We start from the raw sequence: 54,662 nt of genomic DNA, 5'->3' as shown, positions 1-54,662 counted from the left end.
GCTGGACGTTCGCCTTGGTCTTCGGCTTGCCGCCCTTGCCCTTGCCGGCGTTCTTCGCCGCGGCCTTCTTGGCCTTCTCCGCACGCACTCTGCGCAACGCGGCCCGCGACATCGCCCACACCGCCACTGGCCTCGACGGCAGCGCCCTCGCCGCCTTGGTCGCAGCGCTCGTCTAGGCCGCAATCGTCGCAGGACGCTGGCACGAGGCCCAGGGCCACGCCCACCGAGCCGACGCCGACCACCGAGCCCTCCAGCACCTTCAGAACGCCGCCGACCACGCCCTCACCCCCGAACTCACAGACCTCACGCAACGCCAGCCGAAGGAGGAGACCTGCCGCACCTGGCCAGCGATGTACGCGTCGCCGTCCCCGAGCGCGCCGAGCGGATCCTTACTGACACCGGCTGGCCGGCCCTCGCCACCGCCCTCGCCGACGCCGAAGCCCGCGGTCACAAACCCCACCAACTCCTCAAGGAAACAGCCGCCCAGCGCGAACTGGCCACCGCTCGCCAACCCGCCCGCGTCCTGATCACCCGCATCCAGCACACCGGACGCAACCCCATCCCCAACCGCCTCGCCGCAGCAGCCCGCGTCCGCACCACCACCAACGGCCCCGCACCCGCCCCGCGGACCCCACTTCGCGCAGCCCACGGCGGCAACCACGGCACCAGCCGCACAGCAGCGCCGCCTGCGCCACTAGCTACCGAACACGCCGCTGCACGACCGCGGCTCCGCTGAGGTCGTGCAGCAAGAGGCTGGACGTGCGCGCTGTGCATCGCCCCCTGTCGGAATCCGGCTGGTAGGGGGCTGCAGTCTTGCACGGGCCCACTGGCCGGGCAGCGGCGTACGGTGGCTGAAATGCGCTCCCACCAGGGCGATTGTCAGTGCGGTATGCGAGGGTCGCTATCTGTGAGCCGACGCATCGTCAGCGGCTCGCGACGGGTTACGAGTACACGGCCAACGGGGAGACACGGCATGGCTGGTGACGGCTTCGACGTAGACACCGACCAACTCAAGTCCGCCGCACCGACATTCCACCGAGAATCTGTAGCCCTGGAACGGGCGACAGCCAAGCTTCGCCACACGCTCGGCGGGCTGGGGGAGCCCTGGGGAGGGGACGAGCAGGGCAAGAAGTTCGAGCACGTCTACGCCCCGCACCTGGCACAGATCGAGAAGGCAGCAGCGGCCCTGGTCAAGGGCCTGTCCAGCATCACCAAGGCCATGAACGACATGGCCGCCAACCACGAAGACGCTGACCACTCGGCCAAGTCCGGCTTTGAGGGCGGTAAGTGATGGGCGCTGCCGACAAGGCCAAGGAGATAGTCCAGGACCTGACCGGCATGTGGTGGCCAGAGGGCAACGAGGGCGAACTCCGGGAAGCCGCGCGGGCCTGGCGTACGTACGCGGACGATGTCGAGGACTGCACGGCTGCCTGTCACAAGCGGGCCCAGGATGTGATCGACAACAACAAGGGCAAGTCGATCGATGCGTTCGGGGAGTTCTGGCGCAAGTACCACGGCGGCGGCAAGGGCTACCTCGACGACGTGGCCACGGCCGCCCGCGACATGGCCAAAGCCCTCGACAAGTACGCCGACCAGGTCGCCGAGGCGAAGAAGAAGATCGAGCACGAGCTGGAGATCGCCGGCGCGGTCCTGGTCGCCGGCACGGCACTGGCCCTCTTCACAGGAGGCATCAGCGAGGTCGCGGCGGCCGGTGCCACCGAGGCGATCGTTGCCGCGGCCAGTACGGCGGGCGTCGCCGTTTCCGCCACCGTCGCCGAGATCGCCGGAACAGTCCTGGCAACCGCCGCCATCGGTGGCATCGAAGCCATCACCGTCGACGTGGTCGTCGCCCAGGGCGGACGCAACCTCCTCGGCGACCAGCACGGCATCAACCTGGCTGAGATCAAGGACGCCGGCGTCAGTGGGGTCTTGCTGGGGGGCGCCCTCGGCGGCGCAGGCCGCACGGCGAAGGCTGTAGGCGACGCCGGTGGCTTCAAGAACGCCCTCGGCAAGATGAAGCTGGATGGCTTGGGCAACTTCAAGAACCCGCTGCGCGACTTCGAGATATCGCTGCCCAACTTGGGGGGCCCGCGCTTTGCGATGGCCGGCGAGGGGCCTGTCGGTCCGACCGGCCAGCCGCTGATGCGCAGCGCCGAGCGCGGCGGAGGGGGAGGCCGGGCACCTCAAAAGCCAATTCCGCCGTATGCCAAGCCGCTGGACAGCATGGGCCGAGCCACCGGCGTCGAAACGAGGATCACGCAAGACATGCTCGACACCGGCACCAAGGCATCCCGGCGGATGCAGCCCCCGGGCTGGGGAGGCGAACCGGCTGGTCACACGCGTGGACACCTCCTGGCCCGATCACTCGGGGGAGACGGCCGCTCTGAGGCCAACATCGTGATCATGCACAAGACGGCGAACAACGAGGTGATGGAAAAGCTCGAAGAGCAAATCTATGAAACCGTGAAGCAGCGCGGGAGCGTGGAGTATTCAGCGGCACCTGCCTACCGAAATCCAGGCGACATAATTCCTGCGGGCGTGCACGTCAGGGCCATTGGTCCTGGCCTGCACATCGACCAGACCATCATCAACAAGTAGGCGGCCATGACTGATCTCGAACTCTTGGCATCGTTTCGCGCAACTGGTGAAGCGGGACCGGTCATCAATGACTGGAAGGCCGCTGAGGAGGCCCTGAGCACAGCCTTTCCGCCTGCGTTCAAATCGTTTCTCGAAGCATTTGGCGGCGCGAAGTTCGATGACTTTCTGCGTGTGTATCGGGCAGGTGCCGAGAACGAGTACGCCGACCTGGTGGCGAACACGGTCACGGCGCGGCACACCATGGAGGTGACGCGGGACACGATCCGGGAACTGCTGGCAGAGCGGGGTGTGAAACCCTCGCAGCTGATCTGCTGGGGCGGCACGGACAACGCGGACATGTGCTTCCTGATCCCGCACGAGGACCCCGAGCAGTGGGCCGTCCTCACCGTCATCGGCCGTGGCAGGGAGTACGACCTGTACGAAGGTCCGGTGGAGAGCTATCTGCTGCGGATCCTCCGGGGTGACATCGTGAGCGAGGTCTTCCCGGACGACTTCCCCGATGAGGAACCGGGCTACGAGCGCAACCCGTGGATCTAGCGGGTGCAGCAACGCGCCTCCGATCCGGGCACGTGCCCGGATCGGAGGCGTCGTGGTCTTCGCCGCAACCTGCGACGAGCGTAACCGCTTCGCGGTCAAGCACCGCGGGCCTCGCAGCGAAGGCTGTCGGCGACGCCGGTGGCTTCAAGAACGCCTTCGGCAAGATGAAGCTGGATGGCTTGGGCAACTTCAAGAACCCGCTGCGCGACTTCGAGATATCGCTGCCCAACTTGGGGGTTCGGCACAGAAGGCATGATGGTGGTACCGCCGCCCCGAGCCCATGCCCTGGTTTAAGGGATGAGGCCGAGCGCCTCCGTGGATCTGACCGGGCAGGGGGCGGACCGAATGCAGTGCTGATGCACCGGCCATGACCGCATGCCGCGGTCATGGCTGGTGGGCGCTCTGCGATTGGTCACTGTGTGGCGGGAGTCATCCGTTGGCCGTCGCGGATCCGTCTGACTCCCGCCATTCATGATCCAGAACCGAGTACGTGATCGAGTCCCTCCAGGCTCCTCGTACGAACACGTGCTCCCGGATGCGGCCTTCCTCTGTCATGCCGGCGCGTAGCAGGGTCTTGGCGGAGGCGGTGTTCAGCGGTGCGCGAGCGGCCCAGATGCGGTGCAGGCCAAGGTGGTTGAAGCCGAGGGCGCACATCAGGTGAACGGTTTCGGTGCCCAGGCCCGCCCCCATGTGTGGGGGCGCAGGGCAAAGCCGATGGTGGCGGCTTTCTGGGCGTGTGGGTCGAGCGCCAGGCGGGCGAAGCCCACCAGGTCCCTTTCCTCCTGGCGGACCACACCGAGGGCGTATTCGGTGCGGGGTTGCTCGCCGGAGGAGGCGATGGAGCGGGCGACGATCTCCCCGGCCTGTTCATGGGTTCGGGGTTCGAAGCTCAGGTGGCGGGTGGCCTCGGCGTCACCGTAGATGGCGTGTACGGCGTCCACGTCGTCGCTGGTGAGTTCGCGCAACTGAAGCCGGGGGCCTGCGATGTCGACCGGATGCATGGTCGGGACCCTGCTCGCAGGCAGTGTTACCTGGGCAGGGCGGCGACAGGAGCCGCGGTGAACGCCTCGATTTCCTCCCGTGTCGTGCGAGGACTGGGCGGTACGTACAACTAGACCATGTCGCTCTGACCTGGGAGAACGGGATCTGATGGCACCTCCCACCGCTACCCGTCACGATCCCGCACCCCCTCGTAATGCGTAGGTCTCGGGTTCGAATCCCGAAGGCGGCTCCGTGGAAGCCCCAGGACTCACAGGCCGTGACCTGGGGCTTTTGCTTTTGGTGGATGGGGCGGCGACGCGGGGAGCGCTCCGTGCGCAGGGCGCCGGGCGTCCTCGTTATCGCCGGACGGGAGAATCCGGGGGCGCGACGTCTGCGGCCGGCTGGGGTGCCCTCAGGTGTGTCACCCGGGCGGGCGGCAGGTTGCGCCAGGCGACGCCGGCGCCGTTACCGGCCCCGTTGCCGTAGCGGGTGGAGAAGCCGTCCAGTACGGCCGCTACCGCGCGGTACCGGGCGGCCTCGGTGGGCCGGGCGAACAGGGTCCGCAGGGACAGCGTGCCGAGATAGCTGAAGAAGGTCAGATGACCGCCGGGGACCAGGGCGGCCATGTACCGCTCCAGCAGGGAACGCACCGTGTCGGGGGCGAAGTTCATGAAGGGCAGGCAGGAGACGATCACGTCGTAGCTCTTCGGGGGCAGCGGGGTGTGGCTGATCGACTCCGGGATGATCCGGATCTGTTCGGACGCGGCGGCCAGCACCGGGTCCGTGCGCAGCGCCCCGGTCAGCAGCTGTACGAACCGGGGGTTGACCTCCACGGTGTCCAGCCGGTCGCCGGGGCCGATGCGCTCGGCCAGCGCGCGGGTGACCGTGCCGGTACCCGCGCCGACCTCCAGGACGCGCAGTGGGCTGCGGCCGCTGGGGGCGGGCAGTGGCGCGGCGAGCCGCTGGGCGAGCGGGGAGCCGCTGGGGGCGACGGCGCCGGTGGTCTGCCGGGAACGGACGGACTCCTGGAAGAACGCGACGGCGGTGTTGCGCTGTCGCGGGCCGGTGAGGGCGGTGATCCCGGGAGCGGTTGCGGCAGTAGCCGGTGTCTGGTTCATGCGCACCACGCTAGGAAGCGGGCGGCCCCGTTCCATCGGCCGTTACGCCGCGGCCACCCCGTACGAAAGTAGGGGGTGACGGCCGCCAACTGGCCAAGGCCACAGGGGGGTTGGCTCACTATGCTGACCTGGTGAACGAGGTGAGAGGCCGGGCCTGGCCGTGGTGGGCCGAGGCGCTGATGACCTGCGTCGTCGGAGCGGGAGCGGTGCAACAGGCGTATGTGGCCGCGGGTGGCACGCTGCTCAGCCCCCGCGTCGGGGCGGCCGCGGTGCTGACCCTCCCGGTCCTGCTGCGGCGCCGCAAGCCGGTGCTCGCCGTGGTGAGCACCACGGTCGGCGCGGTGCTGCTGGGATCGTTCTTCCCCCTGCTGGTCGTGCTCTTCTACCGCGCCTCCCGGGGGCAGTTCGCCTTCGAGGGGCTGTGCGTGGTGGTCGCGATGGTCGGCAGTTCGCTGGCGCATCCGGGGAACAGCCTGTGGATGACCCGCAAATACGGGCCGCTGGCAGTGCTGCTGCTCGCGGTGGTCATCGGGCTGTGGACGGGCAACCGCCGTCGGCACGTCGCCTCGCTGGCCGAACAGGTCAGCCGTCTGCGGGTGGAGCGCGAACTCCGCGCGGAGCAGGCCCGGTTGGAGGAGCGCACCCGGATCGCTGCCGAGATGCACGATGTGCTCGCCCACCGGCTCACGGTCATCGCCCTGCACACCGGCGCCCTCAAGCAGCGGGCCGCCGACCTGCCCGGGCCGGTGGCGCACCGGATCGGCCTGCTGCGCACCGCGTCCACCGACGCGCTCGGCGATCTGCGGGACGTACTGGGTGTGCTGCGCGGCCACGACACCAAGGAGGCACCGGCCTCACGGGTACCCGGTCTGCCGGAACTCTCGACGGTGATCGACGAGGCGCGGGCGGCGGGACAGACGATCGAAACGGCCATCGAGGGCGACCCCGACTCCGTACCGGCCAGCCATCGGCTCGCCATTCACCGGCTGGCACAAGAAGCCCTGACCAACGCCCGTAAGCACGCCGCCGGAGCGACCGCACGGCTCGAGGTGCGCTATGGCCCGCCGGAGTCCACCGTGGTGATCCGCAACCCGGCCGGAACCCCGTCCGAGGCCGTGACCGAGGGTTCCGGCTACGGCCTGGTCGGACTGGCCGAGCGGGTCGCCGCGCTCAACGGCCAGCTGGAGTACGGTCCTACGGGATCGGGAGGCTGGCGGGTGGCCGCCACCATCCCGCTCGACGACGAGCGCGGCAGGGGGGCGGCGTGATCCGGACGATGATCGTCGACGACGACGGCCTGGTGCGGCTGGCGCTCGCCGACATCCTGGAGGAGGCCCCCGGCATTGTCGTCGCCGCCCAGGTTTCCGACGGGCGGGAAGCCGTTCAGCAGGCCACCGTGCAGCGCCTGGATGTCGTGCTGATGGACGTACGGATGCCTCACATGGACGGTATCGAGGCCACCAGGCAGCTGAGCGCGCTGTCCGAGCCGCCCAAGGTCGTGATGCTCACGACGTTCGACCTGGACCAGTACGTCTACGACGGGCTGGCCGCCGGCGCGGTCGGCTTCCTGCTGAAGGACACCGACCCCGCGGAGATCATCCGGGCCGTCGAGGTCGTCGCCGACGGGCAGGCGATGCTGCACCCCGCTGCCGCCCGGCGACTCATCGCGCACCATCACCACACGGCGCACGGCGCCCCGGCCGCCGCCCGGGCCCGGATGGAGCGCTTGACGCCGCGCGAGAGCGACGTGCTCGGGCTCCTGGCCGGCGGCGCGTCCAACGCGGAGATCGCCACCGGTCTGGGGATGCGGGAGAGCACGGTGAAGGCGCACGTCAGCCGCATTCTGGCCGCCCTTGAGGTGGACAACCGGGTGCAGGCCGCGCTGTGCGCCAGGGATGCCGGGTTGGTGCGGTGAAGGCCGGCTTTCCCGCGCCGATTGCTCCTGCTGAGCCGCCATGCGCGAGGCGAGCGTCAGCCCAGGCGAGCGGGCCGTCACCCGGTGGTCCGCTCACCTTCGGCCGCACCCCGGTGCCGCCTCAGTAGGTGACGACGACTCGGCGCGCCGGGCCGTCCACCCGGATGCGCCCGCCGACGGGGATCACCAGCTGGGGATCGGTGTGGCCGAGTTCGACGTCGAACACTGCCATGGTGTGGGGGGCGTACTCATGGAGGGCACGCAGGACGGCTTCTCGCTGCTGTGAGCGGAAGTGCGCCTTTTCAGGAGCGGTGAAGGGGTTGTCGAACGACCAGCTTTTCGCCCTGCCCATCAGCAGCGCGGGGAACTCTTGCAGCAATCCGCGTTCGCCCATGCTCCGGAGGATCCGGTAGACCTCCTGAGCATCCGGCATTTCCTCCGAAGTCTCCAGGAAGAGGACGTTGCCGGAGTAGCTGACGGCTGGCTGAATGCCGCGGTCAGCCAGCAGCAGCCGCGACAGGGTCTCCAGGCTGCCGCCCCAGCCGGCACCTTCGACCACACGGTCGGCGTTGTGCCAACTCCACCCTTCGGCGGGTTCCATGGCGGGTTCGGTCTCGAACGTGTGCGGTTCCTCCCAGGGGCGGTCGACGTCCCGGTAGGCGCTTGCGGGGGTGAGCTCGTACGCACCCGAAGTGAACAGCGCGGCCCTCAGGGACTCCGCTGTGAGCGGGTGCATGGCACCGGGCCGGCCCAGCTCGACCATGACCGCTCCGCCGTGGTAGCTGACGATGCCCAGGTCGCGCAGGAAGAGAAGCAGGTTGGTGTTGTCGCTGTGACCGAAGAACGGCTTCGGGTTGGCCCGGAGCAGAAGGCTGTCGAGGTGGGGGAGGACAGTGATCTGGTCGTCGCCTCCGATGCTGGCCATGACCGCCTTGATGTCCGGGTCCGCGAAAGCCGCGTGGATGTCCGCGGCGCGTTCCTCCGGCCCGGCCCCCATCTTCCGGGTCGTCGGGTATTCCACTGCCTTCAGGCCGAACTCGTCCCGCAGCCTGCGCAGCCCCAGTTCGTAGGGCAGCGGTAAGAGGCCGGGCAGGCCTGACGAAGGGGAGAGCACCGCGACGCGGTCTCCGGGGCGGGGTTTGGCGGGATAGAGAGGAGCCGTCATCTTCTGATCGTAAGAGTGGTGTGCCGGTGGGACCGGGTATCGCTGGGGGCGGTGCTCGACCGTGGAGCCAGGGTGACACCGTCTCGACGAGTGGGAGGCGCCAACCGGGGGGACCAGAAGCTTCTCGACCGGGTCGACGACTACTACGTGATCGGCAGCTTCGACGCGCTCGATGAACTGGCGCAGCTGGCAGTCGGCATCCGCTTTCGCCTATGTGCCGGCCCACGCCTTGGGCCGCCGGGGCCTGGGGCAGCGTGTTCGGGATCATCGCACCGGCGGGCAGCTGAGCCGCCCGGGGCTGAACCAGGGCTCCGTGACGCGCAGGCTTGCGGGCCATCCTTCTCTTCTCCTTCTGATCGGCTTTCGGCTCAGGGCGGGTGCGCACTGAGCCGACGGAAGGACGTTCGAAAGCGGGCGGGGCTGAACTGTTCCTGTCAGCGGGGGCGACCCCGGTGAAGCGAAGAGCCGCGGATGAAGGAGAGAAGCGATGATGAAGGCCCGGATCGTGACCCGTTCGGTGCTCGGCCTGGCCCTCGGGGCGGTGGCGGTGCTGACGGCGGTCGGGCCGGCCCAGGCCGCCACCCCGGCTCCCGGTGACACCCACGGGGACGTGACCCTGACCGTCACCGTCACCGGCACGGGCGCCGGTGACGTCCACGGGGGCACGTCCGCATCCTCGGACGACACCCACTGGTGAGATGACACCCGCTGGTGAGACGACGCCCACTGATGGGGCAACACCCCCTGGTGAGGCAACACCCACTGGTGAGAAGGAGAACCGGTTTCGGGCGACCACGGGCCGTGTGGGGCCCCGGCGTCGCCCTCCCGCCGGGCCGTCGCACGGCGGAGTCAGGCGTCACGCACGTTCATCCCCGATGGTTTCCTCCCGCAGGAGCACCCCGCCATGCCGTCTCGCGTCCGAGCTCTCGGTGACGTCCCCGGCTCTCCTCTCCACCCCCTCGATCGCGTGGAAGAGCTGCTGCGCGGCTCCGGGCACGCGGATCCGATCGGCTTGCACCGGGGCAGGACCGTCTTCGGACCCGGTGTCCGCTCCCGCGCCCGGGGCAGTGGGGAGTCCGGGTTCGCCCCTGACGAGCAGGCTCCTCCCGGCGGCGTCCCGGCGCTGCGCGCGGCGCTCGCCCAAGCCGCCGCCGCCCGGCGGCAGAGTGCCGTGTGCCCCGAACAGGTCCTGGTCACCGCTGGTGCCACGCACGCCCTCGCCGCCGCGCTGCACGCGATCCTGCGGGAGGGCGATGAGGTCCTGGTGCTCTCACCGCAGTGGCTGGTCACCACCGGCCTGATCCGGGCGGCCGGTGGAGTGCCGCGCGAGGTACCGGTCTTCCTGGAGCTCGGTGCGGCCCGCGGATTCGACTTCGCCGGGGCAGTCGAGAGGGCGGTGGCACCCAGGACCCGCGCGATCTACTTCAACAGCCCCAACAACCCCACCGGTTACCGGCTCGACGGCAGCCGGCTCGGTGCGCTCGCGGACCTGGCCGAGCGGCACGACCTCTGGCTGATCGCCGACAACACCTACGAGAGCTACGACTTCACCAGGGAGGGCTTCCTCGACATCGCGGCCGTCGGTGCGACGGCGGCGCGCACCCTCTCCCTGCACAGCTTCAGCACGACGTACGCGATGCCGGACGGCAGGGCGGGCTGCCTGATCTCCCCGCCGGGGCTGACGGAGCCGCTGGCCAAGTGGGCGCGGCACACGCGCCGTTCCGTCTCCACCCCGGCGCAGCGCGCCGTGTACGAGGCGCTGCGCACACCGCGCGAGGAACTCGACCGACGCCGGGACCGCGCCGCCGCGGCCGGGTGGCTTGCCGGTTCGACGCTGGCGGTTCCGCACACCAAGGCGTCCGGCGGGCTGTACACCTTCCTCGATCTGAGCACCTGGGGGGACGGCGAGCGGTTCGTTCACCGGTGCGCCCAGGCCGGTGTCGGTCTGGCCCCGGGCCGGGTCTTCGGGGCGCACTGCGGTAACCGGGCCCGCCTCTGCTTCACCGCCGCGCCGTGGCAGCGGGTGGCCGAGGCGATCGAACGCATCAACGAGATCTACGGGGAAGGCATCGATGAGCACTGAGACGATCACCCTCGAACGCCCGGAAACCGGTCCGCCGGCCGCCCGCGCCGACGTCGGCGGGATGCGCACGGCGATCTGTGACGGCCGGCCGCTCGTCCTGATGGGCCTGACGCACCTGCTGACCACCCAGTCGCCCTGCGAGGTCGTCTTCACCTCGGCCGATTCCTTTCCCGGGCCCGGGGCCGGGATCGACGTGCTGCTCGTCGAGGACGCCTTGGCCCAGGCCGTGCCGGACGGGCCGGAGTGGTGCGGGAGCGCGCCGGAGGTCGTCGTGGTGCGGGCCGAGGCGACCCCGGACCAGGTGCTGCGGCAGGTGTACGAGGCCGTGGAGCGCCGCACGCCGGTGCCCGTGGCCGACCGTGCGGCGCCCGGACTGTCGCCGCGCGAGCAGCAGGTGCTGCGGTTCATCGCATCCGGGATGACCCACGGCCAGGTGGCCCGGCGCATCGGCATCAGCCCGCACACCGTCGACACGTACGTCAAGCGGGTGCGCTCCAAGTTCGGCATCGGCAACAAGGCGGAACTGACCCGCGTCGCCCTCGGCCTCCAGCCCCTGTGAAGCCCGGCCGCGTTCCCCCGGCCCGGGCACGCCGTCTGCCGGGGCCGGGGGAACGCGGCTGCCCGCGCACCGGGCCGGTCAGTGGTAGTGGCGCATGATCTCGGTGGCCCAGTCGGGCTGCGTGGTGTGGCCCTGGGGGCCGAACTCGGCCATGTAGGGCTTGATGTCGAGGACGGGGGTGCCGTCGACGGCGTCCAGGCCCTGGACGTGCAGGTCGAGGCCGTCGGTCTTGAGGAGGCGGCAGCGGGAGACACCGAGCCGGTTGGGGCGGTTCTTGCCGCGCTGGGCGAAGATGCCGACCAGGGGCCAGTCGGTGTTGCCGCGCGGGTGCCGGGCCCCGGTCTGGATCTTGTCGGTGGGGACGCGGTCGAAGTGGTAGACGACCTCCAGGTGGGAGAAGGTGTCCAGGCCCGCCACCGCCTCCGGGCCGTACTGGCCGGCGTCCAGGCGGATGATCGCGGTCTCCTTGCCCCAGTCGTCGTCGCGGACCTCCGTCCGGCCGCCGACCACCCGGCCGACCGGCACCGAAACCACCTCGGCAGGAGTGCTGTTCTCGGGCATGCGCAGTGCCTTTCGCTCAAAGGGGCGGTCAGTCAGTCGAGTTGGCCCACCGTACCGAGGCCTGCGGTACGCCGGTGTGCGGTATGCCGGTATGTGGTGCGTCGGTGTGCGGTGCGCCGGTGTGCGGTACGTGCGTACCGCGCCAGAAGCGGTCCAGCCGCGCGCGGACCTGGTCCAGCAGTGCCCGCAGATCGGTGTGATCGGCGGCGGAGCCGTAGACCGTGCCGATCGCGCCGGTCGTGCCCCGGCGCCAGTCGGTGTGCCAGTGGGCGGGAGGGGAGACGTCGACGAGGTCGACGCCGGGCAGGTTCCCGAGATCGTCGAGGAGCGAGGAAGGGCCGGGCCGGAGCGGGCCGACGGGCGGGACGATCAGGTACTGGAAGGTCACCCGGTCCCCGTACAACCGGGCGGGGTCCGGGGAGGTGACGGGCAGGCCCAGTGCCATGCGGAGGGCGGCCGCCACCATGTCGTAGCCGGTGCGGCGCTGCACGATCTCGGCGACGAAACCGCCCAGCCGCCCGTTGACCTCGATGATCCGCGGCCCGTCCGGGGTGAGCTTGACCTCGGTGTGGGTGATGCCGTGCCGGATGCCGAGGGCCCGCACCGCCGCCTGTTCCCGGCGCACGATCTCGGCGGCGAGGGCGGGCGGGACGGGGGCCGGGAGCACATGGCCGGTCTCCCGGAAGGGCGGGACCAGCGGCGGCTTTCCGTTGAGTGCCGCGGTCCGCGGCTCGCCGTCGACGACCAGCGACTCCACGGAGACGTAGTCGGCCCAGCCGGGGCCGGTCCGCGCGGGGTCGCCGGGCAGGAACTCCTCCAGGACGAAGTCACGGTGGTCACCCCCGGCGAACTCCGCCAGCCGCGCGCGGCACTCGTCGGCCGAGGTGACCAGGCAGGTGTCCACGCTGCCCGCGCTGTGCCGGGGCTTGAGCACGGCGGGTGCCTTGACCCGGGCGAGCGCGGCGGCGGCCTCGTCCGGGTGGCGGAGCGGGACGCAACCGGTGCGCTGGACGCCCGCTTCCTCCAGCACCTGTCGTTGCCGGTACTTGTCGGTCAGGGCCTCCGCGGTGGCGCGGGAGTGGAAACGCACCCCGCAGTGCGCGGCCACCGCCGCCGTCAGGCGCAGCCGGTACTCGCTGAAGGTGAGGACGCCCGCGGGGTGCAGGCTCCCGGCCAGCCGGCACACCTCCGCCTCGCCGAGGCCGGTGACGTCGATGACCTCGGCGTGCTCCGCGACCTGCGCCAACTCGGCTGCCGGCGCCGGGTGTTCCGCCTCGTGCAGGAAGATCACCCGGCACAGGCCGCGCGCCGCCGAGAGGATGCGCAGCGGACTGGCGGAGCCCCGGTCATGGACGACCAGCAGGACCGGGAGGGCGGGGTGTGCCATGGCAGCCTCCGTTAGGCCCGGCGGGCGGTGATGTTGAGCCGTACGTAGTCGACGACCGGCTCGGGGAGGCGGGCGGCGACGTCGCGGACGAAGCGCTCGTGGTCGGACTCGGGGAGCTTGTCGAGGTGGGAGCCGAGGACCACGGTCGCCAGGTAGCTCCACAGCTGCTCGCCCGGCTCCAGCCGGGCCGGGTCGGGCAGCAGGCTGACCTCGATGCCGGTGAACCCGGCGTCCTTCAGGCGCTCGGTGGTCTCCTCGACACCGGCGAAGTACCAGACCCTGTCCTTGTCATCCCTCCCGTCGGCCTTCTTGCCCAGCACCTCGTCCACGGCTGCGTTGATCCGCGCGACATTGCCCTGGCCGCCGCACTCGGCGACGAACTGGCCGCCCGGTCGCAGGTGCCGGGCCAGGTTGGTGAAGAGCGCCGCGTGATCGGTGATCCAGTGGAAGGTGGCCACGCTGGTGATCGCGTCGACCTGGCCGGACACCGGCAGGGGCTTGGTCAGGTCGGCGTGGACGACCTCGATCCGGTCGGCCCGGTCGGCCAGCTTGGTGCGCAGCTGGTCGAGCATGCGACGGGAGCCGTCGACGCCGATCACCCGGCCGTCCGGGACCAGGTCGAGCAACGCGGCGGTGTCACGGCCGGTGCCGCAGCCGGCGTCCAGGACGGTTTCGCCACCCGTCAGGTGCAGCCGGCCCAGGGTGCGCTTGCCCCACTGCTGGTGCGGCAGGGGAAGCGAGTCGTACGTCTTGGCGTCCCATTCACGAGGCACGGTGGTGCTCCTTGGTGTCGTTCATGCGGTGGTTCTCGGTGTGCGGTACGGGGACCGGGGTGCCGTCCAGGACCAGCCGGACCTCGATCGGGTGGGCTTCCCTGACCAGCCGCAGGGCATCTCCCTCGGCGAGCCAGCGGCGTATGGCGCCGGCCGCCGTGCCGCCCTCCTCCGTCGGGTCGGCGGGCAGCAGCTGGACGAGGACGTTGCGCAGTCCTGCGGGTGCGTCGGGGGAGGAGGAGTAGGGGCCGCGCAGGTCGATACGGCCGGAGGCGTGCACGGACGCGGACGCCTCGCCGGGGGCGGCGGCCCGCGGGTCGGTGAACCCGAGGGCTTCCGCCGCCAGCGCGGCCAGGACGTACTCCTGGGCGCTCGGGGCGAGGTCGGCGCCGAACAGCTGCTTGGGCTGGTCGGACTCGGCGTGCACGCCGTCGGCCTCGGCGATGACGTGAGTGCCGACCTCCCACCTCACCTGGGCGGTACGCCGCCTGACGGCCGCGAACTCCTCCGCGCCGGCCGGGCCGGGACGGCTGAGGAGGTGCACGTCCTGGGCGGTCTGCACCACGGCCTTGATGTCGTTGGGTTCCGCCAGGGTGCGGTGCACGCTGTCCCGCGCACGGGCCGCCGCGACCGCCCGCCGGGCCTGCCCGGTGGAGACACCGCCGTCGAGACGTATCCCGTACGAGAGCCTGACGGAGCCGTCCGCTGCGAACTCGGCACAGGGCCGCACCTCCAGGAGCTCCGGGCCGCACCCCGCACCGGACAGCTCGGTGACCACGCTGTCCGCCACGGACGCCCCCAGTGCCACCAGCAGCGACCCGACCGGATCGAGGTGGTCGCCGGAGCCGGACCCGCACCGCTGGTCGATACCGAAGGCCCGGGCCACCCGGGTGGATCCGAGCCGCATCGGTTCGGTGTGCACCCGGCAGTGGCCGGCCGCCACGGGCCGGGCCGCCACGCCGACGCTCAGCTGTGCCTCCCAGGAGTCCTCCCCGATCTGCTCGGCCAGCGACTGCCGGGCTCGTAGATCGACGCCGTTCAGCATCACGTGTCAGCTCCGTTGCTCTGTTCAAGGGCCGCGTCCAGGGCCCGCCTCAGCCGGGTCGCCAGGGCGTCACTGCCGGTGATGCCCACCTCCAGGCGGACCAGTTGCCGCGTGATGCCCGCTTCCCGGCGGATCCGCTCGCTCAGGTGGGCGTGGCTGGTGTGGGCGGGCAGCCGGGCGGAGCCGGCGAGCGGTGTGCCGTCGCCGTTGCCGGCGGCCAGGATGCCGGACAGGTCGCGGATCTCCGGTACGACCTCGAAGGACAGCAGTCCGCCGAAGCCCTCGTGGGTTTCCAGGGCCCACGGTGCCTCGTCGAAGGACGGTCGGTGCACTGCCCGGACGGCGGGGTGCGCGCGCAGTGCCGCGGCGACCCGCTCGGCGCCGTCCCGCTGGGCGGACAGCCGCAGGTGCAGGGTGGCCAGGGAGCGTTCCAGCAGGTGGGCGGCCCAGTCGTGCACCTCGCCGCCGAGCCGCGCGCACTGTTCGGCGATGCGGGGCAGATACCGGTCCAGGCCGGTGACCAGGGCGGCGCCGACGTCCCCCCAGCCGTCGAGATAGGGGGCCGTGTCCTCGATGACGACCACGGCGCCGGTCTCCAGGGGCCGCAGTTCGGCGGGTGACAGCGCGGTGTTGTCCACGACCAGCAGCAGGTCGTTCATCTGGGCGTGGATGGCGATCTCGTTGAGCGGGGCCGGGCGCATCAGCGGGTCGCTCAGGGACGGCGCGTACACGACCTGGGTTTCGGGCCGTACGGCGGCGATGACGGCGTCCGCGTCGGTGCAGTCGACGAAGGTCACCGTGCGTCCCAGGCCCGTGAGTTCCCGGGTCAGGACGCCGCGCAGCGGGTCGCAGACCTGGTCGGAGGCGATGAGGTGCCCGCCCGGGTTGGTCAGGGCGAGCAGCGTGCCCGTGGTGGCGGCCACCGCTCCGGGTACGAGCAGCGCACGGTCGGCGCCGTGCAGGGCGGCGAAGGCGTCCTCGACCCGGCGGACCGGCCCGTGGGCCGGGGACGCGGGGACGGTCGTGGGTGCGGTCTGCTGCACGGTCACCGCCGGCACACGGGCGCGTCGGACAGGCCGATGCGCTGGTGGAAGTAGTGGAAGATGATCTCCTCGTGCAGGGCCTCGCCGTCCAGGGTCGGACGGAGGGCGGTGCCGTTGCCGGCCTTCTCGACCAGGCCGCGCTCCAGCAGCTCGGCGAACGCGGAGGCGAAGGGCTCCATCTCCAGCAGGTCGGCGCCGAACCGCTCCTTGTAGCGCTCCAGGACGATCGGCTGGTTGGCCTTGAAGTTGAAGCCGAGCGCGGTGCCGATGGCCTTGTGGCCACTGAGCCGGCGGCCGAAGTTGAGCGGCAGGCCCTCGTTGTTCTGCATGAACGACACGTACTTGCTGATGTCGGTGATGTTGTGCGTCTGCAGGAACTCCTCCTCGGCACCGGTGAGCCAGCCGTAGGCCCCGGGACCGTAGGCGATCATGGTGTTGTAGTGCTCCCACTTGTTCTTCGAGGTCTGCGGGATGTTGCCGCCCTCGTAGGTGCCGGGCCGGCTCCACCAGCCGCAGGGGCTGGGGTAGTAGCCCTGCTCCAGCAGGACCTCGACGGCCTCCTGGCGCATCGCGTACGTCGAGTCCAGGCCCGGGAAACGGCCCTCGCGGATGAGCCGTTCGCGCACCGCGGGGTTGTTCCAGACCGCGCGGTTGCCGATGCCCATCTCCTCCCGGTCGGCGTTGCGCAGCCGGTAGATGGTGATGGTGGGAACGCCGAGGCCGGTCAGGATCTCCATGTCGCGGCGTACCGACTCCGGGGTCTGGTACGGCAGGCCGAACATCATGTCGACGTTGAAGGGGCAGCCGGTGGCGAGCAGGTTCTCGACCGCCTCGATCGACTGGGCCGCGGAGTGGCGGCGCTTGGTGAAGTCGTTCACCTCGTCCTGCAGCGACTGCACCCCGAGACTGAACCGGTTGAAGCCCAGCTCCCGTGCGGTCTCCAGGTGGTGGCGCTGGAAGTTCTCCGGGTTGCCCTCGATGTTGAACTCGATGCCGTCGGCCAGTTCGTAGTTCTCCCGGACGTGCTCGACCAGCGGCTTGATGAAGTCGGGGCTGTTGAGCAGCAGGGCCGCGGTGCCGCCGCCGATGTAGAAGGACTCGATGCGGGCCCGGGGTATCCAGTCGTAGCGGTCCAGGTAGCGGCGGGACTCCTCGATCAGCAGGTCGGACCACAGGCGCAGGGCGCCGTCCTCCTTGCCGCGGGGCACCAGCCGTTTGACGTAGTTGCAGAAATGACAGATGTAGTTGCAGAGCGGGAGGTGGAAGTACAGGTGTGCCGGGTGGCCCGCGCCCGGGAACGCGCCGTACTCCGCGGCGAGTTCGTCGCTGCTGAGCCGGTCACCCTCGTTCGAGGTGACGTTGATGTTGTACTCGTCGCGCGGGATCTGGAGCTGCGGGTTGCGGTCGAGGAGACGACCGAGGTTGAGTTCGAGATCGGCCGTGGTGCCGCCGGTCGTGGTGTGGACGGACATGTGACTCCTTGGTTGTGGAGGGCCCGGGGTGGCTTGTGGCCGGACCGGGTGGGAGGAGTGGCACGAGGACGGTGTGGCGTTCAGGGGCTGTAGTAGCGGGACATCGCCGCGTGCAGCCAGGCCGGCTCGCGGACCGTCTCCGCCTCCGGCTGGAAGAGCCGCTGGTACGGCTTGATGTCGAGGACCGGCGTGCCGTCCAGCGCGTCGAGTGCCCGTACGTGCAGGGACAGGCCGTCGACGCGGACCAGCTCGCAGCGCGAGACGCCGAGCCGGTTGGGGCGTTCCTTGAGCCGTTGGGCGAGGATGCCGAGGCGGGGCAGGTCGGTGCGGTCCCGGGGGTGGCAGTCGCCGGTGACGGCCGCGGTCTCGGGGACCAGATGGAAGTGGAAGACGATTTCGAGGTGCGAGAACTGCTCCAGGCCGGTCACGGCCTCGGGCCGCAGCCGCTCGGGGTCCAGCTCGATGACCGAGCTGACACCGCCCCAGCGGTCGTGTTCGGGCACGCTGCGGGGCGAGCGGACGACGCCGATGGGGTGGACGACGTACGAGGGCGAGGTCCCGTGGGTCTCCTGCATGGGTACTCCGTTCCGTGGGACGGCGGTCATCCGGGTGCGGGCCGTCAGGAGGCCGGGGCGGCCGCGGACACCGTGTCGAGCTGTTCGCGCAGCCGGCGGCCCAGGACCTCGACCTGGCCGGGCTCGACCATCGTGAAGTGGTCGCCCGGGACGTCGATGACGACGGCTTGCTCCGCGACCTCGCCCCAGCCCAGGTCCTCGGGGAGCGTGCCGCCCTCCAGGGAGCGGTCGGTGACGCGGAAGACGGTGACGGGGCCGTCGTACGGCTTGATCTCGTAGGCCGTCAGGGCGTCCAGGTTGTGCTGATACATATCGACCATGCGACGCAGCCGGTCGGCGTCGAAGTCGGCGGGCATGGTGCCGGCCGCGACGGCCCGCTCCACCAGGACCTGCGCCCGGGTGCCGGGGTCCAGCCCGCGCAGCCAGTCGACGTCCAGCTCCAGCCGGAGCCCGCGCCACAGCAGGGCGCGCAGCGCGAAGTCCGGGTCTCCGCTGGGCTCGACCGTGATGCGGGTGTCCAGCAGGCCGACGAGCCCGACGCGCTCACCGCGCTCCCGGAGCCGGCGGGCGATCTCGTAGGCGAGCAGTCCGCCCATCGAGTAGCCGATCAGGTTCCACGGGGCGCCGTCGGGGTGGACGGTCCGCAGCTGCTCGATGAAGTGCTCGGCGATCTCCTCGAGCGAGGAGAGGGGTTCCTCGCCGGGCAGCAGGCCGAGCGACTGCAGGGCCCAGAAGGGCTGGTCGAGGCCCATGGCGCGGGCGATGGGCGGGTAGAGCAGCACGGTTCCCGACACCGGCGGCAGGGCGTACACCGGGCTGCCGTCCGAACCCTGCTGGACGCGGACCAGCTGGCCCTGCCGCTGGGCCGTGCCACCCCGGACGATCTCCGCGAGTTCGGCGACCGTGGCCGCGGAGAGCAGGTCCGCGGCGGTCAGGTCGACCTGGAAGAGCCTGCGCACTTCCACCGTCAGCTTGATGGCGAGCAGCGAGTGGCCGCCGAGCGAAAAGAAGTCATCGTGGATGCCGACGTCGTCGCGGCCCAGCAAACGGCGCCAGATATCGGTGAGTTGGAGCTCCACGCCGTCGCGGCCGAGGACGCTGGTGGTTTCTGTGTGGGTCATCGTCTCCCTCGTCTGACATGTCGTAGGGGTGGGCGGCACGGACCGTTCAGGCGGCGGTCGCGGCGGCTGAACGGGCCCCGGCCAGCCGGCCCTCGGCCCAGCGCACCGCCGGTGCCATCGCCAGCCCGCCGGCCAGGAACACCGCGCCCAGGACCATCCAGCCGGGCGTGCCCCAGTCGATGAGGAGCAGGGTCAGCGAGACCGGGCCGAACATCTGGACGGCCGCGATCCCGGTGTTGAACAGGCCCTGGTACTGGCCCTGTTTGTCCGCCGGGGCGAGTTCGTAGCCGATCACCCAGGAGCCGGCCGACTGGACCATCTCGCCGTACACATGGAGCGCCGCGGCCACCGCCAGCGCCGCCGTCGCCGCGACCGGGCCACGCCCGGCCGACAGGGCGAAGGCCGCACAGCACCCGAGCAGGGCCACTCCGGCGGTGCGGTAGGCACGGACGGCGGAGGGCAGTCCCTCGATCTTCTTGGTCAGGGGGACCTGCAGGCCGACGACGGCGAGCGTGTTGAGGAGCAGCAGTACGGCGGTGAGCGCGGGCGGTGCGCCGGTGTGGAGCGCGATCCACAGCGGGAGGATCACTTCGAGGATCGGGATGTGCAGCAGCATCACCATGTTCAGCACGGCGAGCAGTGCGTACGGGGTGTCGCGCAGCACCGCGAGCCGCGGCTCGCCCGGCGTGCGCCGGGGGGCGGGCGGTACGGCGGGCAGCCGCAGGAACAGCAGGCCGCAGCCCAGAAAGCTCACCGCGTTGAGGAGAAAGGTGAGCCGGTACGCCGTGCCGGTGTCCCACAGCAGGGCCAGACCGCCGAGCCCGGCGCCGGCCGAGACGCCCACATTGGTGACGACGCGGATCTTGGCGCGGACGCGGACCAGGTTGTCGGCGTTCAGTACGGCCGGGATCAGCGCCTGCCGGGCCGCGTGGGCGCCGCGCTCGAACAGGGCGTACAGGAAGGCGATCACGACGAACACGGGGAAGGAGGCGGTCGTCAGATAGGCGCCGGTGGCGAGACCCGCGAGGGCGAGGAGCGCCGCCGCGGTGCCGCGCGGGCCCCTGCGGTCGGCGAGGTGGCCGAAGGGGACGCCCGCGAACAGGCCCGCGATGCCGGCGATGGTCAGGCCGAGGCCGAGCCGGGACGGGCTGAAGCCCACGATCCGGGTGAAGTAGAGGGCGGAACAGGTCAGGAAGACGCCGTTTCCCAGGGAATTGACGAGTGTGCCGAGAATGAGGGTGCGGCCGGGGCCGTCTTCGATGAGCCGGGACTTCACGCGGATTTTTCCTTCTCGCCGATTCCGTTGCCCATGCCGTTGCCGTTGCCGCTGCCGTTTCCGGAAAGCCCGGGAAGACCGGAAATCCCGGCGAAGTGATCCCGATAGAATTCACGCATCACGGACGCGATCTCCTCCGTATTGCGGTAGCAGTCGGCATGCGAACCCCGGATGGTCTCCAGCCGGAGCATTCCGCCGCTCCGGCCGGAAAGGCGCTCGCGTTCGCCGGCCAGGAGGTTGCCGCTGTCGGTGCCGGCCAGCACCAGCACCGGGATGCCGAGCCGTTCCAGCAGGTCCGGCAGGTGCCCGAAGTCGTAGGTCCAGCGCAGCAGGCTGCCCTCGGCCCACTCGTCGGCCACGTGCAGCGCGGGGTGCGCGTCGAAGGACTGGTCGATCACCACCAGGCTGCGTACCCGGGACGCGCCCCAGGTGACCGCGGAGACGGCCGCCACCAGCCCGCCGTACGAGTAGCCGACCAGGTGCACCTCGTCCGGCAGGATGTCGGCGATGCGGTGGAGGTCGGCGGAGAAGTCGAGTACCGAGTAGCCCCAGTCCGGCTGGTGGCTGTCGCCGTGGGAACGCAGCGAGGGGTGGACGGCGACACAACCGGCCGGGCACAGGGCGTCGCCGAGCGGCCGCAGCTGGCTTTTGTCACCGCCGAATCCGTGCAGCAGGAGCATGCTGCCCGGGGCTCCGCCGGCCGGGGAGAGCCCGGGCACGGCGTCGTAGTCCAGCAGTTCGACGCCGCTGTCGTGTCCCGACAGGGCCGGTGCGGGCAGAATGCGGTCTTCCGGTCCGGCAACGCTCATGGACATCAACCCCCTTGAGGAAAGCCGAGGTGGCTGCCCGGCCTCATCAGATTCCAGTCCGGCCGTGGGAAAGGTCAATGCCGGCCGCTGTCCCCGGATTCGGGTACGTGACAACGGGAGTGAAGGGGATCGAATATCTGTGGTGGGTGGCCGGAATTCCGGCCGGCCCGGTCTTCGTTCCGTCGGCAGAGCGGGAGGGAATTCCATGGGAGCCGGACTCATCCACCAGGCCGTCGCGCACCGGGCCAGGACGGCGCCAAAAGCACCGGCGGTGGTGGACGGCACCGTACGGCTCGACTACGCCACCCTCGACGCGGCGGCGGACGCCTGGGCGGCCCGGCTGGCAGCGGCCGGCGCGGCGCCGGGCACGCTGGTCCCCGTCCTGCTGCCGCGCTCGGCCCGGTTGTACGTCGCGCTGCTCGCGGTCCTCAAGTGCGGTGCCGGGTATGCCGCCCTCGACCCCAGGTGGCCGCGGGAACGGATCGACTCCGTGCTCCGGCAGCTGGACGGACCCGTGCTGGTGACCGACCTCGACGAGCTGTCCGGGTGGCCCGTGTGGCAGCCCCCGGGCGACGTCGCCGACCTGGGCGGCACGGGTGCGTTCCGCGCGTACGACGGGCCGTCCGACGCTCCTGCCACGGTCTTCTTCACGTCCGGCACCAGCGGCACACCGAAGGGCGTGGTGTCCCCGCACGCGGCCACCACACGCCTGTTCACCGCGGACGGGCCCCTCGCCTTCGGCCCCGGCTCCGTCATGCTGCAGGCGGCCCCGTCGGCCTGGGACGCCTTCTCCCTGGAGCTGTGGGGGATGCTCACCACCGGCGGTACCTGTGTCACCGCCGCGGAGGACTACCTCCTCCCGGACACCCTGCGACACCTGATCGCCACGTGCGCGGTCGACCACGCCTGGCTCACCGCCTCCCTGTTCAACCTGTTCACCGAGATCGACCTGGACTGCTTCCAGGGGCTTGGGAGCCTCTACATCGGCGGGGAGCGGCTGTCGACCGCGCACGTGGACCGGTTCCTGGCTGCCCACCCCGGCGTGCGGCTGGTCAACGGCTACGGCCCGGTGGAGAGTTGCGTGTTCGCCACCGTGCACCCCGTCACCGCACAGGACTGCCGGGCGGAGCGCGGCGTCCCCATCGGCCGCCCGGTACCCGGTACCGCCGTGCACGTCCTGGACGAGAACGGACGGGAGTGCCCGCCCGGAGCCGTGGGCGAACTGTGCGTCAGCGGCGCCGGCCTGGCACACGGCTACCTCGGCGACCCGGCCCTGACGGCCGCCCGCTTCCACGAGAGCGGGCCGGGCGGCACCCGCCTCTACCGGACCGGCGACCAGGGCCTGAGGGACGCCGACGGCGTCTTCCACTTCACCGGGCGCACCGACCGTCAGGTCAAGATCCGCGGCTATCGCATCGAGCCGGAGGAGATCGAGGCCCATGCGGCCCGGCTGCCCGGGATCACGCACTGTGTGGCCGTCCCCGTGCCCGGCCAACTGGGCAACTACGACCGCCTCGCGCTGTTCTACACCTCCTCCGGCGAGGCCGCCGACGACCCGGTGCTGCTGCGCCGTTCCCTGGGCCTGCGGCTGCCCGCGCACGCGGTACCGGACGTCGTACGGCGCGTGCACCGGCTGCCGGTGACGGCCAACGGCAAGGTCGACCGGTCGGAACTGCTCGCCACGCTCACCGGCTGAGCGCCCGCCGGTCCCCCGTATCCCCGCCGAGAAAGGCACCCTTCCATGCCCGTCATCACCCTGCTGTCCCCCGACCCGAGCCCCGGCACTCCCGTGCTGGCACAGATCGCCGAGGCGGTCACCGGGCTGCTGGGCATTTCCTCGCAGCACTGCTGGGTAACCTGGCAGCGGCTCGACGCCGATGCGGCGCACCGCCCCGAATGGCACCGCGACACCCAGCCGACCGCGACCGGGCAGCGCGCCGCCGCCGCCCGCCCGCGTGCCCCGATCGGCTTCGTCACCTGCAAGGAAACCTACTCACGGGAGACGGTCGGCCGCCTCCTGCGGCTGCTGCGCGACGAGCTGGAAGCAGCGCTGGGAGTGCCGGGGGACGAGGTCTACCTCGCGGTGCGCCGGGCCGTGCCGGGTGAACTGCTGGTCAGGGGAGAGGTGTGGACCGGGGACGAGCCGGCCGCCACCACGGGCCACCACCACTGACCGGCCCCTTCCGTGCCAGGTCCCGTGTCCCGCCGCAGGGGCGGTTCAGCACCGATGCGGCTGAGGACCGTCGCTCCGCGCGGCGCTCGGGCCCCCGGCCTCGACCATCAGGTCCTCGGTGCGTTCCAGCCAGGACGTGGAGCCGAGTTCGGCGAACAGGTCCCGGGCCGCCTCAAGATGCGTGGCGGTCAGCTCGTAGTCGCCCCGCGTCAGTGCGATCTCGGCCAGTGAGTAGCGCGACTTGGCCTCGATGACCCGCTCGCCCACCTGCCGCGACAGGATCAGCGCACGGGCCAGCGTGTCGGCGGCGCTGTCGAGCCGCTTCTCCTGCCGGCGGACCGCGCCGAGGCCGTACAGCGCATACGCCTCACCGATCCGGTCCCCGCTGCCCCGTACGATCCGCAGCACCTCCTGCAGTGCCTCCTGGGCCTGTCGCGGCTGTCCGACCGCGAGGTGAAGCTCGGCGAACCGCTGCAGCACCTGGGCCTGGACGCGACGGCACTTCTCTTCCCGGGAGATGGTGAGGGCCTGTTCCAGGAGGGTGCGTGCCCGCTCGATGTTCCCCGAGGCCAGCCAACAGCCCGCCAGGCTGCGCATGATGTGGGCTTCGCCGATCCGGTCGCCGACCAGCCTGGTGATCGCCAGTGCCTCGTCGTACTTCTCCCGCATGGCGGTGTCGTCGCCGCGCACACTGTCCAGGTGGGCCGCATTGCGCAGCACCAGGGCGCGCCCGTGATCGTGTCCTTCCGCCTCGAACAGCTGCAGCGCCGTGCCGAAGCACTCCTCCGCCTGCTCCATGCGGGTCTGGAACATGTGCAGGGTCCCCAGGGAGTAGAGCATCGCGGCCTGGCCGATACGGTTACCGGCCCGCGCCGATGCCTCGTGCGCCAGGCGCGTGGTCTCCTCCCAGTCGTCGAAGTACCCCTTCGCCTCGAACAGCGTGACGGAGGAGAGGGCAAGGTCCCAGCACAACTCGTGCATCCCGGCGGCGGCTGCCTGCCGCACCGCCGTCACGAGCGCCTGCCGCTCGCCGCTGCGCCAGGTCATCGGCTGCGGTACGGGTTCCACGTCCGTGCTCTCGGGCAGCCGCCAGCGCTTCGCGCTGCCGTGGATGATGGTGTAATCCCCGCCGTACTCCTCCCGGTGGGCCTCCTCGACCAGCGAGAGCCACCCGCCCAGCACCCTTGCCAGGGCGGCGTCCGCTTCCTCCGGCGGTTCGGCCGCACACAGTTCCTCGCGCGCGTAGGCACGCACCAGATCGTGGAAGCGGTAGCACGGCCGGGGCGAGCCGGGGTACTGGACGGTGTCCATGACCTGGGCCTCGACCAGGAGGTCAAGGATGTCCTCCGCCGACGCGAAGTCGCAGTCCAGCAAGGCTGCCGCGACCCAGGCCGGTGAGGCGGGCGCCTGCACCAGGGAGAACAACCGGAACAGCCGCTGCGCCGACGGCGGAAGCGCCCGGTAGGTCAGGCTGATGGTGGAGCGCAGTTCCAGGCCGCGGTAGCTCAGCTCGTCCAGGCGCCGGCGCTCGTCCCGCAGGCGCTGGACCAGCCACTCGATCCGCCAGTGGGGGTGAGAGGCCAGCCGGGCGCCGGCGATCCGCAGCGCCAGGGGCAGTGCGTCGCAGAGGTTCACCAGTTCCACGGCGGTGTCGAGTTCCGCCTGCACCCGCTCACGGCCGATGATGCCGGCCAGCAGTTCGAGGGCGTTGGCCATGTCGAACACCGTGAGGTCGATGCTGCGGACGCCGGGCACGCCCGCCAGCCGGGCCCGGCTGGTGATGATCACCGCGCAGGTCGCGCTTCCCGGCAGGAGCGGTGTCACCTGCTCCGGGCTGGTCACTCCGTCCAGGACCACCAGCACACGGCTCTCCGCCAGCCTGCTGCGATACATCTCGGCCCGTTCCTGGGCATCGTCGGGAACCGCCTTGGCCGGAATCGTCAGCGCGCGCAGGAACCGGGCCAGCAGCGCCGAGATCTGTCCGTCGCCGGACGCGGTGTGCAGGTCGGCGTAGAGGAGGCCGTCGGGAAAGTGCTTGCTGACCTCGTAGGCGGCGCGTACGGCCAGAGCCGACTTGCCCACGCCCCCGGGGCCGGAGATGTCCACGATCGGCACGGCGTAATCCGGGGTCTTTGTCCGGGAGCAGGGCTCGAGCAGATCCTTGATCTTGTCGAGCTCACTGTGCCGTCCGGTGAAGTCGCCGATGCTGGCGGGCAGTTGACGGGGAATGAGGCGGAACCCGCCGTCTTGGACGTCCGGGGCGTCGGACCGGCCCGAGGGGAGAGGGGCGGCACCTTGCTCCGGGGAGGAGGCAGGAAGATCGAGCGCCGGGGACTGCCTCAGAACCGCCTGCGCCAGGTCGCGGAGCTCCGGCCCCGGCTCGATGCCCATCTCCTCGGTGAGGGCCTTGCGCGCACGCTGGAACGCCTCCAGCGCCTCGGCCTGCCGCCCCGAGCGGTACAGCGCCAGGATGAGCAGCTCATAGAGGCGTTCCCGCAGGGGATGCCGGCCGATCAGGGCCGTCAGTTCGGCACAGACCTCCTCGTGCCTGGCGAGCATGAGGTCGAGACGGACACGCTCCTCGAGAACGGTCAGGCGCGTGACATTGAGATGGGTGGCCGCGTGCCGTAAGGGGCCGTTGGGCACGCCGTCCAGGGCAGGGCCGCGCCAGAGCTCCAGGGCCTGGTGCAGGGTGGCCGCCGCCTCCGCGATCCGGTCCGCCCGGGTGTCTTCCCGCGCTCGGGCGACCAGCCTGTCGAACTCCAGGCTGTCCACGCTGCCCGGGTCCATGTCGAGCACGTAGCCGGGGGCACGGGTGGTGATGGCTCCGGGCCGGCCGGCCCGGGCGAACTGCTTCCGGAGCGTCGAGATGGCGACCTGGATCTGGCCGCGTGCGGTGGTGGGGGGCGAGTCGCCCCACACCGCATCGATGAGCTGTTCCGTGGATGCGGTGCGGTTGATGTTCAGTCCCAGCATCGCCAGGACCACTCGCTGACGCGGCCCGCCGAGGTCGAGCGAACGGCCTTCGTGGACCAGCTCAACCGGCCCCAGCAGCCGGAGGACTATGTCGTCCACTCTCCCCTCCCCGTACATGCATCGCGATCAAGGATCGGCACCGTAGCCCTCGGCCGGAGCTGAAATCCGGGTGATTGCCAGGAGTTTCCCGATAAATGGCACATGGGTGGCCCGATGCCCGCTTTCTCTCCGGCTGAGCGGTACCAGCCGTGCCGAGACGGGATCGACTCAGCGCATCAGGTTCTCAGGGCGGTCATCGGAAACCCGTGAAGGGCCGCCCGCCCAGCCCTTCGGACCGGCCTTCGGCAACAAACCCCGTCGAAGCGCCGTCGGGCAAGCAGGATGAACAGGTACCCCCGCAGATGGGGGCAGGTCGTCAGGCCGGACGGTGTCGGTCGGCGCCGCCCGGGGACGTGCCCGGGAGAGCCGACGGATCCGGGTGCGGTGTAGCCAGATATGGGGCTTGATCGCGCCCCGAACTGCAACTTCCCATGTCTGCCCCCGTTCAGCCCTGCGCGGGCGATGCCGCGCATACACGCAAACTCAAGCGCACGCCGGCCGGCGCGTGTGGTCAGGAAACACCAGCCGGACCGAACGCATGGCCATAATTGCACATACGTACAACGGCGCGCAGGGCACAAGGGCCGCGCCCCGTGGGGCCGGCCGCCTCGGCGCCGTCACCTTCCGGGTGCGGCACCGTGGAGGCGTGATGAACACGGACCAGCCGACCCAGACATCGCCACGCGGGCGCCTGCGCGAGGCCCTGTTGGGCATCGGGGAGAGGGGAGACGTCTCCGAGGCCGACCTCGGGGACGCGGTCACAGGCGCGTTGCGCGAGCTGGGCCGGGACGTGTTGGGGGAGCGCTCCCGCGTCGGGCTGGTCACCGTCGGCGCTGAGGACGACTCCCGTGGGCGACGTGTCGGTCTTCGCCTCGCGGACCATGACACCGGGCTGCCGGACCTGCTCTGGTACGCGGACGAGAGCGGTCTCCCGTCCGAGGTGCGGGAGAGCTGTCCGACGCTGAGTCAGGAGGAGTGGGAAGCCGGGCTGCTGGTCGCCAAGCTCGTGCTTACGGTGCTTGAGTCGGAGCCCGGCCCCGTGCCCGGCCCCGGGACCGAACCGGTCCCGGCCGATGTCGCACGGTGCCGCCCGCACGCCCCGCGCCCGGCCCGGTCGATACCGAGAGAGCGCTGTTGCCGGGCGCTGGCCGCGATGGCCGAACGCCGTGACCCGCACCCGGCCGAACTCACCGCACGCCTGCGGACCACACTGCTGGAATTCGCTTCGGAGACGCCCGACAACAAGGAGGCCGTACAGCACATCGCCGTGCGGTCCGCAGAACCGTCGTGTCAGGGGGCGCGGTGGCGTCTCGGGGGCTCGGGGTTCGCGTTCACACAGGTCTTGCTGAGCGCTGAAGGCTGGGCCGTCCCCAGCTGTGTGCGCGGAGAGTTCCCCGATGTGACCCAGGAGGAATGGACCGCCGTCATCCAGGTAACCGCGCTGGTTCTGCTGGCATTTGAGGGCGGTAGGTGAGGCCGGCAGCCGAGGCGTGGCCCACCTGGCGCTTCACGAGCCGTGCGGAGGGAGACGGACCGTGGCCAGCGCGCCCCCGTCCGGGGGGTTTTCGTAGGTCACCCGGGCGTTCAGTACGCGGGCCTGGCCGGTGACGATGGTGAGGCCCAGGCCGATGCCGGCGCCGCGTTCGCGGGCGCCGGTGCGGAAGCGCTGCGGGCCGTGGGCGAGGAGTTCGGCGGGGAAGCCGGAGCCGTGGTCGCGTATGCGGATTGCCGTGGCGTCGACTTCCATGGTCACGGGTGGGGCGCCGTGGGCCTGGGCGTTGGTGATCAGGTTGGCGAGGATCCGCTCGACGCGCCGGGGGTCGGTCCGCACGGGTGCTTCGTGGCACACGGTGACCTCGACGTCCCCGCCGGCCAGGGTGGCGGCCCGGTGCGCCAGGGTGCTCGGGAGGATCTTCTCGTGCTGGGCCTGCTCGACGCCCGGGACATCGAGCCGGGCGACCTCCAGGACGTTCTCCACCAGGGCGCGCAGGGTGTCCACACCCCCGCTGACCAGCTCGGCCGGGCGGCCGGGTGGCAGGAGTCCGACGGCGGTCACCAGACCGGCCACGGGGGTGCGCAGCTCATGGGCGATATCGGCGGTGACCTGCCGTTCGGCCTCCAGACGCGCGCTCAGGGCATCGGCCATGGTGTTGACGGCGGCGCCGAGCCGGGCGATCTCGTCCTTGCCCGTCGGCCGGACCCGGTCCGTCAGATCGCCGTCCGCGATCCGCTGCGCGGTGTCCGCGGAGGCGGTGATACGCCGTCCCGTGCCGGCCGCCGCGACGATGCCCAGCACACAGCCGAGCGCGGTGACGGACGCGCCGGAGCCGACCAGCACCCGGTCGAGATCGGCAAGGGCGCGGGCCTGCGGGGCGTAGGACCGCCGGAGGGCGAGGACGTCGCGGCCGCTGCGGGTGGCGGCCCACAGCACCGGGGCCCCGGAGCCGCCCCCGCTCTGGAGGCAGGTGGCCCGCACGGGGCGGTCGGTGACGGTCTTGCGGAGTGCGGCGGGCAGCTCCGGTGGGTTGACCAGGGCGCCGCTGTCGATCCCCGAGGCGTAGGCGCTGACCGCCTCGACGAGCCGGGCGTCGAGCACATGGGCCGCGTTCTTGCGCTGGTCCTCCGCGGTGAGCTGGTGCACCAGCAGCCCGATGAGCGTGGCGACGATCGCGGCCGTTCCGGCGATGACCAAGGCGGTCTTGGTGCGCAGTCCCATGGGGGTCAGGGCGCGAGCTTGTAGCCGAAGCCGCGGACGGTGACGATGCGGCTGTGTCCGATCTTGGCGCGCAGCCGGAGCACATGGACGTCGACGACACGGTGGTCGCCGCCGCACGCGTAGTCCCATACGCGTTCCAGCAGTGTGGTGCGCGAGAGCACGACGCCGGGTTCGGCCGCGAATTCGAGGATCAGCTTGCGCTCGGTGGGGGTGAGGTCGAGCAGTTGGCCGGCCCGGTGGATGTCCATGGAGGCGGTGTCCACCGTGAGGTCACCGAACCGCAGCAGTGTGCTGTCCTCGGGCTGACCGGGCTCGGAGAAATCCGTGGTGCGGCGCAGCGCGGCGCGTATCCGGGCGACGAGCACCGGTATGTCGTACGGCTTGGTGAGGTAGTCGTCGGCGCCGGCTTCGAGCCCGAGGACGACGTCCACCGGGTCGGTGCGGGCGGAGAGCATCAGCACCGGCAGCCGGCTCACCTCACGGATGCGGCGTACCACACTGACCCCGTCGAGGCGGGGCAGCATCACGTCCAGGAGGGCGACATCGGGGGCGCGCTCTCGGAACCGTGCCAGCCCGGCGTGGCCGTCGGCGGCCGTGCGCACCCGGTACCCGTAGCGCTCCAGGGACAGTTGGGTGGCCTCGCGCAGCAGCGGGTCGTCCTCCACGAGCAGCACATCGGTCATCGCTGGCATTCCTAGGGCTCGGGGACGGGCAGCCGGACGTCGCGCAGCTTGTCTGCCTGGTCGTACCGGAGGGGACGGGTGGACCGTACGACGGCGCGGCTGTAGTAGGAGACGTTCTCCTGGTGCTGCAGGCGGCTGAGTTCGATGGTGGCCCGGTATCCGTGCGCGGGGCAGTGGGGGAGGCACCACGTGCCGGTCAGCCGCCCGGTGGCGACGGCCTTCGGCGTTCCCCACGATCGCCAGCTGAGCCGGGAGACCGAGGAGAACTCGGTGAGGGCGAACCCCGTGGGACGGGTCAGCGGATGGCCCAGGGTGTCGGAGACATAGACCGGCCCGCGGACCTTGGTGGGGCTGGGTGCGGGGCCCTCGACACGGGGCGCTTCGGGGCTGCCGCACCCGGTGAGGCCCACGGCCGCCAGCACCAGCGCGATGACGGTGGTGCCGGTGGCCGTGGGCCTGTTCATCGGGGGCCTTTCCCGTCAGGTGGTGGCGAGATGACGCTTGCCCTGGAGGTCTTCGGAATCGTACGCACCCGAGCCCCCGGCCAGCTTCAGGGTGAAGGCGGAGAAGACCTTCTTGCCGTTCACGGTCTTGGGGTCGGAGAGCGTCAGGGTCGCCTTCAGCGGCTTGTCGAGGCAGGCCTGGCCGCACCAGAGGCCGGTGACCGTGCCGGTGGCGACGGCCTTCTTGGCGTCCCACTGCTTCCAGTTGAGGTCGCCGGCCGAGGTGAACTCGGAGAGCACCAGGCGCTCGGGGCTGCGCTCGGCCTTGCCCTTGTCGGCGTGCTCCTCGCCGTAGTGGTTCATGACGTAGGGGGTGCCCGCGGCGCGGGTGACGCTCGCGGTGTGAGCGGTGTGAGCGGTGTGAGCCGAGGCGGTGGCGGCGGTCGCCGCGTTGGCGGTGGCGAAGGTGCCGAGGACGGCGACACAGGACAGTGCGGCGCCGATGGCCGTCTTGTGGCGTCGGGTCATGTTCGTGGTGCGCTTCATGGCTCTCGCTCCGGTTCGTTGGATCGGTCGGCGCGAATGAAGCTATGAGTGACGTTTTTCGGTGGACTGTCAGCTGTGTAACAGCCGTCCATCGGCGGTTGTTACGTGATCTACATACGGGCGGGGAGGCCTTGACCGGGCCACGGCCACGGCGTGCAGGGATCACCGAGGGGGTGAGGGCATACACGGATGGAGGGCCGCCCGGGAACCCGCCACCCGTCCGCTCCGCGCGTCTGCCCACCCCCACTGACCTGGGAAAAGACGGCCGGTGGAACAGGTGGTGCCCAGCGGGCGCAGCGATGCTCGCGTGGCGGGCGACGGGGGATGCGGGCATGTTGAGGAGACAGCCGCATTCCTGGACGGAGTTATACGGAGGGAAGGGCCTCAGGGGGCAAACCTGACGCGGACGGGGCCGTCCGCGGGTGAGCGGACCAGGAGACTCCCGCATGCTGCGAAGATCGCTGCGGATACCCGCCGCCGGGGTCGCCTACCTGGTGGCCGCCGCGGTGTCGTCGTCCGCGATGGCCTCCGGTCCGCAGGAGTACGCGGATGCCGCGGTGAGCAGCGGGACCCGGGCCGGCCCCGGCACCGCGGCCACACTGGTGATCGCCCACCGCGGCGCCTCCCGTTACGCCCCCGAGAACACCCTCGCCGCCGTCGATGCCGCGCACCGCCGCGGGCTCATATGGGTCGAGAACGACGTGCAGCGCAGCAAGGACGGCCGGCTGGTGGTGATGCATGACGCCACCCTGCGGCGGACGACCGACGCCGCGAAGGTGTTTCCCGGACGGGCGCCGTGGCGGGTGGGGGACTTCACGGCCGCCGAGCTCGCGCGGCTGGACGCCGGCAGCTGGTTCGGCAGGCGGTTCGCCGGGGAGCGGGTGCCGACGCTCGCCGACTATCTGCGCCGTCTGGACCACAACGGGCAGCGCCTTTTGCTGGAGATCAAGGCCCCGGAGAAATACCCCGGAATCGAGGCGCAGGTCATCCGCGAACTGCGGGCACGGGGGTGGCTGGATCGGGCCCATGTCCGGAGCCGGCTGGTCGTCCAGAGCTTCTCCGTGCCGTGCGTCAAGGCCGTGCACGAGGTGGCGCCCGAGATCCTTACGGGGATTCTCGGGGCGCCCGGGGTGGACGAGCTGGCGCGCTATGCGCGGTTCGCCGATCAGATCAACCCCCGTGCGTCCGCGCTCAGTTCACGTTGGCTGACGGCCGTGCACCGGCTGCGCGGCCCGCACGGCCGCCGGCTCCAGGTCTATGTGTGGGACGTGGCGAAGAACACCAGCGCCCGGTCCGCGAGGGCCCGAGGGGTCGAAGGTGTTATTGAATAATGGGCAAGGGGCGGAGATTGGCGGGGCATTGTCCGGATCTCGGCCCCGGTCTCACGGTGCGCCGGACAGTGTTCCGGGCCGCGCCGCCGCCCGTGGTGCGTGAAGGAGCTGTGGAGGGCGGATGCGGCGCGTGTGGCCGCCGCAGACAGGGATTTACGTGATTCCCGCCGCGAGGCTAAGGTGCCTGAGATGTTCGACGCCGCCACACTCCCCGTAAAAGAACTAAGACGCAGGATTTGGCTTTTGGGTTCCGATTTGCGGCCCGGTGCGGGCCAGCGTCCAGCTCCTCCTCTGGGATCGTTCCGGGAGGCTCCTTGAAAGAGAATTTTCCGGCGTACGGCGAACGGCGGGTGCCGCTTCCCCCGCCTCGGCAGCTGCCGCCTGACGAGCTGAGTCCGGCGGGCGCGGCCGCGGCCGCCGGTGCGACGGCAACGATGGCACCGGCGACGGCGACGGCGACGGCTACCGCATCCGGTTCGGCGGCGACGACCGCCCCCGGTTCGTCGACGGGCCGTCAATCCGCGCCCACCGCCGGTACTTCGCCTGCCGGACACCGCAGTCATGCCAAGCGCCCGGGTACGGGCCGCGACGGGAAAGCCGCGGCGGCCGACGCCAAGGCGAAGCCGCGCGACGCGTTCTTCGACAATGCGAAGTACCTGGCCATCGTGTTCGTGGCGATGGGCCACTCCTGGGAACCGCTGCGCGACGGCAGCCGGACGGCGGCCGCGCTCTACATCACCGTCTACGCCTTCCATATGCCGGCGTTCATCATCATCTCCGGCTATTTCTCGCGCAGTTTCGATATGCGCAAGGACCGGCTGCAGCGGCTGATTACCGGCGTCGCGGTTCCCTACATCCTCTTCGAAGTCGCCTACACGCTCTTCAAGAGGTGGGCGGACGACGATCCGGGTTATCCGATCAGCCTGATGGACCCCTGGTATCTGACGTGGTTCCTGGCCGCCCTGTTCATCTGGCGGCTGACCACTCCGCTGTGGAAGATCGTGCGCTGGCCGGTCCCGCTCGCCCTGTCCATCGCCGTGCTCGCGTCCCTCTCGCCGGACATCGGCGACGACCTGGACCTTCAGCGAGTGCTGCAGTTCCTGCCGTTCTTCGTGATCGGGCTGTCGCTGCGGCCGGAGCACTTCAAGCTCGTACGCCGCAGGAAGGCGCGGATCCTGGCCGTACCGGTCTTCGCGGCCGCGCTGGTCTTCGCGTACTGGGCGGCGCCGCGGATGAACGCCGCCTGGTTCTACCACCGTGACGCCGCGCAGGAGCTGGCCGCCCCGTGGTGGAGCGGCGCGGTGATGACGCTGGCGATGTTCGGCTGCTCACTCGTTCTGGTGGCCTGCTTCTTCGCCTGGATTCCGGGGCGCACGATGTGGTGCACGGCGCTGGGGGCGGGCACGCTCTACGGCTATCTGCTGCACGGCTTCCTCGCCAAGGGGTCGCGCTTTTGGAACTGGTACGACGCGGACTGGATGCAGACCCCGTGGGGCGCGGTACTGCTGACGCTCATCGCGGGCACCGTCATCACGCTGCTGTGCACACCACCTGTGCAGCGGATCTTCCGCTTCGCCATGGAGCCCAAGATGACCTGGGCCTTCAAGAAGGACCCGGTGGGAGAGGCCCGCGGCCGGAACTGAGCGGTCGGGCGCTGTGCGCGGTGACGCGTCAGCGAGTGGGCGGCCGCAGCGTGCGTCCAGGAACAGCGCGAGGGGCGCCCGCCCCGCCGGGAGACGGCGGGGCGGGCGCCCCTCGCGCGTAGGGGAGGCGCAGTGGCCGGGCGAGCCCCGGTGCGCGGGCGCCGTGGGGCGTTCAACGGAGGCGCGGTGGCCGGGCACCGGCGTCGTGCCGTCAGCGGACGACGGCGATGCCCTCGATCTCGACCAGGGCCGTCTCGTCCCACAGACGGGTGGCGCCGATCACGGCCATCGCCGGATAGTCGCTGCCGACCAGGCGCTTCCACACCGCGCCGAGGTCACGGGCATGGCGGCGGTAGTCGGCGACATCGACGGCGAAGACGGTGAGCTTGGCGAGGTCGGACGGACGGGCGCCGGCGGCCGCCGCGACGTCCAGGAGATTCGTCAGCGCCCGCTCGAACTGCTCGACGATGCCGTCCCCGATGATCCGGCCCGAGCCGTCGAGAGCGGTCTGCCCGGCGAGGAAGACCAGGGTTCCCGGGGCGGCGCGCACGGCATGGCTGAATCCGGTCGGCGGCGCGAGATGCGGCGGGTTGATGCGCTCCGGCTCGCCGCCGCGCGCCCCCGCGGCAGCACCGTGGTCACCGCTCCCGGCCCTCGTTCCCGCCTCCGCGTCCGTCCCGCTCTCGCGCATCCTCACCGGCTCCCCTCCGCCGCCCTCGCGGCCGCTGCCATCGGGTCGTGGCCGTCCAGTGTGCCCTGGGCGCCATAGGGACGGCAGCGCAGAAACGCTGCCTCGTGGTGGAAGGGCTTCGCCGCGTGCTCCCGGACCGCTTCCTGGTGCGCGGGGCGGCCGGTGCCGTAGGCGTAGCGGCACATCGCCGCCGTGCTCTGCCAGAGGGAGAACGTGCCGACGAAGCGGGGCGGTCGGGCCAGGGCGGCCGAAGCGACCATCGAGGGATCGGCCGCGGCCCGGCCGGCGGCCCGGGAATTGGCCCGCAGGAACGGCAGTGCGCGACGCAGCCGCAGCTGCCCGAGGGTGAGGACGACGACCGGCGCGTCCCCCGCTTCCCGCGCGGCGCCGGGGTCGGTTCCGACCGGCATGGCGGGCCAGGAACCGGATATCCGCAGCGGCTGCAGGCGCACGTGCCAGCCGCCGGCCAGCCGCCGCGGCAGCGGGTCCTCGGCGAGGAAACGGTCGAGCGCGGCATCGTCCTCCCACGCGGCGAGCAGCGCGGCCCGGCCGGGGTGCAGCACGGGCGGACCGGAGGCGAGGGCGCCGGTGAGGGTGGTCTGGGCGTACCGGAGGCCGGGCGTGGAGTCCGGCCGTGGACGCTCGCGGAGGACGGCGCGGACGTTGCGGACACCGATGTCGGCGAAATGAAGGGAAACGATCACGACGAGCCCCCGTACCTGGTCCTGTTGGGACGGTCCTGCCACGGCAGTCCCACCGGAGCTTGCCGGCTCCGCTGATTCTGACGAAGCTACTGATGCGTATACCAAGCGGTACACGATCCAGTATCCTTCATCACGGCGGCCCAGGCGAGCCGAAATCACCAGCCGGAACAAGCCAGATTGCAAGGGGGGAGCGCATGAGCGAGATCGACCGGAGCCGCGCCGCGCGGGCCGAGGCCAGGACGCGTATCGAGGACGCTGCGGCCCGGCTGTTCGCGAAGCGCGGCTTCGCGGGCACCACCATCGGGGAGATCGCCGCCGAAGCGGGCCTGAGCAAGCCGATGCTCTACCGGCACTTCGACTCCAAGCAGGAGCTGCACCTCGCCCTGCTGGAGCGGCACCGCGACGAGCTGGCGGCCGCCCCGATCCGCGAACTCCTCCACGGCGACGGCGATCTGGCCGCGAGAATGACGGCGATGTACGACGCCTGGTTCGGCTATGTGCAGAGCCACCCGTACACCTGGCGCATGATGTTCCGGGACACCACGGGCGATGCCCAGGTCGCGGCCTTCCACCGTGAAGTGCAGCGCAGACAGCGGGAGACGGACGTGGCGCTGCTGCGCGAGGTCGTGCCCGGCATCCCCGAGGCCGAGCTGGAACCCCTCGGCGAGGCGATCCGCAGTGCGCTCTACGGGCTGGCGCTGTGGTGGCTGGAGCGGCCCGACCGCCCCCGCGAGCTGCTGGTCGCGACGATGGTGCGGATCACCCGTGGCCTGATCTCCACCGTCGAGGCCCCGAGCGGCGGGCACGGGGACGACGGGCAGGCCGCCGAGGCCGAGGCCGCCGGGGCATCGGCGGGGAAGGACACTCCCGGCCCGCCGGGAGGGACGGACTGAGCGCTCACACCACCGCCGGGGACTCCGGATGGAGCGCCGCCCGCAACTGCCCCGTCCAGTGGGCCGTCATCTCCTTCGCCACCCTGGTGTCCGGCGCGTACAGCTCGAAGCCGTGCCAGGCGCCGGGCACATTGCGGACCGTGACCGGCACGCCCGCGTCCATCAGGCGCCGGGCGTAGGCCAGCCCCGCCTCGCGCATCGGATCGAGATCGCAGACCAGGACATGGGCCGGTGGCAGTCCCGACAGCTCGGTGGCGCGAGCGGGCGCGGCATACGCCTCCGCCACCGTCGTCCCGTCCGGAAGATAGTGCCGCCACGACGACTGGACGCCGCGACCGTTGAGCACCCGCGCGTCCAGGGCTCCCTCCGCGTCCGCTGCCGTGCCGGCCGCCGCGTCCGCCCCGACCCGGTCATCCAGATCCGGGACGCACAGCGACTGATAGGCGAGCTCCGGCCCGCCGCGGTCGCGGGCCATCAGGGCGACCGCGGCACTGAGTCCACCGCCCGCCGACTTCCCGGCCACCGCGATCCGCGCGGGATCGATGCCCAGCTCCGCGGCCCGCCCGGCCACCCATTCCAGTGCGAGATAGCAGTCCTCCACCGCGGCCGGATAGCGGTGCTCCGGGGCCAGGCGGTATTCCACGGTGACGAGCACGGCGGGCAGTGCGCGGCAGAGCTCGATGGCCACCCGGTCCTGCCCCGGCAGCGCCCGCCCGAGGGCGAACCCGCCCCCGTGGAAGTGCAGTACGGCGGGCAGCCCGTTCCCGGCGCCATTGGCGTTCCCGGGATCCCCGGTGTCTTCGGTGGCGGTACCCACCGAAGACACCGGACGGTAGACCTCGACCGTCAGCGCACCGCCATCCGTCGGCGCGCCGCCGTCCGCAGGCGCGCCGCCGCCCGTTCGCGGGATGCCGTACCGCTCACTGCACACGCCCGTACGGTCCGCCGGGAAGGCGGCCAGCATGTCGTGGAACGCGGCGCGCGCGGCCTCGATGTCCTCATACGGATCGGCGACCCGCGGCAACGCCTCGTAGGCCGACAGGAGTTCGGGGTGCACCCGCGCCGCGGTCCGGTCATTCATCTCGGGCTGGACGCTCATACGGAGTGCTCCTCGTTCAGAACGGACATGCCACAGCTTCTGCTCACGATCTCCGCCCGCACGCGCCCACGCCCACCGGCAGGCGGTACGCGCCCAGGCACAGCCTGCCTGCGCACACCCCCAGCCGGCACCGGCCCCGCCGCGCCCGCTGCCCCGCCGTCCCCGCCGCGCCCGTTCACTTCGCCTCCGCATAACACTCCACCACCGCCGTGGTGAACGGAAAGCGGACCGGCGTCTCCCCGAACGCGATCCGCCCGGCCGTCGCGGCGGCCGCCGCGACCGCCTCGGCGACCGTTGCCGCCTCCGCCGCGGGGCAGTGCACGATCACCTCGTCATGCTGGAAGAAGACCAGTTCGGCGCGGAGCCCGCCCTCCGACAACGAGCGGCGCAGCGCGGCCAGGAGCAGCAGGGCCCAGTCGGCAGCGCTGCCCTGGACGACGAAATTGCGGGTGAACCGGCCGCGCGCCCGGGCGGCCGCCGAGCCGCTGCCGTAGGCCGGGGACGGCTCCTCCTCCTGGGGCAGGCCCGCCTCGTCGGGAGGTGCCACGGAAGCGGGCGGGCAGGTGCGGCCCAGCCAGGTGCGCACCAGCCGTCCTTCCTCGCCCGCGCGCGCCGCCTCGTCCACATACGCCACCGCGGCCGGATAGCGGCGGCGCAGATCGGCCATGTGCTTGAGGGCGTCGCCGGACGTCTGGCCGTAAATGGCGCCCAGCAGACCGAGCTTGGCCCGGTCGCGGTCGCCCCCGAACGCGCGGGCGGCCAGGTCCGCGTACAGGTCCTCGCCGCGGCCGGCCAGCTCCATCAGGCCCCGGTCGCGGGAGACGGCCGCCAGTACGCGGGGTTCCATCTGGGCGGCGTCGGCGACCACCAGGCGCCATCCCGGGTCGGCGCGTACGGCCTGCCGGATCACCTTGGGGATCTGCAGCGCACCACCGCCGTTGGTGGTCCAGCGGCCGGAGACCGTGCCACCGGGCAGATACCCGGGGCGGAAGCGGCCGTCGTGCACCCACTGCTGGAGCCATGCCCACCCATGGGCGGTATAGAGGCGGTAGAGCGTCTTGTACTCCAGCAGCGGCGCCACCGCGGGGTGATCGATCTGCCGCAGCTCCCATTTACGGGTCGAGGTGAGGGAAATACCGGCGCCGGCAAAGGCCTTGACGATGTCCTGGGGCAGATCCGGGCGCACCCGCCGGCCCGCCCCGAAGGCCCGGGACACCTCGTCGGCCAGCTCCGCCATCCGGCGCGGCTCCCCGCCGCCCGGATAGCGCTCGCCCAGCAGCTCGTCGAGCAGCTTGCGGTGCACATCGGCGCGCCAGGGCACCCCGGCCCGCCCCATTTCCGTGGCGACCAGCATGCCCGCGGATTCGGCGGCGAGCAGCAGCCGCATCCGGTCCGGATGTTCCGCCCTCCTGGTACGCGCCAGGTGTCCTGCATAGACCTCCAGCAGCGCCGTGAGCTCGTCCGTGCCGGGCGGCAGCGGCACCGGGCCCGGCTCGAACAGGGACGGCTGGGCCTGAGCCGTACGGACCGGCGCGTCCTGCGGGACGGGCCGGCCGTGGAGCCGCGCCCAGGCGGCGGCCAGCGAGTGCGGCTGGCCCGACTGGCCCTCCTCGTGGCCGATCAGCAGCGCCTCGGCGGCCTCCACGTCATAGCACCGCTCGACCCGCACCCCCGCCGCCGCCAGCCGCCGGTAGATCTCCGCGGTGGACCGCCACACCCACCGCTCGACCTCGGGCCGGGTACGCACGGCCTCGGCGAGCGAGGGCTCCCGCAGCACCGGTCCGGCGGCCCGCCCGTCCCGGTCGAGCGGGCAGAGACGAGCACCCCCGTCGCCCGTCTCCACCACCGCCCATCTCATGCCTCCGAGTCTTCCACCAGGGTCTGACAATCGCCCTGACCAGCGCAGACGACACGACCCCGGCGTCTCTCCCGCCGGCGACGGTCACCTCCTGGCCCCTTGCCCACGGTGCCGGCCCCAACCGGACGTCCTCTCAAACAGGTTGACGTGTGGCGCACCGTGCGGTGTGCGAAACGCCCCTCATGCCGCCGCCCGGCCGAATCCGGCCTTCGGTAACACCTGAGTCAACTCAGGCTCCTTCTCCGTCATTTGAGGACCAAATCCAGTGGGCCCGCCGTCCGCCTGGCAAAGGCCGGTACAAATTCTTCGTACCGGCCTTTGAAATGCCAAAACGGCATCCGGAAGGGGGACTTGGTCCGGGTCCAGTGATATGTATCTATGGTTTCGTGGCATTCGGGTGAAACGGCGAAACCGCACCCTCAGAAGCGAGTTGACCAGTGCGCTCCGGAAACGGGCACTCCGCTTCGAGAAGGGTAAATCGTGATCAAGAAGGTCCTGGCGACGACGGCCGTAGCCGCGTCCGTCGTAGGAATCTCGGCGACGGCCGCCCCCCAGGCGATGGCGATCGGTAACCACAACGGCACGTCGACGGTCAACGGCAACGGTGCCAAGAGCGCCTTCGGCAACTCCACCACCGTGGGCAAGATGAGCCCGCAGTTGGAGCTCATCCAGGGCTCGCTGAACAAGCCGTGCCTCGGCCTGGGCAAGGTCAACGCCCAGGTCGCCGCAGTTCTGGCCAACGTGCAGGACGTCAACGTCCTGTCCTCGCCGCAGAACCAGCAGTGCACGGAGAACTCCACCCAGGCCAAGGGCGACGAGGCGCTGTCGCACATCCTCAGCGACATCCCGATCCTGTCCGGGAACGGCGTCGGCAACCACTGAGTCGGCCATCGGCCGCAGGTCCGGACCGCCGGCTCTCGCTTCCAGAGCGGTCCGGGGCCTGTGGCGCCCCGTTGGGAACCGTAGGGACGGAATTCCTCGATCCCCCTCTCGGTAGGAATTCGCCTTCGGCGGGTACCTCGCCTGTTCGAACTCCGGTGTTTTTTCCGCGTCGTATGCACGGCGACAATCTCCTGAAGCGGTGCTGCATCGTTCGGGCGATTCCTCCGAAAACCTCCCGGCAAGAGTTTCGTGCCCGAGGGGAAATCGTTACCAATATTGGCAGCGGTGTTACGGGCGAGCAGAAAACCGCCCGTGCGGCACGACGGTCGTGTTCGCCACGGACCCGCTGCAAGGAAGGGCTGAAAGTGAAGTACGCAAAGGTCGCAGCGATCACTGCCGGTACGATCATGGCGGTGGGTGCGGCAACGCCTGCGTTCGCCGACGCGGGTGTCGCTGGTGGCGCCAAGAACTCCCCGGGTGTGCTTTCCGGCAACGCCATCCAGGTGCCGATCCACATCCCGATCAACCTCTGCGGCAACACCGTCAACTTCGTTTCTCTGCTGAACCCGGCGTTCGGCAACACCTGCCTGAACCACTGACTCGAAGCAATTCGAGCCGTGTCCATGTGACCCGGCCCCGGTATGCAGACCACTGCGACCGGGGCTGGTCGCCCTTCGCCCCGGTGGGCACATGCGCAAGACGCTTGATTTCCAAGCGGATTGACGAGAAGAAGACCACTCCGGGTTTCTCCGGGCGGAGGCACTCGTTAGTCAAGCGGAAAGCGGTGAGCCGAGCAGCGACGCCATTGCTCGCGCGGCGCCGATGTCGCCGGACCGCTGAGGCACCGCTCGAGAAGGGACAGTTGAATGAAGTACGCAAAGTCTGCCGCGGTTGTTGCCGGTTCCGTCATGGCGCTGGGGGTCGCCGCACCCGCATTCGCCGGCCAGCCCGGAGCCCCGACCATGAGCCTCAACGGCGGGCTGACCGACGCGCTGAGCAGCAAGCAGCTGGACGGCCACCAGCTCACTCCGCTGGTCAAAACGGTCAAGACCGCGGGGGGCAAGGTCAGGTCGACCAATGCGAAGAAGCTGCTCCGTGGTGTCACCGGGGCGACCAAGAAGCCTCCGCTGCTCGGCGGCCTGCCGCTCAAGTAATTCCCGGGCGCCCGGCGTGGGCCCGGATTTACTGTCCTTCGGCTGTGCCCGGTGAGCGCGATGTGGTAGCGGAATGCGCGTTACCCGTCTGCTGACATGCGGCGCCCGAAGCTCTCCCACCCCCCTCGCGCTTTCTCGCCCCGGTCCCCGGTCGGTCCGGACCCGGAATTCCTGTGGCGATGCCGGTCCGTAAAAGTGGCTCCGGAAAGCGGCACGGGAAAACGGCTCCGGTGGCCAGCTCATTTGGGTGAATGAGAACAACCAAAAACAACCCTGTGAGTTGGGCAGTTCGCCCGGCCCAAGGGCATCCCGAAACACGAAGGATCAAAATGATCAAGAAGGCCTTGGCCACCGCAGCCGCGGCTGCGTCCATCGTCGGCGTGGCCGCCGCTGCCGCTCCCCAGGCGATGGCGATCGGTAACCAGCACGGAACGTCTTCCGTCAACGGAAACGGCGCGCAGCAGTATTTCGGAAACTCCACCACGTACGGCTACATGAGCCCGCAGATCGGCCTGATCCAGGGCTCGCTCAACAAGCCCTGCCTGGCTCTGGGCAAGCTGAACCTCCAGGGTGCGGGTGGTCTCCTGCTGCAGGACCTCAACGTCCTGTCGTCGCCGCAGAACCAGCAGTGCACCGAGAATTCCACCCAGGCCAAGGGTGACGAGCCGCTGTCGCACATCCTGGACAACATCCCGGTTCTTTCCGGCAACGGTGCCGGCAACCACTGATCGGCTGATGAGCACCCGGGCCGCCCGGTCCTCCTTCTTCCGGGCGGCCCGGGTTTCCGCTGCCCGGCGCCGGGGCGGAAATGTTATTCGCTCGTGACTGAACTCCGCTGCGCCGGATCGTTAGGAATGATGTGTGGAGGGAAGCATGCCAATGCCCTCGCGAGATTGATGGGGCCGCGAGGGCATTGGCATGCCGTCCGTAACGAGTGCAGGGCCCGCGAATCCGTTCAGCGGTTTCGCGGGCCCTGCGTCGTCTGCAGCAGAAGTCATGGTGCCCGGAGGCTTTCCAGGCCGTTCCGGGGCGATCCTCGGAGGTTCACGGCGAAGCTCCGAGGGTAACAAGTCGCATTTTCGGTACGCGAATTGGGGCGGGGCTTTGCCGGCAGCGGCCCATGAGGCCCCTGCGGAAGACCTGATACCTGCTATTCGGGTGATGGTGCGGAACTCAAGCCCCTATGGCGGGTTGTTCAAACAGGGCTCCCGTGTCGGGAGTTTCCTCTCCTGAAGGGTTTGCGTGATGAAGAAGATGATGGCGGGCGCGGCTGTGGCGGCGTCGCTGATCGGTATGTCCGCTGCGGCCGCTCCCGACGCCATGGCGATCGGTGACCAGCAGGGCACCAGCACGGTCAACGGAAACGGGGCGGCGTCGGTCTACGGCAACTCCACCACGCGCGGCAGTCTGAGCCCCCAGCTCGGGCTCGTCCAAGGATCGCTGAACGACCTGTGCCTCGGTCTGGGCAAGCTGAACCTCCAGGGCGTCTCCGCGATCCAGGCGCAGGACATCAACATCCTGTCGTCGCCGCAGAACCAGCAGTGCGTCCACAACTCGACGCAGGCCAAGGGCGACGAGCCGCTGTCGCACATCATCGACGACATTCCGATCCTCTCCGGGAACGGTGTGCACAACGGCTGACCGCAGGCGGCCTCGGCCGTTCCCCCGCTTGTGTCTCCGGGCGGCCGGCGCCGCGTAGGGGCTGCCGGCCGCCCGGTCGTGCGAGCGGCACGCGCGGGCGGGTGGCGGTCCGTGGGCACTGACTGCAGAGGAGGGACGAGAGATGCGACAGAGCCTGAAGACATGCGTGTTCGTGGCAGCGGCCGCGTCGGGCGTGCTCGGCGCGAGCGGCAGTGCGGCGTACGCGGATGCCGGAGCCGGGGGAGGAGCGAAGAACTCTCCCGGGGTGCTGTCCGGGAACAGCATCCAGGTGACCGTGGACACCCCGGTCAACGCGTGTGGCAACTCGGTGGACGGGGGCGCGGCGCTCAACCCGGCGATGGGTGCCTCGTGCGGGAACGGTGCGGGTTTCGGAGCCGCGGCCCGCAGGCCCCTGAACGCCGCCCCGCCGCCCCCGGTGGCGCAGCGGCCCGCGCCTGAGCAGGTCCGGCGGCACACGGCCCCGGAAGGGACGCCGCACCGGGAGCGGCCGCCCCGGGCGCAACCGGCGAAGGCGGCGCCGAAGCACGCCCGGAAGTCCGCGGAGGACCCCGGGGCGGTGCCCGGGCCGCGGTCCGCGCGGGACGCGCGGGTGGGGGCAGAGGAGCGGGCCGGGGCCTCGGCGGGCCCCGCGCTGCTGGCGTCCACCGGTCCCGGCGGGCTGGGTGTGGTGGCCGGTACGGGCGGCGGGCTGCTGCTGGGAGGGGCGCTGCTGCTGCGCCGGTCCCGTACGCGTCGCAGATGAGTGCGAAGGGCGTATGCGCCGGGCGGGGCCCCTGGGGGCCGGGGGCTCGACGGCCGGCCGAGCGGGTCCGGCGGCCGCTCGGCCCGGTCCGCCCGGTCGAGCCGTCCGTCGGCTTCGCCGCGGGGCCGTGCCGCGCGCTGCACCCTCTGGCAAAATTGGGGTGAAAGCCGCAAAAGCGATGGGTCGATGAGGTGGGGCCATGCTCGTTGCGCTGGCGCAGACGGACTGTGTACTGGGCGGGGTGGCCGAGAACCTCGATGTCGCCCGTGAGCAGATCGAGCAGGCGGCGGCGCAGGGTGCGGATCTTGTCGTCTTTCCCGAACTGAGCCTGCACGGTTACCACTTGGGTGCGCTGGAGCGTGACGCGTCACTCGCGGCGAGCGATCCGAAGCTGCTGGAGCTGAGCACCCTGGGCCCCGATGTGCTGGTCGGCTTCCACGAGCACACCAGTCTGCGGGCCTACAACACCGCGGCCCACTACGCGGCCGGTGAACTGGTGCACGCCCACCGCAAGCTGTACCTCCCCAACTATCTGGCCTGGGAGGAGCGCAAGCACGTCAGTCCGGGGCAGTCACTGCGCGCGTACGAGCTGAAGCGGGACAAGAGCGGGGGCCGGGGCGCGACGCTGGTGTGCAATGACGCCTGGCAGCCGGCCCTGCCGTGGCTGGCGGTGCAGGACGGGGCCGAGGTGCTGTTCGTCCCGACGAACAGCGCGGCGAGCCTGGACCCGGAGGCGATGGACACCGGGCTCTACTGGGACACCCTGCTGTCCTATACGGCGAAGATGCTGCAGTGCTGGGTGGTCTTCGTGAACCGGGTGGGCAATGAGCACGGCGCGGCGTTCTGGGGCGGCTCGCGGGTGGTGGACCCCCGGGGTGCGGTGGTGGCGCAGGCGCCCAAGTGGGAGACCTCGCTGGTCACCGTCGAGATCGATCTCGCCGAGGCGCGGCGGCAGCGCCGGGCGGTGCCGCTGGTCGCCGAGGCCCGGCTGGGGCTGATCGACCGCGAGGTGCGGCGGCTGATCGACGAGGGCGGCGATCACTGAGCGGCCCAGGACTGCTGAGCGGCCGGCTGGAGATCACGGAGCGACCGGAGATCACGGAGCGACCGGAGATCACGGAGCGACCGGAGAGCGCTGAAGGCCGGAGACGACTGAGCGGCCGGCGGCCCGGCCTCAGTGGCGGGCGGCGGTCTCCGGGCGGGGTGTGGCCTCCGGGCCGGCCGTGGCGTCCGGCCCATCGGCCTTGAGCGTCTTGGCCTCGGCCTTGAGGATGCGCATCGAGCGGCCCAGGCCGCGCGCCATGTCGGGCAGCTTCTTCGAGCCGAAGAGCAGCACGAGGACCGCGATGATCAGGATCAGATGCCAGGGCTCGAAGGCGTTGCGGAGCATGCGCGCGCTCGCTTTCGTCGGGAGGGGCGGCGGACGTTCTGTCCAGTATCACCCCAACGGTCCGGCCGTCCGGTCCAGGGGTCGCCCCCGGGGCCGGACGGCCGGCGGCGCGGCTACCAGCTCGCCTTGCGGACCCCCGGCAGGTAGCCCGCGTGTGCCTGTTCGCGCAGCCGTACGCGGGCCAGGCCGAAGGTGCGGAGGTAGCCGCGCGGGCGCCCGTCGACGCTGTCGCGGTTGCGCACCCGGGTGGCGCTGGCGTCCCGCGGCTGGCGGGAGAGTTCGCGCCGGGCGGCGGTGCGCTCCTCCTCGGGGGTGTGCGGGCTGCGGATGACGGCCTTGAGGACCGCGCGCCGGGCCGCGTAGCGGGCGACGGTCAAACGGCGCTTCTCGTTCTTGGCGATCTTGCTCTGCTTGGCCATCAGACCTTCTCCCCTCGTGCGCGGATCCGGGCGACGGCCGCCTCGATCCCGATCGTGTCCACGGCCTTGATGCCCTTGGCGCTCAGCGTGAGCCGGATGTGCCGGCCCTCGCTCTCCAGCCAGTAGCGCTTGCGCTGGATGTTGGGGTCGAAGCGGCGCGGGGTGCGCCGGTGCGAATGGGAGACGGAGTTGCCGAAGCCCGGCGCGCGGCCGGTCAGCTGGCAGTGGGCGGACATGGCGCGGTCCCTTCGGTCGGGGCCCCTGATGAGAGCCTATTGAAAATGGAAACCATTTCCGTATACTAACCCCATGGCCCGCAACGAACTACGCCCGGTCGTCAAGCTCCGGTCCACCGCCGGCACCGGCTACACCTACGTGACCCGCAAGAACCGCCGTAACGACCCCGACCGCCTGGAACTGCGCAAGTACGACCCGGTGGCCGGCCGCCATGTGGCCTTCCGAGAGGAGCGCTGAGCACCGTGAAGCCTGGAATCCACCCCGCCTACGGGCCGGTCGTCTTCCGCGACCGGGCCGCCGACGTCGCCTTCCTGACAAGGTCGACCGCCACCAGCGAGAAGACGATCGAGTGGGAGGACGGCCGCACCTACCCCGTCATCGACGTCGAGATCTCCTCGGCGAGCCACCCCTTCTACACGGGCAACGCCCGGGTGATGGACACCGCGGGCCGCGTCGAGCGGTTCGAGCGCCGCTACGGCACCCGCGGGGCCCGCTGATGGAACCGCTCCACGTCGTCCTGGTGGGCGGCCTGCACGCGGAGGCGCGGCAGGCCGCCGTCGAGCGGCTGCTGCACTCCGTCCCCGGCAGCGTCGCCCTCCACCACGACCTCGCCTCGGCCGCCGAAGGCACCGTGCGGCGCACCGTCCGTGACGCGGGCGGCACGCTCGACACCGGTGACGCACCGCTGGTCAACGACTGCGCCTGCTGTGCGCTCCGCGAGGACCTGGTGCCCGAGCTGGAGCGGCTGGCCGCCGGGCGCACCTGCCGGCTGGCCGTCGTCGAACTGTGGGACTCGGTCGAGCCCAAGGCGATGGCCGAGGTGGTCACCTCCTGCGGGAGCGAGAACTTCGCGCTGACGGGAGTGATCACCGCCGTCGATCCGGCGCTGCTGCTGCCCTACCTCGGCTGCGGTGACGACCTCGCCGAGGCCGGTCTCGCCGCCGCGGCCTCCGACCGGCGCACGGTCGCCGACACCTGGGCGCGGCAACTGGAGTACGCGCCGGTGCTGGCGATCGCCACGGGGGAGGAGGAGCCGGACCCGGCCGATCTCGCGCTGCTCGCCCAGCTGCATCCGATGGCACACCAGGTCCCCGTCGAATCCGCGGAGTTGGCGGCCGCCGCGAGGGCCGGTTTCGATGTGGCGGCGGCCGCGGCGCGCCAGCACCCGGCCTGTGCGCTGCTGCCGCAGGAGGCCGATGCGGAGGGTGTCGGCACCCTCGTGTGGCAGCACACCCGGCCCTTCCACCCCGAGCGGCTGTACGGCGCGCTGGAGGACCTGACCTGCGCGGCCGCGCGTAGCCGGGGCCGGTTCTGGCTGGCCGACCGCCCCGACACCCTGCTGTCGTGGGACGCGGCCGGGGGAGCGCTGTGTGTGGAGAACGCCGGGCCCTGGCTGGCCGCACTCCCGGACGCCGCCTGGGAGATGGTGCCGCCGATGCGGCGGGCCGCCGCCGCGCTGGACTGGCACCCCGAGCACGGCGACCGCACCCAGCATCTGGTCTTCACCTCGCCGGGCCTGGACCGCGAGGGCCTTGCATCCCTCCTGGAGTCCTGCCTGCTCACCGACGCCGAGTACGCGGGCGGCCGGTCGGCCTGGAAGAGCCTGCCGTCCGCCTTCGACGCCCTCCTCGACCCTGTTTCGTGAGCCGGCCGCGGCCGTCAGCCCGTCCCCCGGCCCGTACGGAGCCGGTTCCGCCCGGCCCGTTCACGTCAGCCCCCCGCACCCCGTACGCACCACCGCACCCCGTACGCACCCCCGCACCCCGTACAAGGAAGCCCCATGCCCCGTCGGCACGACCCGCGCCGGACCTCCACGCCCCGCCCCAACCCGCTGGACGCGGCAGGCATCACCTACATCGACTACAAGGACACCGACCTGCTGCGGAAGTTCCTCTCGGACCGCGGCAAGGTGCGCAGCCGACGGATCACCCGGGTCAGTGCGCCGCAACAGCGGCAGCTCTCCCGGGCGATCAAGAACGCCCGGGAGATGGCGCTGCTCCCTTATGCGTCACGGTGACGGTCGCTTCCTGGTGACGGCCGTCTCCTGGTGACGGGTGCCGTCCGGTGACGGGCGGGAGGCCGGCGGAGGTCCCCTGCGGATGACGCGCAGGGGACCTCCTGGCGTGTACGGGCGGGGCGGGGGCGCCCCCCGGAACCCGCGGGTCGGCCGGACGCCCGCCGCCCCCGGAACCCACAGAGCGTGGCGCACGTCTCTTCCCCGGCCGTGAAGGCTTCGGGCCCGTGCTCCGTACCAGGTAAGGGGCGCACCTGAGCAGGGGCGACGAGCGGAAGCCGGCCGCGGGAGAGCGGCCGGACCGGGTGCTCGACGAGCTGTGACGGCCTCTGCACCGGCTGTCGTGCACGTGCATCTGCGCATGCATCCGCATGAGAACGCGGCTATGCTCCCGGGCAGTTGACACCATTTATCACCGGGAGACCCCTGTGCTCCACGCATACAACGGCATGGCCGCCACAGATCTCCGTGATGTGGCATGGCAGAAGAGCAGGCACAGCAACTCCCAGGGCTCCTGCGTGGAGTTCGCCAAGCTGCCGGGGGGTGACATCGCCGTACGCAACTCCCGCTTCCCGGACGGTCCCGCGCTCGTCTACACGCCGGCCGAGGTCCGGGCGATGCTCCTCGGCATCAAGGACGGGGAGTTCGACCATCTCGTACGGGACTGAGCGCCCGTGGGGTCCCGGCGGTCGTAGGGGTGTCTCCCCGTACACGGCAACCGGGCGCCCGTACGTGACGGTGCGCCCGGTGTGCGGGAAGCGGCTACGGCAGCCGGAAGAGGGCCCACACGATCTTGCCGTGCGCGGCACCGGCCAGCGGATGCCAGCCCCAGCTGTCGCTGAAGGAGTCCACGAGATACAGCCCGCGACCCGACTCGGCAGCGGAATCCGCCTCCCCGGCGACCGGTGAGTCATCGCTCGGGTCCCGTACGGCACAGATCAGCCGGGAGGACCAGCGCATCAGATGCAGCCGGGCGGGCGGGGTGGCGTCGTGGTGCTCCGGGGCGGCCAGGATCGCGTGCCGCAGGGCATTGGTGACGAGTTCGGAGACCACGAGGGCGACCGAGTCGAAGAGATCGTCCAGATCCCAGCCCTGCAGGGTCTCGCGAGTGAACGCACGTGCACTGCGCACCGATTCATAGCGCGGCGGGAGCGTGCGGGACGCCGATCCGGAGACAGCCATGGGGTCGACGGGAGGAAAGCCCTGCCATAACGGCTCGAGCATGGTCAAAACCTTGGTCCCCATGCGAGGCACTCCTGGCGTTCGCGGACGTCATGACCCTGGCCGGTCAGCCGGATCTGGCGGATCTTTCACGAGCGTGCATGCGTGCGACGCCTATGGTTCCCAATGCGCGGGACAGATGCAAGGGCAGATGCACGTGCACGTGCCGTGATTGCGCCAGCCCGGACGGTTTTCCTCCGGATTCTTCCCGTCAGTTCGTGTGGAGGGGTTGCGTGGGCCTCACACCTCAGTAACCGGATGAGCACTCAACGAAGCCCGAACGTGGCAGACTGCGGCCCACTGTTGGACGGGGTGGGGTCACAGGAGGGTCTGAGAGGTGTCCGCAAGTGAGTCGAGCGGGTCGGTGGTGCGGCGGATCCTGCTCGGGTCGCAGCTCCGTCGGCTGCGTGAATCGCGCGGGATAACCCGTGAGGCGGCCGGCTACTCGATCCGTGCGTCCGAATCCAAGATCAGCCGCATGGAGTTGGGCCGCGTGAGCTTCAAGGCACGGGATGTGGAGGACCTGCTCACGCTGTACGGGGTCGGTGACGCCCAGGAGCGCGAGGCGCTGCTGTCCCTGGCGCGCGAGGCGAATGTGGCCGGCTGGTGGCACAGCTACACCGATGTGCTGCCCGGCTGGTTCCAGACGTATGTGGGTCTGGAAGGCGCCACTTCGCTCCTCAGGTTCTACGAAGTCCAGTTTGTGCACGGGCTGTTGCAGACGGAGAGCTATGCGCAGGCCGTCGTCAGACGGGGCATGCCGGAGGCCGGGCCCGCCGAGATCGAGCGCCGCGTCGCGCTGCGCATGGAGCGCCAGAAGCTGCTGGTGACCGAGCGGTCGGCGCAGTTCCACTGTGTCCTGGACGAGGCCGCGCTGCGCCGCCCGTACGGCGAACGGTCCGTGATGCGCGAGCAGGTGAAGCATCTGATCGAGGTGTCCGAGAGACCGAATGTGCGGCTCCAGGTGATGCCCTTCAGTCTGGGAGGGCATGCGGGCGAGAGTGGCGCCTTCACGATGCTCGGCTTCCAGGAGTCCGGTCTGCCGGACGTCGTCTACCTGGAGCAGCTGACGAGTGCGCTCTATGTGGACAAGCCCGAAGAGGTGGCGCAATACGCCCGGGTGATGGACCGCCTCCAGGAGGAGGGGCCGAATCCGGCCGAGACCCGGGACCTGCTGCGCGGGCTGCTCCAACTGATGTGACGCGTCGGTAGGATGGCGCACCATCAGGAGTCAGCACCCCCCAATGCGGCGCCCTGAGCGCCCTGTTCTCCAGATCGGGATGGCATGTCCTACTTCGACGAGTTGGCGTATCAGTTCATCGACGGCGAGTGGCGGGCCGGCAGCGGTTCGTGGGACATCGTCGACTTCAATCCCTATAACGGGGAGAAGCTGACCTCCATACCCGTCGCCACGGTCGAGGAGGTCGACCAGGCCTACCGTGCCGCCGAGCGCGCGCAGCGGGAGTGGGGCGCCACCAATCCGTACACCCGGCGGACCGTCTTCGAGCGGGTGCTGCGGATCATCGACGACCGTGAGGCGGAGCTGGCCGAGACGATCGCCGCCGAGGTCGGCGGCACGGTCGTCAAGGTGGGCTTCGAGCTGCATCTGGCCAGGGAGTTCCTGCGCGAGGCGATCCAGCTGGCGCTGCGCGCCGAGGGCCGCATCCTGGCCTCGCCGATCGACGGCAAGGAGAACCGCCTCTACCGGCTGCCGGTCGGTGTCGTCGGCGTCATCAGCCCCTTCAACTTCCCCTTCCTGCTCTCCCTCAAGTCCGTCGCGCCGGCCCTTGCGCTCGGCAATGCGGTCGTCCTCAAGCCGCACCAGAACACCCCGGTGTGCGGCGGCGGTCTGGTCGCCAAGATCTTCGAGGAGGCGGGGCTGCCGGCGGGGGTGCTCAACGTCGTGGTCACCGATATCGCCGAGATCGGCGATGCGCTCATCGAGCACCCGGTGCCCAAGACCATCTCCTTCACCGGTTCCGAGAAGGTCGGCCGGCATGTCGCCACGGTCGCCGCGTCCCACTTCAAGCACTCCGTGCTGGAGCTGGGCGGCAACAGCGCACTGGTCGTGCTCGACGACGCCGATGTCGACTACGCGGTGGACGCGGCGGTCTTCAGCCGCTTCGTCCACCAGGGCCAGGTCTGCATGGCCGCCAACCGGGTGCTCGTGGACCGCGCCGTGGAGCAGGAGTTCACCGAGAAGTTCGTGGCCAGGGTCGCGGCGCTGAAGGTGGGCGACCCCACCGACCCGCAGACCCATATCGGTCCGCTGATCAACGAGGGGCAGGCCGAGGCGATCACCTCGCTGGTGGACCGCGCGGTCGCCGACGGCGCCTCGGCGCTCCTGCACGGCGAGACCCGGGGCACGCTGGTGGCACCCAGCGTGCTGAGCGGTCTGCCGGAGGACTCCCCGCTGCTGCAGCAGGAGATTTTCGGGCCCGTGGTGGTGCTGGTGCCGTTCGACGGTGACGACGAGGCGGTGCGGCTCACCAACACCACGCCGTACGGGCTCAGCGGCGCCGTGCACACCGCCGACATCGAGCGGGGTGTGCGGTTCGCCAAGCGGATCGAGACCGGGATGTTCCACGTCAACGACGCCACGGTGCACGACGAGCCGATCGTGCCGTTCGGCGGCGCGAAGAGCTCCGGCGTGGGGCGGCTGAACGGCGACGCGATGGTGGAGGCCTTCACCACCACCAAGTGGATCTCCATCCAGCACGGGCGGTCGCAGTTCCCGTTCTGAGCGGCGGGGCGATCCGGGGGCATCGGCCGTGGGTTGCGGACAGAAGCTGACCGCATGGGTCCCTACCGTGAGTGATGTCGAAGGCGGACGGCGACGAGCCGGCCGCCGGGGGATGTCACGAGACGTCACAAGGCGTCCGGAAAGGCGGATCTCATGCCCACTCACGTTCTTGCCGAGGCCCACGGCGACGAGGCCGGCGCACTGCTGGCCTTCCTGGAGGCCCAGCGCGGCGGGCTGCGGCGGGCGGTCCTGGGGCTGACCGACGCCGAGGCGGCCCGGCGGCCGAGCGCCGGCGAGCTGTCGCTGGCCGGGCTGGTCAAGCATGTCGCGCAGACCGAGCAGACCTGGCTCGAGACCGCCCAGGGACGGCCGCACTCCATCCAGCGGACCCCCGAGACCTGGCACCTGAGCTTCCGGCTCGAGGACGACGAGAGCCTGGCGGGGATGCTGGCCTTCTGGGACGAGGTCGCACGGCGCACGGAGGACTTCATCCGCTCGCTGCCGAGCCTGAACGACACCTTCCCGCTGCCCGAGGCGCCGTGGTTCCCGCCGCAGGCCCGGCAGTCGATGCGCTGGCTGCTGCTGCACCTGATCGAGGAGACGGCCCGGCACGCCGGTCACGCCGACATCCTCCGTGAGTCCCTGGACGGCAAGACGGCCTTCGCCCTGGTGGACGAGGAACGCACGGCGAGGCAGGGGTGAGCGCGGGCCCTGCCGGGGCGTTCTAGGCTGACGGCAGGGCATGCGCAGGGATAGAGGAGACGATGTCGGCGATCCGGCTGTTGGTATTGGGCGCCGTGCGGCAGCACGGCCGGGCGCACGGCTATCAGGTGCGCAACGACCTGGAGTACTGGGGCGCCCATGAGTGGTCCAACGCCAAGCCCGGCTCGATCTACCACGCGCTCAAGCAGATGGCCAGGCAAGGGCTGCTGCACGCCCATGACATCGCGCCCAGCACCGTGGGCGGCCCGCCGCGTACCGAGTACGAGCTGACCGCGGCGGGCGAGGCGGAGTACTTCGCGCTGCTGCGCGCGGCGCTCGCCCAGCACGACCAGAAGGTCGACGTACTCAGCGCGGGCATCGGCTTCGTCGTCGACCTGCCGCGGGCCGAGGCGGTGGCGCTGCTCAAGGAGCGGGTGCGGGCACTGGAGGACTGGCGCGGCACCGTCACCAGCCACTACACCCCCGAGGAAGGGACCGGACAGCTCGGCCACATCGGCGAGATCATGAATATGTGGGTGCACTCCGCGGACAGCGGTGCGGAGTGGACGCGGGGGCTGATCGAGCGGATCGAGGGCGGCGCGTATGTCTTCGCCGGCGAGGGCGAACCGTTCGTCGGCGTGCTCGCCGAGGGGCAGGAGAACCCGTACGCGACGCAGGACGCCCCCTCCGGGGAGGACGCGGAGGCCGAGGGCGGCGGGGACGCGGGGCACGAGGGCGGCGACGGGGTGGGCGAGAGCGTCACCGCGAAGGCTGATTAATCAAGTTTGACTAACCGCTAGGCGGGCACTACCTTTCCGCGCGGGCATGTAGTCAAACTTGACTACACCGGAGAGGAGATGTCGTGACGGACCGCGATCAGGCGATCGTCGTCGAGGCACTGCACAAGCGCTACGGCACCAAAGCGGCCCTGGACGGGCTGGACCTCACCGTGGCGCAGGGAGTGGTGCACGGTGTCCTCGGACCCAACGGCGCAGGCAAGACCACCCTCGTACGGATCCTGTCCACGCTGCTGCGGCACGACGGCGGCCGGGCCGAGGTCGCCGGCTTCGACGTGCTGCGGCAGCCGGACGAGGTGCGGCTGCGGATCGGGCTGCTCGGTCAGCACGCGGCGGTCGACGAAGAGCTCGGCGGGCGGCAGAACCTGGAGATGTTCGGGCGGCTCTGCCACCTCGGGGCGCGCAGGGCGGGCGAGCGCGCGGACGAGCTGCTGGAGCGGTTCGGGCTCGCCGACACCGGGCGTAAGGCGGTACGCCACTACAGCGGCGGGATGCGGCGCCGGCTCGATCTGGCGGCAAGTCTGGTGCGGGCGCCGCGGATTCTGTTCCTGGACGAGCCGACGACCGGGCTCGATCCGCGGGCCCGTACCGAGGTGTGGCAGGCGGTGCGCTCGCTGGTGGACGACGGTACGACGGTGCTGCTGACCACGCAGTATCTGGAGGAGGCCGACCAGCTCGCGGGCCGGATCTCGGTGGTGGACGGCGGCCGGGTGGTCGCGGACGGCACCCCCGACGAGCTGAAGTCCGCGACCGGCGGCGACCGGATCGACGTCGTCCTGCACGACGCCGGACAACTGGGCCGGGCAGCCGGTCTGTTGGCGGAGGCACTGGGGAGCACGGCGGGCGGCGGTGCGATCGCCGCGGACGCCGGGGCCCGGCGGTTGAGCGTGCCCGTCGCCGACCGGATGGCGGGGCTGGCCCAGGCGGTACGGGTGCTGGCCGCGGCGGGGATCGAGGCGGCGGACCTCGCGGTGCGGCGGCCGACGCTGGACGAGGTGTTCCTGCATCTGACGGGGGACGGGGCGGCCGGCGGTACGGGCAGGACGGGCGATACCGGCGGTGCGGCCGGTGCGGGCCCGTCGGCTGCCGCGGCGGCGGGTGCGCACACGGCAGGCAAGGCACGCACGGCAGGCAAGGCGAAACAGGAGGGCACGGCGGTATGAGCGGTATGACGTGGGCGGTCACCGATTCCTGGACGATGACCCGGCGCGGTCTCGCGCACTGGGCGCGACAGCCGGTGCAGGCGGTCGTGCAACTGGTCTTTCCGGTACTGCTGCTGCTGATGTTCGGGTACTTCCTGGGCGGCGGGATGGCCGTGCCGGGCGGCGGCGATTACAAGGAGTACCTGGTCCCGGGGATGTTCGCGCTCACCATGGCGTTCGGGCTCGAATCGACGATGGTCGCGGTGACCCAGGATCTGGGCAAGGGCGTGCTCGACCGCTTCCGGTCGATGCCGATGGCGCCGTCCGCGGTGCTGGTCGGCCGCAGCGCCTTGGACATGCTGCAGTCGGCGCTGAGTCTGCTGGTGATGATCGGCGTCGGGCTGGCGATGGGCTGGCGCTGGCACGGCACCGCGGCCGACGCGTTGGCCGCGGTGGGGCTGCTGCTTCTGCTGCGGTTCGCGATGCTGTGGATCGGCATCCATCTCGGCCTGCTCGCGGGCAGACCGGAGCTGGTGCAGGCGGTACAGATCCTGGTGTGGCCGGTGGGCTTCCTCTCCAACGCCTTTGTCTCCGCCGCGTCGATGCCCGGCTGGCTGGGCGCGATCGCCGAGTGGAACCCGATGTCGGCGACTGCGAGCGCGGTGCGTGAGCTGTTCGCCAACC

At 70.9% G+C, this 54,662-nt stretch carries 59 protein-coding genes and 2 pseudogenes (2 of these 61 only partly in view); 33 read left to right on the top strand and 28 right to left on the bottom strand.

Annotated elements, in window-relative coordinates:
• Positions 1-112 carry the 5' portion of a hypothetical protein gene (locus ABZ851_RS00550; RefSeq protein WP_361121842.1) on the bottom strand. The gene continues 44 nt to the left of window position 1, outside the view, so 112 of the gene's 156 nt are visible here — the first part of the coding sequence; it begins with the start codon at positions 110-112; the stop codon falls past the left edge of the window.
• Here ABZ851_RS00550 and ABZ851_RS00545 point away from each other — a divergent pair.
• The 4 genes and pseudogenes from ABZ851_RS00545 to ABZ851_RS00530 all read left to right on the top strand — a co-directional run.
• Positions 78-698, top strand: a pseudogene (locus tag ABZ851_RS00545) (mobilization protein); the annotation flags it as partial. The gene ABZ851_RS00550 and the pseudogene ABZ851_RS00545 overlap by 35 nt on opposite strands.
• Before the next feature lie 275 nt (positions 699-973).
• Entirely contained in the window at positions 974-1,291 is a 318-nt protein-coding gene (locus ABZ851_RS00540; protein WP_361120120.1) for a WXG100 family type VII secretion target, read from the top strand.
• The gene (locus ABZ851_RS00535; protein ID WP_361120117.1) at positions 1,291-2,598 is read left to right on the top strand and encodes a DNA/RNA non-specific endonuclease; all 1,308 of its coding nucleotides are present in this window, start codon (positions 1,291-1,293) and stop codon (positions 2,596-2,598) included. The genes ABZ851_RS00540 and ABZ851_RS00535 overlap by 1 nt, the downstream gene beginning before the upstream one ends.
• A 6-nt stretch (positions 2,599-2,604) precedes the next feature.
• Positions 2,605-3,135: an SMI1/KNR4 family protein gene (locus ABZ851_RS00530; RefSeq protein WP_129294784.1), complete on the top strand. Its 531-nt coding sequence runs from the start codon at positions 2,605-2,607 to the stop codon at positions 3,133-3,135.
• Positions 3,136-3,230: 95 nt separating this feature from the next.
• On the opposite strand, the gene ABZ851_RS00525 is transcribed toward ABZ851_RS00530, so the two are convergent.
• From ABZ851_RS00525 to ABZ851_RS00515, 3 genes and pseudogenes are all read right to left on the bottom strand, one after another.
• Positions 3,231-3,380 carry a hypothetical protein gene (locus tag ABZ851_RS00525; protein ID WP_361120113.1) on the bottom strand — a complete coding sequence of 50 codons (150 nt, stop codon included), beginning with the start codon at positions 3,378-3,380 and terminating at the stop codon, positions 3,231-3,233.
• 184 nt (positions 3,381-3,564) lie between these two features.
• A pseudogene (locus ABZ851_RS00520) lies at positions 3,565-4,058 on the bottom strand (GNAT family protein).
• 414 nt (positions 4,059-4,472) lie between these two features.
• Positions 4,473-5,234 carry a methyltransferase domain-containing protein gene (locus ABZ851_RS00515; protein ID WP_361120110.1) on the bottom strand — a complete coding sequence of 254 codons (762 nt, stop codon included), beginning with the start codon at positions 5,232-5,234 and terminating at the stop codon, positions 4,473-4,475.
• A 131-nt stretch (positions 5,235-5,365) separates the two neighbouring features.
• Between ABZ851_RS00515 and ABZ851_RS00510 the strand changes: the two genes are divergently transcribed.
• Entirely contained in the window at positions 5,366-6,502 is a 1,137-nt protein-coding gene (locus tag ABZ851_RS00510) for a histidine kinase (protein WP_361120107.1), read from the top strand.
• Positions 6,499-7,149, top strand: coding sequence for a response regulator transcription factor (locus ABZ851_RS00505; RefSeq protein ID WP_361120104.1), 651 nt, complete (start codon positions 6,499-6,501; stop codon positions 7,147-7,149). Before ABZ851_RS00510 ends, ABZ851_RS00505 begins: the two co-directional genes overlap by 4 nt.
• Positions 7,150-7,270: 121 nt before the next feature.
• Here the strand turns inward: ABZ851_RS00505 and ABZ851_RS00500 are convergent, their stop codons facing one another.
• Positions 7,271-8,314 carry a S66 peptidase family protein gene (locus tag ABZ851_RS00500; RefSeq protein WP_361120101.1) on the bottom strand — a complete coding sequence of 348 codons (1,044 nt, stop codon included), beginning with the start codon at positions 8,312-8,314 and terminating at the stop codon, positions 7,271-7,273.
• Between the two features lie 487 nt (positions 8,315-8,801).
• Between ABZ851_RS00500 and ABZ851_RS00495 the strand changes: the two genes are divergently transcribed.
• The 3 genes from ABZ851_RS00495 (at position 8,802) to ABZ851_RS00485 (ending at position 10,956) form a co-directional block, all read left to right on the top strand.
• Complete coding sequence (locus ABZ851_RS00495; protein WP_361120098.1) at positions 8,802-9,011, top strand: hypothetical protein; 210 nt, start codon at positions 8,802-8,804, stop codon at positions 9,009-9,011.
• A gap of 207 nt (positions 9,012-9,218) precedes the next feature.
• Complete coding sequence (locus ABZ851_RS00490) at positions 9,219-10,397, top strand: pyridoxal phosphate-dependent aminotransferase (protein WP_361120096.1); 1,179 nt, start codon at positions 9,219-9,221, stop codon at positions 10,395-10,397.
• Positions 10,387-10,956 (top strand): LuxR C-terminal-related transcriptional regulator, encoded by a 570-nt coding sequence (locus tag ABZ851_RS00485; protein ID WP_361120093.1) that lies wholly within the window; start codon positions 10,387-10,389, stop codon positions 10,954-10,956. The genes ABZ851_RS00490 and ABZ851_RS00485 overlap by 11 nt, the downstream gene beginning before the upstream one ends.
• 78 nt (positions 10,957-11,034) lie before the next feature.
• On the opposite strand, the gene ABZ851_RS00480 is transcribed toward ABZ851_RS00485, so the two are convergent.
• From ABZ851_RS00480 to ABZ851_RS00435, 10 genes are all read right to left on the bottom strand, one after another.
• Positions 11,035-11,517 (bottom strand): SAM-dependent methyltransferase, encoded by a 483-nt coding sequence (locus ABZ851_RS00480; protein ID WP_361120090.1) that lies wholly within the window; start codon positions 11,515-11,517, stop codon positions 11,035-11,037.
• Between the two features lie 28 nt (positions 11,518-11,545).
• Complete coding sequence (locus tag ABZ851_RS00475; RefSeq protein ID WP_361120087.1) at positions 11,546-12,904, bottom strand: ATP-grasp domain-containing protein; 1,359 nt, start codon at positions 12,902-12,904, stop codon at positions 11,546-11,548.
• An 11-nt stretch (positions 12,905-12,915) separates the two neighbouring features.
• Complete coding sequence (locus ABZ851_RS00470) at positions 12,916-13,677, bottom strand: class I SAM-dependent methyltransferase (RefSeq protein ID WP_361120084.1); 762 nt, start codon at positions 13,675-13,677, stop codon at positions 12,916-12,918.
• Positions 13,667-14,725: a hypothetical protein gene (locus ABZ851_RS00465; RefSeq protein ID WP_361120081.1), complete on the bottom strand. Its 1,059-nt coding sequence runs from the start codon at positions 14,723-14,725 to the stop codon at positions 13,667-13,669. The genes ABZ851_RS00470 and ABZ851_RS00465 overlap by 11 nt, the downstream gene beginning before the upstream one ends.
• Entirely contained in the window at positions 14,722-15,771 is a 1,050-nt protein-coding gene (locus ABZ851_RS00460; protein ID WP_361120078.1) for a PLP-dependent transferase, read from the bottom strand. Before ABZ851_RS00460 ends, ABZ851_RS00465 begins: the two co-directional genes overlap by 4 nt.
• A complete protein-coding gene (locus tag ABZ851_RS00455) occupies positions 15,768-17,237 on the bottom strand; it encodes a radical SAM protein (protein ID WP_361120075.1) in 1,470 nt (489 codons plus the stop codon). Before ABZ851_RS00455 ends, ABZ851_RS00460 begins: the two co-directional genes overlap by 4 nt.
• Before the next feature lie 80 nt (positions 17,238-17,317).
• Positions 17,318-17,812 carry an SAM-dependent methyltransferase gene (locus tag ABZ851_RS00450; RefSeq protein ID WP_361120072.1) on the bottom strand — a complete coding sequence of 165 codons (495 nt, stop codon included), beginning with the start codon at positions 17,810-17,812 and terminating at the stop codon, positions 17,318-17,320.
• Between the two features lie 44 nt (positions 17,813-17,856).
• On the bottom strand, positions 17,857-18,933 hold the full coding sequence (locus ABZ851_RS00445; protein WP_361120069.1) for a thioesterase domain-containing protein: 1,077 nt from the start codon (positions 18,931-18,933) through the stop codon (positions 17,857-17,859).
• 46 nt (positions 18,934-18,979) lie between these two features.
• Positions 18,980-20,209: an MFS transporter gene (locus ABZ851_RS00440; protein WP_361120066.1), complete on the bottom strand. Its 1,230-nt coding sequence runs from the start codon at positions 20,207-20,209 to the stop codon at positions 18,980-18,982.
• Positions 20,206-21,018 carry an alpha/beta hydrolase gene (locus ABZ851_RS00435; protein WP_361120063.1) on the bottom strand — a complete coding sequence of 271 codons (813 nt, stop codon included), beginning with the start codon at positions 21,016-21,018 and terminating at the stop codon, positions 20,206-20,208. The genes ABZ851_RS00440 and ABZ851_RS00435 overlap by 4 nt, the downstream gene beginning before the upstream one ends.
• 205 nt (positions 21,019-21,223) lie before the next feature.
• Here ABZ851_RS00435 and ABZ851_RS00430 point away from each other — a divergent pair, with 205 nt between their 5' ends.
• Positions 21,224-22,714: an amino acid adenylation domain-containing protein gene (locus tag ABZ851_RS00430; protein WP_361120060.1), complete on the top strand. Its 1,491-nt coding sequence runs from the start codon at positions 21,224-21,226 to the stop codon at positions 22,712-22,714.
• Positions 22,715-22,759: 45 nt separating this feature from the next.
• Positions 22,760-23,191 carry a hypothetical protein gene (locus tag ABZ851_RS00425; RefSeq protein ID WP_361120057.1) on the top strand — a complete coding sequence of 144 codons (432 nt, stop codon included), beginning with the start codon at positions 22,760-22,762 and terminating at the stop codon, positions 23,189-23,191.
• A 45-nt stretch (positions 23,192-23,236) separates the two neighbouring features.
• On the opposite strand, the gene ABZ851_RS00420 is transcribed toward ABZ851_RS00425, so the two are convergent.
• Positions 23,237-26,266, bottom strand: a complete 3,030-nt coding sequence (locus ABZ851_RS00420) for a BTAD domain-containing putative transcriptional regulator (protein ID WP_361120054.1) — start codon at positions 26,264-26,266, stop codon at positions 23,237-23,239.
• 649 nt (positions 26,267-26,915) lie between these two features.
• Here ABZ851_RS00420 and ABZ851_RS00415 point away from each other — a divergent pair.
• On the top strand, positions 26,916-27,740 hold the full coding sequence (locus ABZ851_RS00415) for a hypothetical protein (RefSeq protein WP_361120051.1): 825 nt from the start codon (positions 26,916-26,918) through the stop codon (positions 27,738-27,740).
• A gap of 33 nt (positions 27,741-27,773) precedes the next feature.
• Here the strand turns inward: ABZ851_RS00415 and ABZ851_RS00410 are convergent, their stop codons facing one another.
• From ABZ851_RS00410 to ABZ851_RS00395, 4 genes are read right to left on the bottom strand one after another with little or no spacing between them, the layout of a single operon-like run.
• On the bottom strand, positions 27,774-28,982 hold the full coding sequence (locus ABZ851_RS00410) for a HAMP domain-containing sensor histidine kinase (protein WP_361120048.1): 1,209 nt from the start codon (positions 28,980-28,982) through the stop codon (positions 27,774-27,776).
• A gap of 5 nt (positions 28,983-28,987) precedes the next feature.
• Complete coding sequence (gene cseB, locus ABZ851_RS00405) at positions 28,988-29,665, bottom strand: two-component system response regulator CseB (RefSeq protein ID WP_361120045.1); 678 nt, start codon at positions 29,663-29,665, stop codon at positions 28,988-28,990.
• A gap of 11 nt (positions 29,666-29,676) precedes the next feature.
• Positions 29,677-30,129, bottom strand: a complete 453-nt coding sequence (locus ABZ851_RS00400; RefSeq protein WP_361120042.1) for a hypothetical protein — start codon at positions 30,127-30,129, stop codon at positions 29,677-29,679.
• 15 nt (positions 30,130-30,144) lie between these two features.
• Positions 30,145-30,654, bottom strand: coding sequence for a hypothetical protein (locus ABZ851_RS00395; protein ID WP_361120039.1), 510 nt, complete (start codon positions 30,652-30,654; stop codon positions 30,145-30,147).
• Between the two features lie 446 nt (positions 30,655-31,100).
• On the opposite strand from ABZ851_RS00395, the gene ABZ851_RS00390 reads away from it, so the two are divergent.
• Together ABZ851_RS00390 and ABZ851_RS00385 are read left to right on the top strand one after the other, a co-directional pair.
• Positions 31,101-31,985: a glycerophosphodiester phosphodiesterase family protein gene (locus tag ABZ851_RS00390; protein WP_361120036.1), complete on the top strand. Its 885-nt coding sequence runs from the start codon at positions 31,101-31,103 to the stop codon at positions 31,983-31,985.
• A 314-nt stretch (positions 31,986-32,299) separates the two neighbouring features.
• Positions 32,300-33,628 (top strand): acyltransferase family protein, encoded by a 1,329-nt coding sequence (locus ABZ851_RS00385; protein ID WP_361120033.1) that lies wholly within the window; start codon positions 32,300-32,302, stop codon positions 33,626-33,628.
• A gap of 211 nt (positions 33,629-33,839) precedes the next feature.
• Here the strand turns inward: ABZ851_RS00385 and ABZ851_RS00380 are convergent, their stop codons facing one another.
• Together ABZ851_RS00380 and ABZ851_RS00375 are read right to left on the bottom strand one after the other, a co-directional pair.
• A complete protein-coding gene (locus ABZ851_RS00380; protein WP_361120030.1) occupies positions 33,840-34,319 on the bottom strand; it encodes a RidA family protein in 480 nt (159 codons plus the stop codon).
• A 2-nt stretch (positions 34,320-34,321) separates the two neighbouring features.
• Positions 34,322-35,023: a spheroidene monooxygenase gene (locus ABZ851_RS00375; protein ID WP_361120026.1), complete on the bottom strand. Its 702-nt coding sequence runs from the start codon at positions 35,021-35,023 to the stop codon at positions 34,322-34,324.
• A 194-nt stretch (positions 35,024-35,217) separates the two neighbouring features.
• Here ABZ851_RS00375 and ABZ851_RS00370 point away from each other — a divergent pair, with 194 nt between their 5' ends.
• Positions 35,218-35,916: a TetR/AcrR family transcriptional regulator gene (locus ABZ851_RS00370; RefSeq protein ID WP_361120023.1), complete on the top strand. Its 699-nt coding sequence runs from the start codon at positions 35,218-35,220 to the stop codon at positions 35,914-35,916.
• Positions 35,917-35,920: 4 nt separating this feature from the next.
• On the opposite strand, the gene ABZ851_RS00365 is transcribed toward ABZ851_RS00370, so the two are convergent.
• Both ABZ851_RS00365 and ABZ851_RS00360 read right to left on the bottom strand, forming a co-directional pair.
• Positions 35,921-37,015 carry an alpha/beta hydrolase gene (locus ABZ851_RS00365; RefSeq protein ID WP_361120020.1) on the bottom strand — a complete coding sequence of 365 codons (1,095 nt, stop codon included), beginning with the start codon at positions 37,013-37,015 and terminating at the stop codon, positions 35,921-35,923.
• Between the two features lie 175 nt (positions 37,016-37,190).
• A complete protein-coding gene (locus tag ABZ851_RS00360; RefSeq protein WP_361120017.1) occupies positions 37,191-38,873 on the bottom strand; it encodes a bifunctional 3'-5' exonuclease/DNA polymerase in 1,683 nt (560 codons plus the stop codon).
• A 480-nt stretch (positions 38,874-39,353) separates the two neighbouring features.
• Here ABZ851_RS00360 and ABZ851_RS00355 point away from each other — a divergent pair, with 480 nt between their 5' ends.
• The 7 genes from ABZ851_RS00355 to ABZ851_RS00325 all read left to right on the top strand — a co-directional run bounded on the left by ABZ851_RS00355 (position 39,354) and on the right by ABZ851_RS00325 (position 44,358).
• On the top strand, positions 39,354-39,755 hold the full coding sequence (locus ABZ851_RS00355; RefSeq protein ID WP_336054127.1) for a rodlin: 402 nt from the start codon (positions 39,354-39,356) through the stop codon (positions 39,753-39,755).
• A gap of 365 nt (positions 39,756-40,120) precedes the next feature.
• Positions 40,121-40,354 carry a chaplin gene (locus tag ABZ851_RS00350; RefSeq protein ID WP_361120012.1) on the top strand — a complete coding sequence of 78 codons (234 nt, stop codon included), beginning with the start codon at positions 40,121-40,123 and terminating at the stop codon, positions 40,352-40,354.
• 267 nt (positions 40,355-40,621) lie between these two features.
• Positions 40,622-40,909 carry a hypothetical protein gene (locus ABZ851_RS00345; RefSeq protein ID WP_336054125.1) on the top strand — a complete coding sequence of 96 codons (288 nt, stop codon included), beginning with the start codon at positions 40,622-40,624 and terminating at the stop codon, positions 40,907-40,909.
• Positions 40,910-41,238: 329 nt separating this feature from the next.
• Entirely contained in the window at positions 41,239-41,637 is a 399-nt protein-coding gene (locus ABZ851_RS00340; protein ID WP_361120008.1) for a rodlin, read from the top strand.
• Between the two features lie 517 nt (positions 41,638-42,154).
• On the top strand, positions 42,155-42,550 hold the full coding sequence (locus ABZ851_RS00335; RefSeq protein WP_361120005.1) for a rodlin: 396 nt from the start codon (positions 42,155-42,157) through the stop codon (positions 42,548-42,550).
• A 142-nt stretch (positions 42,551-42,692) separates the two neighbouring features.
• Positions 42,693-43,313 (top strand): chaplin family protein, encoded by a 621-nt coding sequence (locus ABZ851_RS00330; RefSeq protein WP_361120002.1) that lies wholly within the window; start codon positions 42,693-42,695, stop codon positions 43,311-43,313.
• 199 nt (positions 43,314-43,512) lie between these two features.
• A complete protein-coding gene (locus ABZ851_RS00325; RefSeq protein ID WP_361119999.1) occupies positions 43,513-44,358 on the top strand; it encodes a nitrilase-related carbon-nitrogen hydrolase in 846 nt (281 codons plus the stop codon).
• Positions 44,359-44,487: 129 nt separating this feature from the next.
• Here the strand turns inward: ABZ851_RS00325 and tatA are convergent, their stop codons facing one another.
• The 3 genes from tatA to rpmB all read right to left on the bottom strand — a co-directional run bounded on the left by tatA (position 44,488) and on the right by rpmB (position 45,358).
• Positions 44,488-44,703: a Sec-independent protein translocase subunit TatA gene (gene tatA, locus ABZ851_RS00320; RefSeq protein ID WP_361119996.1), complete on the bottom strand. Its 216-nt coding sequence runs from the start codon at positions 44,701-44,703 to the stop codon at positions 44,488-44,490.
• 113 nt (positions 44,704-44,816) lie between these two features.
• Positions 44,817-45,122: a 30S ribosomal protein S14 gene (rpsN, locus tag ABZ851_RS00315; RefSeq protein WP_361119993.1), complete on the bottom strand. Its 306-nt coding sequence runs from the start codon at positions 45,120-45,122 to the stop codon at positions 44,817-44,819.
• Positions 45,122-45,358, bottom strand: coding sequence for a 50S ribosomal protein L28 (gene rpmB, locus ABZ851_RS00310; RefSeq protein WP_361119990.1), 237 nt, complete (start codon positions 45,356-45,358; stop codon positions 45,122-45,124). The genes rpsN and rpmB overlap by 1 nt, the downstream gene beginning before the upstream one ends.
• Positions 45,359-45,431: 73 nt before the next feature.
• On the opposite strand from rpmB, the gene rpmG reads away from it, so the two are divergent.
• The 5 genes from rpmG (at position 45,432) to ABZ851_RS00285 (ending at position 48,041) form a co-directional block, all read left to right on the top strand.
• Positions 45,432-45,596: a 50S ribosomal protein L33 gene (gene rpmG / locus ABZ851_RS00305; RefSeq protein WP_006604069.1), complete on the top strand. Its 165-nt coding sequence runs from the start codon at positions 45,432-45,434 to the stop codon at positions 45,594-45,596.
• 5 nt (positions 45,597-45,601) lie between these two features.
• The gene (locus tag ABZ851_RS00300; protein ID WP_311626790.1) at positions 45,602-45,856 is read left to right on the top strand and encodes a type B 50S ribosomal protein L31; all 255 of its coding nucleotides are present in this window, start codon (positions 45,602-45,604) and stop codon (positions 45,854-45,856) included.
• Positions 45,856-47,004: a GTP-binding protein gene (locus ABZ851_RS00295; protein WP_361119985.1), complete on the top strand. Its 1,149-nt coding sequence runs from the start codon at positions 45,856-45,858 to the stop codon at positions 47,002-47,004. Before ABZ851_RS00300 ends, ABZ851_RS00295 begins: the two co-directional genes overlap by 1 nt.
• 135 nt (positions 47,005-47,139) lie before the next feature.
• Entirely contained in the window at positions 47,140-47,376 is a 237-nt protein-coding gene (gene rpsR, locus ABZ851_RS00290; protein ID WP_361119982.1) for a 30S ribosomal protein S18, read from the top strand.
• A 425-nt stretch (positions 47,377-47,801) separates the two neighbouring features.
• The gene (locus tag ABZ851_RS00285; RefSeq protein ID WP_086718280.1) at positions 47,802-48,041 is read left to right on the top strand and encodes a DUF397 domain-containing protein; all 240 of its coding nucleotides are present in this window, start codon (positions 47,802-47,804) and stop codon (positions 48,039-48,041) included.
• 94 nt (positions 48,042-48,135) lie between these two features.
• Here the strand turns inward: ABZ851_RS00285 and ABZ851_RS00280 are convergent, their stop codons facing one another.
• The gene (locus ABZ851_RS00280) at positions 48,136-48,618 is read right to left on the bottom strand and encodes an ATP-binding protein (protein ID WP_088799174.1); all 483 of its coding nucleotides are present in this window, start codon (positions 48,616-48,618) and stop codon (positions 48,136-48,138) included.
• A gap of 313 nt (positions 48,619-48,931) precedes the next feature.
• On the opposite strand from ABZ851_RS00280, the gene ABZ851_RS00275 reads away from it, so the two are divergent.
• The 6 genes from ABZ851_RS00275 to ABZ851_RS00250 all read left to right on the top strand — a co-directional run.
• Positions 48,932-49,795: a helix-turn-helix transcriptional regulator gene (locus tag ABZ851_RS00275; protein WP_361119978.1), complete on the top strand. Its 864-nt coding sequence runs from the start codon at positions 48,932-48,934 to the stop codon at positions 49,793-49,795.
• A gap of 84 nt (positions 49,796-49,879) precedes the next feature.
• Positions 49,880-51,337, top strand: a complete 1,458-nt coding sequence (locus ABZ851_RS00270; protein WP_361119975.1) for an aldehyde dehydrogenase family protein — start codon at positions 49,880-49,882, stop codon at positions 51,335-51,337.
• 153 nt (positions 51,338-51,490) lie between these two features.
• Positions 51,491-52,039: a DinB family protein gene (locus ABZ851_RS00265; protein ID WP_361119972.1), complete on the top strand. Its 549-nt coding sequence runs from the start codon at positions 51,491-51,493 to the stop codon at positions 52,037-52,039.
• Between the two features lie 62 nt (positions 52,040-52,101).
• Entirely contained in the window at positions 52,102-52,818 is a 717-nt protein-coding gene (locus tag ABZ851_RS00260) for a PadR family transcriptional regulator (protein WP_361119969.1), read from the top strand.
• An 83-nt stretch (positions 52,819-52,901) separates the two neighbouring features.
• Entirely contained in the window at positions 52,902-53,999 is a 1,098-nt protein-coding gene (locus ABZ851_RS00255; protein WP_361119966.1) for an ATP-binding cassette domain-containing protein, read from the top strand.
• Positions 53,996-54,662, top strand: the 5' portion of a protein-coding gene (locus ABZ851_RS00250) for an ABC transporter permease (RefSeq protein WP_361119963.1). The gene runs 125 nt beyond the window's last position; only the first 667 of its 792 coding nucleotides appear in the window; its start codon is at positions 53,996-53,998; its stop codon lies beyond the right edge, outside the window. The genes ABZ851_RS00255 and ABZ851_RS00250 overlap by 4 nt, the downstream gene beginning before the upstream one ends.

The organism is Streptomyces sp. NPDC047049, from assembly GCF_040643995.1.
GTDB classification, from domain to species: domain Bacteria; phylum Actinomycetota; class Actinomycetes; order Streptomycetales; family Streptomycetaceae; genus Streptomyces; species Streptomyces mooreae.
The sequence above is the reverse complement of the archived record's forward strand: the minus strand, read 5'-3'. Positions and strand labels throughout refer to the sequence as shown.

Bases quoted from the DNA above. Each gene is read 5' to 3' on its own strand.
- ABZ851_RS00535 (WP_361120117.1), top strand. From the start codon at position 1,291: ATGGGCGCTGCCGACAAGGCCAAGGAGATAGTCCAGGACCTGACCGGC.
- ABZ851_RS00390 (WP_361120036.1), top strand. From the start codon at position 31,101: ATGCTGCGAAGATCGCTGCGGATACCCGCCGCCGGGGTCGCCTACCTG.
- ABZ851_RS00425 (WP_361120057.1), top strand. From the start codon at position 22,760: ATGCCCGTCATCACCCTGCTGTCCCCCGACCCGAGCCCCGGCACTCCC.
- ABZ851_RS00515 (WP_361120110.1), bottom strand. From the start codon at position 5,234: ATGAACCAGACACCGGCTACTGCCGCAACCGCTCCCGGGATCACCGCC.
- ABZ851_RS00395 (WP_361120039.1), bottom strand. From the start codon at position 30,654: ATGAAGCGCACCACGAACATGACCCGACGCCACAAGACGGCCATCGGC.
- tatA (WP_361119996.1), bottom strand. From the start codon at position 44,703: ATGCTCCGCAACGCCTTCGAGCCCTGGCATCTGATCCTGATCATCGCG.
- ABZ851_RS00500 (WP_361120101.1), bottom strand. From the start codon at position 8,314: ATGACGGCTCCTCTCTATCCCGCCAAACCCCGCCCCGGAGACCGCGTC.
- ABZ851_RS00330 (WP_361120002.1), top strand. From the start codon at position 42,693: ATGCGACAGAGCCTGAAGACATGCGTGTTCGTGGCAGCGGCCGCGTCG.
- rpsN (WP_361119993.1), bottom strand. From the start codon at position 45,122: ATGGCCAAGCAGAGCAAGATCGCCAAGAACGAGAAGCGCCGTTTGACC.
- ABZ851_RS00280 (WP_088799174.1), bottom strand. From the start codon at position 48,618: ATGGGGACCAAGGTTTTGACCATGCTCGAGCCGTTATGGCAGGGCTTT.
- ABZ851_RS00495 (WP_361120098.1), top strand. From the start codon at position 8,802: ATGATGAAGGCCCGGATCGTGACCCGTTCGGTGCTCGGCCTGGCCCTC.
- ABZ851_RS00450 (WP_361120072.1), bottom strand. From the start codon at position 17,812: ATGCAGGAGACCCACGGGACCTCGCCCTCGTACGTCGTCCACCCCATC.
- ABZ851_RS00265 (WP_361119972.1), top strand. From the start codon at position 51,491: ATGCCCACTCACGTTCTTGCCGAGGCCCACGGCGACGAGGCCGGCGCA.
- rpsR (WP_361119982.1), top strand. From the start codon at position 47,140: ATGCCCCGTCGGCACGACCCGCGCCGGACCTCCACGCCCCGCCCCAAC.
- ABZ851_RS00445 (WP_361120069.1), bottom strand. From the start codon at position 18,933: ATGACCCACACAGAAACCACCAGCGTCCTCGGCCGCGACGGCGTGGAG.
- ABZ851_RS00335 (WP_361120005.1), top strand. From the start codon at position 42,155: ATGAAGAAGATGATGGCGGGCGCGGCTGTGGCGGCGTCGCTGATCGGT.
- ABZ851_RS00430 (WP_361120060.1), top strand. From the start codon at position 21,224: ATGGGAGCCGGACTCATCCACCAGGCCGTCGCGCACCGGGCCAGGACG.
- ABZ851_RS00415 (WP_361120051.1), top strand. From the start codon at position 26,916: ATGAACACGGACCAGCCGACCCAGACATCGCCACGCGGGCGCCTGCGC.
- ABZ851_RS00480 (WP_361120090.1), bottom strand. From the start codon at position 11,517: ATGCCCGAGAACAGCACTCCTGCCGAGGTGGTTTCGGTGCCGGTCGGC.
- ABZ851_RS00360 (WP_361120017.1), bottom strand. From the start codon at position 38,873: ATGAGATGGGCGGTGGTGGAGACGGGCGACGGGGGTGCTCGTCTCTGC.
- ABZ851_RS00485 (WP_361120093.1), top strand. From the start codon at position 10,387: ATGAGCACTGAGACGATCACCCTCGAACGCCCGGAAACCGGTCCGCCG.
- ABZ851_RS00400 (WP_361120042.1), bottom strand. From the start codon at position 30,129: ATGAACAGGCCCACGGCCACCGGCACCACCGTCATCGCGCTGGTGCTG.
- cseB (WP_361120045.1), bottom strand. From the start codon at position 29,665: ATGACCGATGTGCTGCTCGTGGAGGACGACCCGCTGCTGCGCGAGGCC.
- ABZ851_RS00455 (WP_361120075.1), bottom strand. From the start codon at position 17,237: ATGTCCGTCCACACCACGACCGGCGGCACCACGGCCGATCTCGAACTC.
- ABZ851_RS00295 (WP_361119985.1), top strand. From the start codon at position 45,856: ATGGAACCGCTCCACGTCGTCCTGGTGGGCGGCCTGCACGCGGAGGCG.
- ABZ851_RS00490 (WP_361120096.1), top strand. From the start codon at position 9,219: ATGCCGTCTCGCGTCCGAGCTCTCGGTGACGTCCCCGGCTCTCCTCTC.
- ABZ851_RS00540 (WP_361120120.1), top strand. From the start codon at position 974: ATGGCTGGTGACGGCTTCGACGTAGACACCGACCAACTCAAGTCCGCC.
- ABZ851_RS00340 (WP_361120008.1), top strand. From the start codon at position 41,239: ATGATCAAGAAGGCCTTGGCCACCGCAGCCGCGGCTGCGTCCATCGTC.
- ABZ851_RS00325 (WP_361119999.1), top strand. From the start codon at position 43,513: ATGCTCGTTGCGCTGGCGCAGACGGACTGTGTACTGGGCGGGGTGGCC.
- rpmB (WP_361119990.1), bottom strand. From the start codon at position 45,358: ATGTCCGCCCACTGCCAGCTGACCGGCCGCGCGCCGGGCTTCGGCAAC.
- ABZ851_RS00270 (WP_361119975.1), top strand. From the start codon at position 49,880: ATGTCCTACTTCGACGAGTTGGCGTATCAGTTCATCGACGGCGAGTGG.
- ABZ851_RS00345 (WP_336054125.1), top strand. From the start codon at position 40,622: ATGAAGTACGCAAAGTCTGCCGCGGTTGTTGCCGGTTCCGTCATGGCG.
- rpmG (WP_006604069.1), top strand. From the start codon at position 45,432: ATGGCCCGCAACGAACTACGCCCGGTCGTCAAGCTCCGGTCCACCGCC.
- ABZ851_RS00365 (WP_361120020.1), bottom strand. From the start codon at position 37,015: ATGAGCGTCCAGCCCGAGATGAATGACCGGACCGCGGCGCGGGTGCAC.
- ABZ851_RS00530 (WP_129294784.1), top strand. From the start codon at position 2,605: ATGACTGATCTCGAACTCTTGGCATCGTTTCGCGCAACTGGTGAAGCG.
- ABZ851_RS00435 (WP_361120063.1), bottom strand. From the start codon at position 21,018: ATGAGCGTTGCCGGACCGGAAGACCGCATTCTGCCCGCACCGGCCCTG.
- ABZ851_RS00260 (WP_361119969.1), top strand. From the start codon at position 52,102: ATGTCGGCGATCCGGCTGTTGGTATTGGGCGCCGTGCGGCAGCACGGC.
- ABZ851_RS00475 (WP_361120087.1), bottom strand. From the start codon at position 12,904: ATGGCACACCCCGCCCTCCCGGTCCTGCTGGTCGTCCATGACCGGGGC.
- ABZ851_RS00380 (WP_361120030.1), bottom strand. From the start codon at position 34,319: ATGCGCGAGAGCGGGACGGACGCGGAGGCGGGAACGAGGGCCGGGAGC.
- ABZ851_RS00370 (WP_361120023.1), top strand. From the start codon at position 35,218: ATGAGCGAGATCGACCGGAGCCGCGCCGCGCGGGCCGAGGCCAGGACG.
- ABZ851_RS00410 (WP_361120048.1), bottom strand. From the start codon at position 28,982: ATGGGACTGCGCACCAAGACCGCCTTGGTCATCGCCGGAACGGCCGCG.